The sequence below is a fragment of the Virgibacillus sp. LDC1 genome (assembly GCF_025792345.1).
Lineage (GTDB): Bacteria > Bacillota > Bacilli > Paenibacillales > Paenibacillaceae > Paenibacillus_AQ > Paenibacillus_AQ lautus.
Genome location: NZ_JAOXLZ010000010.1, coordinates 1 through 57,671, shown reverse-complemented (window position 1 = coordinate 57,671; position 57,671 = coordinate 1). Strand labels below are relative to the sequence as shown.

The window sequence follows — 57,671 nt, the reverse complement described above, 5'->3', positions numbered from 1 at the left end:
CTTCACACGTTAGCGGAGCGATCGCCCTACTGCTTGCACAAAAGCCCGACCTAAAAAAAACGGCTACCATTAAGGCCCTGCTGCGACGCACCTCCTCTCCCCTTAAGCTCAAAAAAGGATACAGCGTCTCCGATGGAGAGGTAAATGCCTTGAAATTTTTGCGCGAGGGCATGAAATTATAAACTGATTCTTCATCAATAATAAAAGAAAGTCCGTTTATCAATTAAAAACAGCCGCCTTTCCACGGAAAGACGGCTGTTGTCACATAGTAAAAGGCAAAATCCCTTACATCCGTTCCGGAGCCGATACGCCCATCAGGCGAAGCACGTTAGCGATGACCGTGCGAACTGCTCGAAGCAAAGCAAGGCGAGCCTGCGTTTGATCCGCATCCTCGGTGATCACGCGTTCGGCTCGATAGTAGCTGTGGAACAAGGAAGCCAGCTCATATACATACCGGATGAGTCGGTGCGGAGCATAGTTCTCTGCGGCAAGCGACACTTCCTGCGGAAGCTCTCCTATTTTGCGCAAAATGTCGTATTCATGCTCGGTTGTAAGAACGCTCAGGTTCACTTCGGAAAGCGGCAGGAGGTTAACACCCTGCTCCTCAGCTTGGCGGAATACGCTGCATATACGTGCGTGAGCATACTGCACATAGAAGACAGGATTCTCATTGGACGTAGACACCGCCAGATCCATATCGAAATCCAGATGCGAATCCATACTGCGCATGGTGAAGAAATAGCGAATCGCGTCCACGCCGACTTCATCCATCAGATCTTCCATCGTGACCGCTTTACCGGTACGCTTGGACATCTTCACTTTCTCGCCATCCTGGAATAAGCTGACCATCTGGGCGATCAATACAATCAGTTTGTCCGGATCATTGCCGAGCGCCTCCATGGCAGCCCTCATCCGCGGAATATAGCCATGGTGATCGGCTCCCCAAATATTAAGGATCTTGTCATAGCCGCGCTCGTATTTATTACGGTGGTACGCAATATCCGGCGTCAGGTAAGTATAGGTTCCGTCATTCTTCACGAGGACGCGGTCTTTGTCATCCCCATAGTCGGTTGTGCGAAGCCAGGTTGCCCCATCCTTCTCATAAGCTTCGCCCTTCGATTTCAGCTCTTCCAGGGATTTCTCCACGAGTCCGTTCTCATACAGGGATGTCTCACTAAACCATTCGTCAAAATGAACGCGGAATCGATTCAAATCGCGTTTGATTTTATCCAGTTCCTTCTCAAGTCCGAACTGACGAAGGAATGCCGATCTCTCGCCTGGATCCATGGATAGCAAAGAGTCGCCCTTCTCGGCTACAAGCTCTTTGGCAAACCCTTTGATATCTTCGCCATGGTATCCATCTTCCGGCATTTCGGCATCCTGTCCGAGCTCCTGCAAGTAACGGGCCTCGAGGGATTTAATCAGGTTGACCACTTGGTTGCCCGCATCATTGATGTAGTATTCGCGCGTAACTTCGTAGCCTGCAAAATCAAGCACATTGCAGAGGGCATCGCCTACCGCCGCTCCGCGGGCATGTCCCAGATGCAGACTTCCGGTGGGGTTAGCGCTGACAAACTCCATCTGAACCTTTTGCCCCTTACCCGCAGCAATCCGTCCGTAGTTGTCGCCCTGTTCTTCTACCAATGCAACGATCGGATAGAGATACCCCTTGTCCAAGGTAAAGTTAATGAATCCAGGCCCGGCTATTTCCGCCTTTTCAATGGAAGCTTTCGCCATGTCCAAATGCTCCAAGATAGCCTCCGCAATTTGCCGCGGGTTCTTCTTGGCGATTCGTGTCAACTGCATCGCTACGTTCGTAGCCAAGTCGCCATGCGACTTATCCTTGGGAACTTCCAGCGTAATGCCCGGCAGTTCCTCACGGGAAACCAGCCCTGCAGCTACGGCAGCGTCCGCCACCGCTTCAGCAACCAGCCCGTTAATGTGATCTAATGGATTCATTGTCATGATTCATGTGCCTCCTGAATAGTCAAACTGATCGAAAAGTGTCCCGAAAACTCGTCAAACACATATAAATCATACGCCCAAGCCGCTCGTCCGGACACGCCTTCAAGCGCTAGCTCCAGACGCTGGGTGTGCGTAGACAGATTAAATGAAGTGAACGGGGAGCGGTAATACCCCGGCAATCGCTGACCCAGCTTAAATGCCTGCTCGGACTCCACCTCGCCGTGACGGATCAGCTTTAGCTCGTCCTCCGTCAGCTTGAGCATCGCCCGGGTTTCCCCTTGATGCGGTCCAAGCGCTGGTTCTGTATAGCGAACATACAGGACATTCCCTTTGATAAACGCCTCTGCCGGAAGCTCCTGTATCGTATTCTCCCCTTCGTGAAGGCTTTGAAGACGGATGCTCACTTGTTTTCGGTCGTTCATATACGTTCCTCTTTTCCTTACCTATTGTATTACTATATCCAGTATAGCCTTGCAATTCAAATGAGGATTTTAGCAAATGTGAAGAAAAAGTTGATCCACGTGCTTACACGAAAGAACAACCGCATCCTCAATCTTCGTATTTCACGGCCCATTAATTTGCCACTCACTATAACCTACACCTGTGATTTCCTTGCCAAAATGGGCTGCTGGATCATGGCTCTGCACGCTCCATGTCTGAATATAAGGGGGTTACCATCATTCTACGAATAGAATACCAAATTAGCACATGCTATAGGCATAACCAGAAAAAAATATGCCTGATCCATAACGAATCAGGCATGATCCACACTATAGATTACAACGGCAGCAGAGATACCTTCTCCCGCGCTTCCAGCTTGGCGACCATGTCGTTCCAGGCCTGCGGCTTCTCAGGCAGTACCGAATAGTATCGTTTCAGGAAGCTCACGATCAGCTCTGCAGGCAATTCATTGACAGCATCATCGCCCGGCATGAAGCAGAAGTCGAGCCCGCTCACGGCTTCGCCATCATTATTCCAGGATGGATGCACGTAGGCGATATCCGTGCGTTTGTAGCCAAGATGCGACAGCACCTCGCGGCGAACGAACGGATCCATCGGCTTTACCCCGCCGAATGCATAGTCCTGTACCCGATATGGATCGTAGATCTCGGCGAACATGCCGAACAGCTCCTTGCCGTTCGCTGCCGCCAGTTGATTCAGATCCTTCAAGCGATGCTGTGCCAGAAATCGGCCGATGCCAAGCCCTTCGCGGCCAATAATGGTGAAATCGGTCATCGCGACGTTCCAATCCTCGTAATAGCGGTATTCCGTCGTACCCACCACTTCATCCTCATGCAGGGCAACAAACACCCGAATACCCGGATCCTCCAATGGTTCTTTCCATAGACTGAATTCCAGCACCTCTTCCGGAGGGAACACTTCCTTCATCAGATTGTGCATTTTGCGGAACAAGGGATCGTCGATGCTGGTAATACGGATATATTCCATTAAATAAAAGCCTCCTTATATATGTAATCAAAAAATCCACTTTATATATGAAGCCAATTCATTATCATTCACGCAAAACTACTTCACCCACTGAACGGATTCTTCCATTCCATTAGAGCCCCATAATTGCAGGAATCCTCATCCTCCAAATACTCCGCTGCCACCCCAACGGGCGTCCGGCCGCAACGCAGCAGGAAAGTAATCACCGGATCCTTGAGGTCACCCCGGATCACAGCGTCCAGATATTCCGCAGCCGACATTTCATGGGCATGCCGATGATAGCCGGGCATCCGTCCGCCGCCAAGCAGTCGGTCCAGTCCCCGATTCACCGTCACATGGTACAGCGACTGGATCAGCCATTTGCCGAGTCCGAGCTTACGAAAGCGCGGCCTGACGCAAATGTCGGCAATGTATAGCGTATTCCCGTCCGGCTTGTGCGTCCGGATATACCCGTTATCCGTGGTACCCGCCCAGGAGTGGGCAGGCTCTCGGGGATCGTAATCCACAATGAGCGAGGTGATCGACCCGGCGAGCATCCCGCTCACTTCAACGCACAGAGCACCCTCAGGGAACAAGGTGACATGCTGCTTCAGCTGCTCCTTGTTCCACAATTGCTCCGGCGGATACGGGGGAGGGAACGTCTCGGATTGAATGACGATCAGCTCGTCAAAATCCGCTTCCGTGTAGCTTCGTATGACAACCGGCACCGGCCGGGTGTCGTCAAATACATAAAACTGTTGATGAAACCGGGCCATTTCCTCTGCACCGCCTTTGTCCTATTTTCCTCAAGTGATGATAAACGGCTTATTTCCAATCCGGATACAAATCCGTGCGGCGATCGCGCCATGTCGTGACGGATCCTTTCTCCCGCACTTGGTACAATAAATCCAGATTGAGATCGGCTGTAATGATCATGTCGTTGTTGAGCTCTCCCTCGGCCAGCAGGCCCTGCGGAGGAAACGGGATATCGTTCGGGGTAATGATGGCCGCCTGTCCGAAGTTGGCACGCATCAGATCCACGGTTGGCAGCGAGCCAACGGTACCTGTCAGCACCACATAGATTTGATTCTCAATGGCGCGGGCATGGCTGGTGTAACGAACGCGGTGGAATCCGTGACGATCATCCGTACAGGATGGACAGAAAATGACGTCGGCCCCTTTAGCCTTGGCCATGCGCACGATCTCAGGGAATTCAATGTCATAACAGGTCAGCATCGCAATGGTGCCTTTTTCCGTCTCGAACACTTCGAGCCCTTCGCCTGCTCCCATATTCCATCCGCTAATCTCCGAAGGCGTGATATGAATCTTGGCCTGCTCCGCAATGCGGCCGTCCGGATAGAACAGATGCGCGACATTGTACAGCTTCCCTTCCCGGCGAATGACGTGCGTACCGCCAATGATATGCATGTTATATTGCTTCGCAAAGCCTTGAAACAGCTCGCGGTAACGGTCTGTGAAATCCGGAAGATCATTGATCGTCAACGCCTTGCCCTGATCATCCCCGATGGACATCAGCTGGGTCGTGAAAAATTCCGGAAACAGCACAAAATCGGCTTCAAATTCCTCCGCCGCCCGGATATAATGCTCCGACTGACGGGCAAAATCGTCAAAGGATTGAATGGTGTGCAGATGATATTGCACGGCAGAAACGCGAAATTTCATGCTTCTCCTCCTTAGGCATAGTTAGATGCTTTCATTATATCGGATTCCGGGCTCCGAGAACATGGGAACATGAAGTCATCATCCCTTGGAAACCATAATCTTGTGAGGCGTGCTTCCAACACGCTCAAACGGTTAGCCCTCAACTCATGTGTGAGAAAGAAAGATCAAATTATGAAAAAATACATGTCATTCATACCCACGCTTAACAATTCTCCTGTATACTGTCGTATGTAAGCCTCTTGTCTACACTTTGAATCTCGGCCCTTACAAGCATATATCCTCAGCCTGATTGAACTTTGGGCTGACAGCTTACAAAATTATAATGTGAGGTGTTCTGTTCACAATGATTACTCGTTCGATGGATTGGCTTCAGCAACATGACCACCTTATCTTCCGCTGGTTAAACCGCAAGATCAGCAACAAAACGGTGGATTCGATGCTCGCGCTGGTCACCCATATGGGGGGTGCTATCTTTACCATTGTGCTGACACTTTCGATAGCGTTTTTTGCACCTGAGCCGTGGGATGCGATGGGGTGGCAGAGCTTTTTGGCGCTTTCCCTCAGCTTCCTGATTACGGCCCTCATCAAAAGGAAGATGCGGCGCATCAGGCCCTATCTGGCACTGGAAAAGGTACGGTTCGAACAAAAACCGATGAAGGACCATTCGTTTCCTTCCGGTCACTCGACGGCCATCTTTTCCATTATCACGCCGTTTCTGTTCATAACGCCTTGGCTGTCGTTGCTCTTGATCCTGCTGGCCCTTACGGTCAGCCTGTCACGCATCTATCTGGGCTTTCACTATCCTTCGGATTGTTTGGCCGGCTGTTTCGTCGGAACCACCTCGGCGCTGCTTATCGTACTTAGTTAAAAAAACAGGCATTCCCCTAATGGCTTCACGGCTATGAATGGGATGCCTGTTTTTTTCACTTTTCGCTTTCCCTCACTTGTTATTTCCCTGCCCCTCGATCCCCGCTGCGACAAGGAATTATCGCTATCTTCCCATACGTATCCATCATCATTTCACAGAAATATGAAAAAAGATTGAACCATTCCAGCTGGTAAATCGTACTAATAGTACATTCATAATAAGGAGGTATTTATTCATTGAAGAAAAGACTATCACGTATGCTCGTAACCCTTCTCGCAGTCACACTGGTTCTTCCAGCTGGGGTAATGGCAGCAGATAACAGCCAAGCTGCCGCTGGAGGAAGCCTTGAGAAAACCGCTGCAGAGAAAGCCAAGCTGCTCACCGGGACGTATGGAACGACAAGCGTCCAATATGCCCTGATCGACAACGGCAAGATTACCGTGTCCGGGCAAGCGGGCGTCAATGATGCCGAAGGAAAGATCCCGCTGACCGAAGATACGATGTATGGCATCGGCTCCACGAGTAAAGTGTTCACCGCCGCTGCGGTAATGAAAATGGTGGATGAGGGGAAAATCAATCTGGATACGCCTCTGGTTCAGTACATACCCGAATTCACGATGAAAGACGAACGTTACAAAAAAATCACGCCGCGCATGCTGCTCAACCATTCCTCCGGACTGCAAGGCTCAAGCCTGAACAATGCATTTTTGTTCGAGGATAATGACCCTCATGCACATGACACGCTGCTGAAGCAGCTGTCCACCCAGAATCTGAAGGCAGACCCGGGTGCATTCTCCGTTTATTGTAATGATGGGTTCACGCTAGCTGAAATACTGGTAGAGAAAGTGAGCGGCAAGGATTTTACCGCATTCATTCATCAATATTTTACCGAGCCGTTAGATTTGGACCACACGAAGACATCCCAAGATACGTTGGAATTAAGCCAAATGGCAGGTCTGTACTATCCTACTCACCAAGGACAGCTTCCTAACGAGACGATCAATGTAATCGGAACCGGCGGCATCTATTCTACGGCTGAAGACCTGGTGCAGTTCGCGCAGATCTTCACCGGGGAAGCCGAAGGCATTCTTTCCGACAAATCCGTTAAAGCCATGGAGCAGGAAGAATATAAAAAAGGTCTGTGGCCCGAAGACGCCGATAACTCGTTCGATTACGGACTCGGCTGGGACAGCGTGAGACTGTTCCCGTTCAACCAATATGACATGAAGGCCGTAACTAAAGGCGGAGACACGATCCTGTATCACGCTTCGCTCGTAGTTCTTCCTGAGCAGAATATGGCTGCCGCTGTATTATCTTCCGGAGGTTCCAGCTCAACCAACCAATTGTTGGCCAACGACATTCTGCTGCAAGCGCTCAAGGAGAAAGGCACCATCAAGGAATTCAAGCCGGAAAAATCATTCGGCAAACCGGTGAAGGCTGATATGCCAAGCGACATCACGAAATTTGCCGGTTACTATGGCGTGACGAATCAACAGATGAAAGTCGACATCAAGGACGGCGAACTGTCCATTACCGTACCCATGATTCCGGAGTATCCTGCGGAGAAATATGTATACACCGCGGATGGAACATTTGTCAGCGCGGATGGCAGTACGAAGGTCAGCTTTGTCAAAGAAAAGAATGACCGTATCTACTTATGGGTAAGACAATATGTTTCGATTCCTGGACTGGGACAGATGGCTTTATCGCAATATTCGGCCGAAAAAATGGAAGCGAACCCGCTGTCCAAGGAGACCGCTGCCGCATGGGCCAAGCGGGAAGGCGAAACGTTCTATCCATTGAACGAGAAATTCACATCGCTGATGTACTTCATCACGAAACCGACGGTCGAGATTAACAGCAAGAGCGGTCTGGAAGGATATCTGATCGACAAGAAGATCATCGACCCGGATACCGCAGTAAGCCAGCATCAGGTTCCCGCGATCGGCAGCCGGGATACGTCCGAATTCCGTTTCTATAAGGAAAAGGGCGTAGAGTATCTGGAAGGGGCAGGATCCCTGTTTGTGAGCGGTAAGGACGTTAAGCCGCTTTATAAAGGAAAAAAATCAACCGTCACCCTGCAAGCCGATGGCTATGCCAAATGGTACACCGTCCCTAAACAAGCTGCAGGCAAAACGATGACCGTCTCCCTGCCGGCACAAGGCGCATTCGCCGTGTATGACGAAAAAGGTGCCGTTGTGAACTACAGCATCGTCAGCGGCAGTAATGAAGTGAAGCTCCCTGCCAATGGGGCTGTCGTATTTGCCGGTGCCCCAGGCTCGGCATTCGGTATCACCCTGCAGCCGTAATGAAGGTGGGCAGCGGGGGTACATGATCCCTTGTCAAGCCCAGATATAAAACAGAAGCACCTCAACCAACGGCTCATGCCCATGGTTGAGGTGTTTTTTTGCAATGAAATGGTCTTCGGCCAATTTCAGTTTCGAGGTCCGCTTACGTCTGCTTCGACTTGCGGGCTGCAATCGATCAGCAGCTGTGACCCCGGGCGCAGACGGACCGCATGAAAAAGGGGCCCTAGCGTTGATGGCTGGACGGAGGCTCCCTGGCCGGACATGGAACATTCCCCTGCCCAAGGCGGCAGGGAAACGAGGATGTCCGTCTCCCGTTCAGCCTCAAGCTTGGCGTGGAACATACCGGCATCCCGGTCCCATTCCACGGTGATCCGACCGGTATGGTATCTCCAGCCTGAGAGTCGGCCACTACGCCAGCGCTCCGGCAACCCTGGCAGGAGTTTCACCATATCCGGCGACACCTGCAGCAGCATCTCCTGTACGGCATTCACCCATCCCATGTTTGCATCGAGCTGTATCGGCGCTGCCGGCATATCCATGCATATCCCCATCCCCCTCCAATCATTATGGAGGGTAAACAGATTCGGCAGCAGACATGATTGCGCCAATGTATCAAGACACTCCAGCGCACGATCGCCTGCCCCCAGCCGCGCGTATATGGAAGCCATATGGGCAAGTGACCAACCGCTTTGGGCTCCGAGTCGGCGCAGACGCACCGCCTTCTCAAAAGCGACGTACAACTCTGGTGCTGATTCCCGAGTCACTTCATCACCCGGGAACAAGGGATAGATATGGGAGAGATGACGGTGATCGTATCGGTCCTCAAACGCGGGATCCAGCCATTCCGCAACGGCTCCGTCCCTATTCGTCCGGTAAGGCGGAATGCGTTCCAGCATTCGCTTCCACCGTTCTTCCTCCGAACCTGGGCCTCCGACTAGCCGATTCGCTTGGATCAGATGGGCAAGCAGTTCTTTCATAATTGCAATATCCATCGTGGCATTGACGGTTGTCGGCATCGGGTGAGCCAGCTGCCTTCCGTCCTCCGGCATGAAATTGAGCGGCGTGTTCTCCGGCGAAACCGAAGGATACAGACGGTAGGTGCCGTCCTCACCAACGACTGCGAAGTCCTCGTAGAATTGAAGAGCTTCACGCATGAACGGCAGCGCCTCCTCCCGTAAAAACCGGATATCGCCCGTATACAAAAAATGCTCATAATAATGCCGGGCCAGCCACCCGGCCGCTCCCGTCCAGTTTAGAATGACGGGTACGATTTGATTCGGCGTTCCGATCCCTGGCGTAGTGCCAGCCGGGATGTAGATTCCGCGACAACCATACAAGTTGCGGGCATTGCCGCGGAAATCGTCCATTAGGCTCCCGTAGTAGCGGAACAAAGGGGGTACTAGTTCTCCCAAGCCTCCAACATGCGCGTGCCAATACATCATTTGAATATTCTCATTCGCCATATGGTGGCACCAGACAAGCCGGTAGTCTCCGCCCCACAGGCCATATAGTCCGAACGGCCCCGATTCGGCCGCCGTCCCGCTAATAAACAAATACCTTCCATAAGCCCACATTTTACGAACAAGCGAATCGGGCGCCTCGCCCTCGTAGGCCTCCAGCAGCAGTTCCTCGTTCGAACGCACGTCCCCGCTGGTCACGTTCAGCTCCAGGGATGCGGAATGGAACAATGGACCATGAAGCTCGGCGTGGCGCTTGAGAAGCAGGTCATATTCGCAATTTTCAGGGAAATCACTGAGCTCACGCTCAAGCTGCTCCCATTCCTGTTCACGCTTGCCACGGATAAATACTTTCACCAGTGCCAGCGCCCGTCGGGCCTTAACAAAACTTAACATCGTTCCTTCCTTGGTTGACTGTAAACTTCCGCCTTCACAAATAAGCCGCAGCACGGCCCCGAAATCTGTACCGTCATCATTGCGGCCGGCGTACCGGATAAATGTCCCTTTCGCCGAAGTGACCACGGATTCGGCCAGTTCCTTGAATTCCGGCGTATCCCCCAATCGGTCGCTCGGGTAGAGCGCCAGTCCAATCTCTCCCGAAATACAGTGACTCGTCCCGGCTTGAACCTCGATATGCTTACCGATCCCTTTCCTGCCTTCTGGTTTTATTTCTTGGTTAGCACATCCCTCGGAGCCAATCTCGTAAACGATGGCCCTATCTGCACGGGAGACGAACAACCGCCTTACGTATCGGATCGAACCGTCCGTCCAGCCAACCGAAACCTCACCGGTCTCCATATTGAGGGTTCTTCGGTAATGGCGGAACGCCCGTGTACAGGGCATGAACAGCTTAATCGCCGCGAGCGGGAAGCGGGAGGCCAGCCTCGTCCCGTATCCCCGCTCCCGTAAAGCGTTCGCCAAGTTCCAGCTGCCCTCCGCATAGTGTCCTTCATCCATCAGCCTGCGCGTTTCGGCAAGCGTCATGCTCACGTCCGGCAGCGGATCCTTCCGACCCCAATGCCACAACCCCTCATGATTCAGCAGCACCGTCTCTTCCTGCACGCCCCCGAATACCGAGGCCCCGACCATTCCATTGCCTGAGGGTAACCCCTCACGCCACATATTACGCCACCAAGATGCGGGATACCTCATGGTCAACAGGTTCTCTTGACTCATCCTCGATGCCCGCCCCCGTCTCCCGCCTGCAGCCTCTCCATTTCGATGCTGGCCAGCAGGAGCGGTGCGACGCCCATGAGCGAGTCACTGACTACCTTTTCACTCAAATAATACTCGTACGATCCGTCACGGTATTTCCGCCCGCCCAATCCGGCGCCGTGGCATATGCCGTGAAGGTGCAGTCCTTCGGCATCGACGGTGAGAAAACGTTTCTTGATGCCGTCATAGGCACGTTCGACCACCCCGATGTCGATCTCGGCCAAATAATGAAGCCGAATGCCTTTGGCCAAGGCATAGGTCAACATGCAGGAGCCCGAAGCCTCCAAATAATTGCCCTGCCGTCCGTTGCAGTCCATCACCTGATACCACAGCCCGCTGTCTTGATCCTGGACGCGTACGAGCGCATTGGCCGTTCGTTCGAAAATGCCCATCAGCTGGCCTCGCTGCGGATGCCTTACGGGGAAATGCTCCAGTGAGTCCACTAGGGCCATCGCATACCAGCCCATAGCCCGCCCCCATACATGGCGCGAGCGGCCCGTTTCCTTGTCACACCAGCGCTGATCCCGGCTCTCATCATAAGCATGATGCAGCAGGCCCGTCTGCGGATTCCGCGTGCGCCGCTCGATGAGCAGCAGCTGACGGGCCGCTTCGTCGAACCATTCCGGCGCATCAAACGTTTCTGCGTACTCCGCCATAAACGGTGACGACATATAGAGGCCGTCCAGCCACATCTGAAACGGATAGATTTTCTTATGCCAAAATCCGCCTTCGTCTGTCCGCGGCTGTCCAACCAGCTGAGATGCCAGCAGCTCGGCAGCCCTGCGGTATTTCTCTTCTCCCGTCGTGCGCCACAAGGGCAGCAGATTCTTGCCTTTATTGATGTGATCGAGGTTATAGTCCTCCAGTGTATAGCCTGCTATCGTCCCGTCTTCTTGTATGAAGACGTCCATATGGCGCTTGACTGCTTCATTGAAGCGCTTCTCGCCCGTCCATTCGGCCAGGCGGCCCAGTGCACTCAAAGCCATGCCGGCCACGTAGCCCCATTTGTTGGCTATATTCGGATGGTATCCGTCCACGCAAGCGGACAAGATCGTTTCTGCCACCCGGACCGGTATTCGTTCCAGGACCGTTGCTTCAGCCACGGTTGACCCCTCCCCTCTCCTTCGCTTTAGACCGATTGCAGCGGCAGCGAATCGAAATCTTCCGGCATGTCGACCAGATACAGATTGCCATAACCATTTTTATCGCTTGTAAACAAGAGTCGTTTACCGTCCGGATCAAAACGCGGATGCGCATGCACCTTCTGGGAATGAAAACTGCATCGGAGCTCGCACAGCATCCTCGGCCCTTGATAGACTCCTTTGGCGTCTTTACGCCATACGGAGAGCGTTTTGACCGACCCTTTGCCGTCGACAACGGCCTGACCGAGGCCATCCGCATACGCATGCCACGTATCAAACCCGAAATCCGTCTCTTCCATGGCCGTATTGTCATACCGGATATTTCCGAAGAAATTGGTTCCATCCGTACGGAAGCCATGGTAACCGATGGTAACGCCGTCAGGATAAAAAAATTCATGGCCGACCTTTTCTCCGGGTTCAAGGCGCTGGCGAATTCTCCAGGCCTCTCCGTTCCGAAGATCCAGTCCCCATATCCGGTGATCGACCAAATGCCACGGCCCTTCGTGGCAAAAGGTGATCAACCATGGTTCGACGGGTGATGCATTTATATGGGTTATAAAGCGATGGGCTTCATACAGGGTTTCCGGCTGCGTCTGCCCTTCCGAATCGATCCGCACGATCCGGCTGTGAGGAGCAGCCTCCATCAACTCCCTATGGCCGACATAGCCATTGCCGAGGTCTAGCTGCATGCGATGGGACAGATCCTCCTGTATGCAGGTGACGACCGAACGACCATCGGCAGGACAGCTCAGGTTGCCGATGTTGTACCCCTCCGGGGCTTCGTAGACAAGCTCTTCCTCCAATGTTGCCAGATCGAGGCGGCGTACGCTCCGACCCGTTTTGACGAAGGCGGCCCGGCCATCCGGTAACAGACAGGCATCCACATCATCATTGTCCGGGTAATCCGTCAGCTGGAGCATTTCACCGCTGTTGACATCCATGCTGTACAAGTTCGAACTGTTTTGCCTATCCGATACGAACAACAGCCGCTTGCCGCCGTCATACCATCCGGTCTCCGTAAAATATAGATGATGACTATGAGCCTTATAGTCGGTCAGCTGCACCACTTCGACTCCGGTCAATCGGTCGCGATACTGCTTACGTTCCGGCTTCCACACCGTTCCCTTGGCCATATTCAGCCCTCCTGTCCGCTAGTTGTACAAGCCGAATCCGAATCTAAAGCCACGGCTTCAGCCCCTCCCACTGCACCATCCAGCCGCTTGCCGGAAATCCCGGACAGCACACATCCTCTTCTCCTTCCCAGCCGCAGGCCATCATGGCCACCGCCGTCAGCAGTCCGCCGTTACCCGGCAAATAAGCGGTCAGACCTGGTCGCTGATAGTTATGCCCGTTCGGCAAATACGTGTTTTTCATTTCATCCATTAACAGAAAATCGACAGCCAGATCTTGCTCGCCGAGCCGAGCAGCGGTCATGGCGCATACGGGAAAATCCCATCCCCAGGCCGATTCCCATTTCCAATCGTCCTTGACCTTCCACAATGTACGCCGCATGGTTTCCCGGTCGACAAGCTTGCCGGGAAGCACGCCTAATGCGCAGAGCATGGACGGATGGTCATGGTTCTTCTCCGTAAACGTATCCGGCGCCAACTCATGCGCCAGGTAAACGCCGTCCAGCCGGGGCGGCGTTGCCAGATGACTCGCCACCTCAACCCAGCGCGGATTCGGCTGGACACCCAATCGATCAGCCCACTTTATAGCGATATCCAGGCCATATTTCCAATACTCCAGCTCGTAAGGCGGGTTCGCGCTAGCGTTCATCGGATGGCATTCTTGCGCCGGAATGAGCGGCGGTCCGAGATCGAAGGCATCTTTAGACTCATTCCAGTGGGCATAGGAAACCATAAAGTCAGCCGATTCAAAGACGATGTCACGGAACCGGCGCAGCGTTTCTTGTGCCGGGTCGGCCTTGTAGCACAGCTCCGCCATGGCGATCGGGTGCGGCTGCTGCCAGATCAAGCCCGGAGCGACCGGCGAGGGGCACGGAATGCCGTCGAAACCGACCATTTTCGGCCAGCGCGCTCCCTCGTATCCCTGCGATAGCGCCAGTTCGCGGGCGACCGGCAGTATACCGTTATACCAGTCCATGCTTCTCCGCAATATGGGGGCCCGGCCCCACAGCGCGAAATGGGCGGCATGCCACCAATGCATCTCCAAATGCGATTTGCCAAACCAGCTGTTGTACATAAGACCGGTCTCCTGGGGGGGCATCGAGCCCCCGCTGTGAATGGCGCATAACCATTGCGACAAGACGACGCGGCGCTCCAGCTCAAAAGCTCGCGGATCGGAGCTGCCTGCGAAGCTGACTGCACCGCCGCTCTGCCAAAACGATTCCCAATGCCGGGCGCTGGCCGAAACGATAGCTTCAAAGTCAGCCACACCGGGCGACCCGGCCGCAAAGCCGACGGAAAACGTCAGCTCCTCCCGTGATTCATTCGGGGGTTCATCCGAAGACTCGCCGGGATACAGCGTAAATTCGTGTGTTTCCGTTTGTTCCAACCGGCCAATATTCCAATGCCAGCGAACCGCATAACGCTCCTCATCCAGCGTCCGCTCCATCAAGGCCGTTCCTTTCTCCTGCCGAACGAGAACGGTATCATGTCGATGATCGCTTTCCCAATCGGGAAACACCGATTTTGCCCAAGCCGAATGAGTCATATCCGGTGCGGGGAAGCGGATGAATACCTGAAGCCTCCCTTCCCGGATAAGGGGCGAGATCACCCGCACGCCCAAAATATCGGCTTCGGGGTGGCATGCCGTCATCACTTCAATCGGCACGCCCCGAATTTCGAACTTGCTCGATAGAATGCCCGTCCACAGATCGAGCTTTTGACGGAATTGGCCTGCATCGCTGTAACCGAGCTCTTCTCCCGCTTCGTCCAGAAATCGGAACGACAGCCGGCCTAGCTGAAGACGGTGGGGATTTTGCCGCAGCCATTGGTAAGCTTCCGGCTTATCCCCCGGCTTCATCGGATAGCCGACCTGCCGGCCGTGGGTCTCGAACATCTGCAACGCTGCATCCTTTGCGGAGAACCTTCCGCGCCCCCCTGTAAAATGCCAGCCCCAGTTCGACTGGGTGCCAAGCGGCACCTCGTATTGTTCAGGAAATGTCTGCAGCCCGGTAATATCGGCGGTAAACGCGAATTCCCCGTTGCCTACCGACAGTGGCGAAAGTGGATCCAGCCTGTCGAATTCAGGATTATGCCGCCAAACAATCTGCTTTCTCTCCATCTCCATAGCTCCTCCCTTCCCGGCCCCTTCATTCAAACAAGGCGTCTATCCGGGTTCTCATCATATCCCGGTATTTGCCCGGGGTGATATCCTTGAATTTGCGGAAGCTGCGAATGAAGCTGTTTTCATGCTGGTAGCCCACCATTTGAGCGATATCGGATATTTTGCGGTCGGTTTTGACCAGCAGCTCGCTAGCCCGCTCCATCCGCAGCCGGGTTAAGTAGTTATAGATCGTTTCGTTTGTCTCCTGCTTGAACAGCTGGCTGGCCAAGCTGCTGCTGATGCCGGTCGATTCTGCAATTTCCGGAATGCCGATCGGATCGCCGAGGTGCTGCTCCATGAATTCGATCATCCGCTGGCACATCAAGAAATCCTTGCTGCCGATTAAACGGCGGTAGCGGTCGGCCAAGACCGAAATCAGGCCGGAAAGCTCCGCCTCGATATCTTCAATGTACAGCGTCCCCAGCCGACCGGCCGGGTCCCCCTCGGGACCTTCGCCCTCTGGGCATATCCCTTTAAGACGTTCCAGCAGCGCCTGAAGCAAGGCAAGCCCCTCCGAAGGATACCAGTAACGGCTGCGGATATCGCCAATAATACGCCCAAGCAGCTCTATAGCCCGCTCCCCTTCACCGGTCTCCACAGCAGTCATCAACTCTCGTACGCCATCTTCCTGCGGCTGCATATCCGTCACTTCGTGACTGGATACATCCTGAAACGGCACGAGCTGACCGTACCCTTTATATAAACGGTAGGTTAACGCGTTCTCCGCTTCCAGCATGGACTGCTTTAACCGGCAAACCTCACTCTGCGGCATGCTCACGCCGGCGGACACACTGAATTTCAGCAAACGGGACACCGTTTCGATCGCCTCGGCCAGCGGAGGCCGAGTTTCGCCGCTCCGCGGTTGAAACAGGATAGCCATCCGGTCCGCTCCGAAATCGGCACAGGCCACCCTCCATTCGGGCTCATGCAGCTCTGCCATGATATTGGCCAGGGCAAACTTCAGCAGCGAGTGGTCACTGGCCGGAAACCTGCGCGACCACGAATCATAGCGGTCGATCGACAGCACCGCTACCGTGACGGGCGCATCCGTCCATTCCGCAAAATACCGTCTCCACTTCTCGCGGATTTCACGTCTGCCGCTCATATGACCCGAGTGAATGTCATACAGAAACTTGGAAGCCGCATCGGATATCGTCTCGCGGATCAGCTGAGATAGATGCGCATGATTGCTGAGCAGTTCGCCGGCCAGCTTTTCCAGATCGATGCGATCCGGGCTGGTCGCCTTTCCGTCGTAGGCGCTGAACAGCTGCTTAAGCCTGCGCACCGGCCGGAAGGCCGCGGAGTTTACATACAGAATGGTCAGCACGCCGAGCGCAAGGGCCGCCACCGATACATACAGCACCGTGTCTCGCACCTTTTTGGACTGTGCAAGCAAACTGTCTTGGGAGACGATGGATACGTATTTCCATCCGGTCAGCGGCGATTCGATCTGATTGACCAGCAGCTTCCGTCCCTCATGGAAAAAATCGCCGAAGTGGTCTTCCTTCAGCTCGTGCAGCGCCTGCCTCACCGCTTCCGGTTGGAATTCCGAATTCGAAACCGAATAAAGAATGTTATTATGCTGGTCCACGATGTACCGCATGCTGTCCAACTGGGACAGCGCCGGCGGATTCAATTTTGCGAACAGTTCAGCATCCAGCAAATTGACCGCCACGACGCCTCTTAATCGGCCCTGGATCATGATTTTGCGGAACAGCGTCAGCTCCGATCCTTTATTGCCCGCCCCCTCGGGGACATGCCTTTTGCGGATCATCATCATGTCGTCTCCGAATTCATCAGCGATACCGGTCCACTCGGAATCCACAAATGTGAGCTTGCTCGAGCTGTATCCCTGCGGAAGCGAAATAAAGCTTCCCCGCTCGACATCGTATACGTATATGCTGTTAATGTATTTTGAATTGCCGATCCAGGTTGAGAGCAGTCGGTACAATGTCGATATATTGGACACCGAGTTCTGATTCTCGCTCGTCAGAAAATCGTAGATATAGTCATTCACCGCGACTTGGACCGCAATCTTGTCGCTCTCCCGGATCAAATCGTCGATATATTTCATACTGATCTGCAGCATTTGGTGCTGCGGCTCGCTGAGCTCTTCCTGAAGCACCGATTTGGAGGTGTAATATGATGTCAGGCTGACGGCCAAAATGATCATAAAAACGGAAACGGTCAAAATGAGCACCAGCCGCGCTTGCGTATGGGCCAGCGTGTATTTCAGCCACTTGCCGATCGATAGGAACATATCAACCCCCGCTTTACTACCAGAATGGTTCCATTATAGCTCACGTTCCGCTCCTGCCGTCACGCAAGTTTAAGCGTTTACAATCGGGCTGGCCCGCATCAGTCCGAGCAGCTCGACTCCGGCCAACAGCACGATGCCGATTCCGTGCGTATCATTCAAGTTCCACGATAAATCGTGCTTGTAGTAAGCATGCGAGGTCGACCAGCTGCTGCCCTTGCACACGCCATACACATTTCCCCGGCGGTCGATGGCCCTGCTGGTTAAACCTTCCCACCCCGCAGCGGCGGATTGCAAGTACGGATCCGGGTCCTCCAGCCAGCCGTGGCGAATCCCCCGCGCCATACCGAAAATAAACATTGCGGTACACGAGGCTTCTTCATAGGACTCAGGGTCTGTCAGCACTTGGTGCCATAACCCGTTTACTCCCTGCACACGAAGGTCCCCTTCCGCCAGCGCGCGATAAAAAAGCAGCAGTTCCTCATAGTCGGGATGGCCAAACGGAAGCACGGCAAGCAGCTCTGACAGCGAGAAAAACACCCATCCGTTGCCTCGTCCCCAAACCGTCCGGGAAGGCTGACCATGACGTACATCGTATACATGCGACATCAGCTGCAGGTCGGGCAGGTATAGGTAGGACTTATACAGCAGAAGCTGGCGTGCTGCCTCGTCCAGATAGCGGGAATCGCCGGACAGCTCGGCGTATCGGCACAGGAACGGTACGCTCATGTACATATCGTCGCACCACATCGTAAGGTGCATGCTCGGGGAAACGCCGACTTCGCGATAAAGCGCCCCATCCTCAAGACGTGATTGCTTATCCATGATGTACCGGGCGATGTCGTCCGCTGCCTTGCGCACCCCTTTCAAGGATCGAATTCGGTCTGCAAGAATGGCTAGCGCCCCGAAGGATCCGCAATCGTCGAGACTGTCGATGTCGGACAGCTGATTGTTCAGCCCTGCTGCACCGAATTCCTCCCGGTCCCATAAGGAATATTCGTAATGCCCCGCTGCATACTCGACATGGCGGAGCACATATTCCTGGATGTCCGGGCGATTCAGCAGCCTACCCGACTCCAGCAAGCCGTACAGCGTGACACCAAGCGGATAATTCCAGCGGCCGAAAAGCTCATTCTCCAAAAACGGCCTCACACAGGCTCCCGGTTCGCTTCCTGTCCAGAACAGCGTCTGTCCGCCGTCAACAGCAACCGTATCCAGTCCGAAATAGTCGGACAGCTCAAGTTCTGCTTCCGCACGGATCGGACCCAGATAAAGCCACTCGCCGGTCAGGCCGTGCACCCTGCGCGGTGCGGTCAGCATCCCTTCAGGCGAGGCTTCGCTGACCTCGAATCCCCAGCCCTCTTGAATGCATTCGCTGCGTGCGGTAAGCTCCCCGCGGCCCGGAGGCACATCGATGGCAATACGGAATGTGCCTGCCTCCCGACTTGTGTAAACCTCCCTGCCGTTCCATTCAAACCGAACCGGACCATAAGAGGTTCCCGACAAGGTCACCTTCTTGGCCGTTAAGGTCCGGTTGACCACGGCAGTCCAGGCGTAAGCGGCATACCCCGGCTTCCGCCCGTACATTCTCAACATCGGGCCACCCTCTGCTTCCCCACCGTGCTTTGCTGGCACGGGCAGCCACTGTGCACCCGTCCATGATTCACTTTCTATTGAATCGGGGATGCGGGCAAGCGCCCCGTCCAGCGGCACCGTCACAATCCATCCTTCCTCGCCCTCCCGCTCCATGGATGGAGCCAGAAAGTGAAACGGCTTGTTCTTGCGGTTGCTTGTGCCAAATACCGCTCCGCAGCCGTTTGGGCTCCGGCGGAATTCCAGGACGAAGTGATTCCATCCCTTGGTAAGCTGAATCCCAAGCTTCAGAGGCAATTCGCCTGCTGTCGCTTCTTCCCCTGGCGCCGAACCGAACCGCTTCCGGCCGTTATGGTAAAGCCGAACGTGCCCCGTCCACTCCATCAGAAAGGGGAAGCTCTGCGGGTCGGCAGCCCACAGCTTCGTCCAGGCGTAAACCACCTGGCTCCCCGTCATTTCGGGGAACATATCCGCGATGGGGAGTTGATAGCAGTGGTCGGCCCGCTTGCGGATCGGACTCTTGCGCGTCACCCGGTAAACCGGGGCATGAGGCGGATTTTCACCGATATAACGCTGGGCAATGACCGTTAGCGCATGCTCGATGTTACTGCCCTCTGTTTGGGAAGCCAGGCTTTCCGCCGGGTCAAAGTATCCTTTATCGTTCAATAGGCTCACTCTCCTTCCACCCGCCCAGAACATCCGCTATCGCCACCGGACGGTGTTCCTTCACGGAACGCCACACGGCTTCCCCCGTTGCCACGGAATAGGCGCCATCCACAGCCCCGGACAAAATCGGGAACGGCCTTTCCCGGTTCTCACCGAGAAACAGGTCGTTCAGCAGAAGCGGGTCGCCTCCTCCATGGCCGCCTTCCCGATGGACGACATGGATGGTTTCCTTGGAGCCGAACAACGGGAAGTAGTCGATCGTCTGGATCGGTGTTGGAAAAGGGGTTCGGGATGGTGCATGATATTCGATCGTCTCCAGCCGGCCTTTCGTACCGTTGATCGCCAAGCGATACCCTTCATATGGCAGCGAAAAGTTGACGGAATAACTGAGCAGTGCGCCTCCGCTGTATTTGACGGTGGCCGCATACGTATCCTCAATATCGATCTCATCATCAAAAATACACCGGTCCGGGCGGTAGCCTGTATAAGGAAATTGCTGTCCCCCGCTATCCAGCTGGCCAAGATGATCGTCCTGCACATGACGTGCGTTCCAGCGAGAATGATAGGCGCAGCGGCTGGCTGAGAGGCAGGTTCCGCAATGGCGACCGTCTTCTTTGCCCGGATTCAGCTCCCCTTGGGCACCGTAATAATGGAGCGCCCCGTAGGCGAAGGCTTCGACCGGCTTTTGCCCGATCCACCAGTTCACGAGGTCGAAATGATGCGTGCTCTTATGGATGGAGAGACCTCCTGACATCTCGCGCCGGCGGTTCCACCGTTTGAAGTAGCTGGAGCCGTGATACGTGTCCAAATACCAGTTGAGATCGACGGATGTAATCCGGCCGAGCTTGCCCTCCCACACCATTTCCTTGATTTTGGCGTGAATCGGGGCATAGCGGTAATTAAACGTGACCGTCACCGAGCCTTTGCTCACCCGCTCCGCATCCAACACGCGCCGAGCGTCCTTACCCGTCGTGACCATCGGCTTTTCCGTGATGACATCCAGATCCCGTTCAAGCGCGGCAACAATATAACGCGCATGCGTATCGTCGCGCCCCGCCACGATGACCACATCCGGCCGAGTCTCGTCAATCATCTTCCCGAATTCCTCTTCACCGTACGTTCCGACGGCCGTATGCTCCGGGAAGCGGGAGCGGTACAGCTCGAAGCGGGCCGGATCGCAGTCCAGTATGGCAACCAGGTCGCAGCGCCGTGCATGCGTCGTCAGAATCGGTTTGGCGAACATGCCGAGCGCACGACCGCTCACACCGCATATGGCATATTTCTTTTTCACTGTATGATCACATCCTTGAGTACCATTCCTCCACCCTCTTCGTTACTTCGTCTCCCCCTGCCTTATGCCAGCGGTCAACGAATTCATCGAACTTCTCCAGCGGCCATTCGCCGATAACAATCTTGGTTACATATTCCTGAAACAGCTTATGCGACTGAATATCCGGGAAGCCTTCATACACGGTACTCGGAAGTCCATCCCCGGCGATCCGCTTCGCGTCCGCGGTACTCACCTCAAATATATCCTTCACCATCTGCTGCATGTCTTCCGGGATCGTCTCCTGAATCCGGATGTCCATATCCTCCTTTGTCGTCAGGTTGCGCATGCCGAGCGCCAACGGACGGCTGTCCTCGGCCGGAAGCAGCACTTTTTTGCCATCAACAACTTCATGCTGCAATCCTTCGATGCCAAAGCGGGTAAATTCATCATTCGACCGATCATAGAAGAAATCGAGCAGCTTCAAGGCGGCCGGGGCTTTATCCTGGGCCTTTGCCGGAATGATCCACTCCGGTTCGCCCATGCTCTTCTGCGTGACAAAGCCCTCAAACCCATCGGCCTTTGGAAGCGGCATGCCAACGATATAAGCATCCGGTGCTTTTTGCTGCATGGCCGTGAACCGATCGCGCAGGTTGGCGGGAAGGTGGTACCAGCTGCCGACCAGATTGTTATTGATTTTAGCTGTCCATACATCGCCTTTGTTCAGAAACGTCTCGTTGTCCAGCAGCTTCTCGTCATATAACTCACGGGCAAACGCAATGGCAGCCTTCATATTGTCCGTTACGCCGGCATACTGGATTTTTCCGTCATAGACGTCCCATTCCGGATTCCCCTCCCACATCGCGACGCCGAACATGGCGAACAAATGGTCCATCCATTTGCCGAATTCGCGGCCCGTTGTAGGCAGTTCGTCCTTCAGACCGTTCCCGTTCGGGTCTTCGTTGAGGAAGGCGCGCAGCACCTCCTTGTATTCCTCCGTTGTCTTCGGCATGGACATCCCCACCTTGTCAAGCCAATCCTGGCGGATCAGCGGCGCTCTTTCCGGCACCAGGAACACTTTAGGCACATAATAGATTTTGCCGTCCGGCGAAGCGGATCGAACGACATCCCATGCCTCCTGCGGGATATTGTTCCAGACGTTCGGGGCATACTGGGGCAGCAAATCATCCAGTGCCAGCGCTCCTCCCTGGCGAATAAGGGTCTGCTCGATCCCGCCGATGGGCCGAAGAATATCGGGCAAGTCGTCGGATGCAATCATCAGATTGAGATATTCGGTCGGCTCCGATCCCGGCGGGGTCGTCACCAGCTGATATTCCACACCGGTCCGCTCCGCCACATACTGGACATGCGGATTATCCACGCCCGGAATCGTGCCGACGCCCATGTGGCTTTTGAACACCTTTACTTGTGTAAGTTCTTCATTTCCCTCCCCGCCCTGGCCCGCTTGCGATTCGTTGTCGCCCTTGCCGCCGCAGCCAAACAGCATGACTGCCGCAAGTGTCGCCGTGAGCGCCGGTTTCCATGCCCCTTTTTGGAAAAACCATTTCGACATAAGTAAATCCTCCCCTTTTTTCGGATGGGTTGTTATATCAAACCGGCTGCAAGGCCGATTTCATATCGCCTGCCTCTCTTTGCCTTATTCCTTTAACGAACCCAGCATGGATCCTTTGACAAAATATTTTTGCAGATACGGGTACACCAGTATGATCGGGATGGTGGCAAACAGGATGGTTGCCGCTTTCAAGGTTGTCGTGTTGAAATCGTAATCCCCAAGAAACAGATTGACCGCAGCCAGCTCCTCAGGAGACTGCAGGTACGCTCTCAGCTTCATTTGAAGCGGCCATTTCTCCGGATCCCTTATAAACAGCACGGCACGGGAGAAGGTGTTCCAGTATCCGACCGCGTAAAACAGACTGACCGTCGCCATCACCGGTTTGGATAAAGGCAAATACATGCGGAACAATATGCCGAACTCGCTGCATCCGTCGATTCGCGCCGAATCGTCCAGTTCACTGGGAATGCCCATGAAAAAGGTCCGGATAATGATCATGTTGAATGTGCCAACCAGACCGGGAATGATGAGCGCCCACAAGGAGTTCATCATGCCAAGCTCGCGAACAGTCAAAAAAAACGGGATCATCGGCGCGTTGAAAATCATCGTGAGCACAATGCCGAACATGACTTGTTTGCGAATCAGAAATTCCCGTCGTGAAAGCGGGTATGCCGTCATGACCGAAAACAGCATGCTGAGCAGCGTCCCGGCGATCGTAATATATACGGTAATCCCGAATGATGTCCACAGGCCTTTATTTTTTAATACGTGCTCCCAAGAAGCGGTCGTAAACTCCACGGGCAGCAGGAATACTTCCTTCGAATCGGCAGCTACCGGGGAGCTGAGCGATACGGCAAGCAGCTGAAGAAGCGGGAACAGCATCGTCACCGCAGCAGCGAACAGAAACACATAATTCAGCGTCTGAAACATTTTTTCTCCGAATGTCGCTTTCATCACCACAACCCCTGATCCGTTTTTCTGGCCAACCGGTTAAAAATCCACAGCAGTATAAACCCAATGACGGACTGGAACAGCCCGATGGCTGTTGTCATGCTGTATTGTCCCTGAAGCACACCCGCACGATAGACGTACGTCTCGATGATATCCCCTACCGAATACGTCATCGGCGTCAGCAAATTGTAAATCTGATCAAAGCCGAGCTCCAGGAAATTACCGATCTGCAGCAGGAACAGCACCAGAATCGTCGGAAACATCGTGGGCAGCGTAATATAAATCGTTTGTTTCCACCGGCTCGCTCCATCCATGACGGCTGCTTCATATAAATTCGGATTGATGCCGGCGATGGCAGCCAAATAAATAATCGTTCCCCAGCCGACTTCCTTCCAGATCGAGGACAGCACGACAATCCCTCGGAAATACCGCTCCTCCTGCATGAACAGAATCGGTTCGTAGCCGAACCAGTCTCGAACCGCATTCACAACCCCTTGGTTGGACAACAGCTCGAAGACGATCCCGCCGACAACAACCCACGATAAAAAGTGCGGAAGATAGAACATGCTTTGCACGACCCGTTTTGCCAGCATGATGCGAATCTCATTGAATAGGAGAGCCAGCACGATCGGGGCCGGAAAACCAAAAACAAGCTGATAGAAAGCGATGACCGCCGTATTGCGCAGCACGTTGTAGAAATCCTGGTAGGAAAAAATAAATCCGAAATTGTCCAGGCCCACCCATGGGCTGCCAAGGATGCCTTTGAAAATCTGATAGTCCTGAAAGGCGATGACACTGCCCGCCAGCGGCACATATTTGAACACAATATAGTAGAGAATTCCGGGAATAATCATGACATACAGCATCCAATGCTTGCGGATATTGGTTATGTACCGGTTGCGAGATGTCCCTGGTTGCCTGGCGGTTATCAAATCCTCGCGTTTTATATTGGGTGACTGGGCTGCCATCGTATGTGTACCTCCTTCCGTCGATATGGTCGATGTAACGCCAATATTAACGGCTTCCGGTTATCGGCACAATCAATCAATCCGACACGCAATGAGCAGATCGCCGATTCTCCCCAAACTAGGCGTACCTTGAACCAATGCGTGGACTTGAAATAGAACTTAAGATTAGAAGAGTGGACAAGCAAATTGAGGAGAGGCATAAAGGATTTGTTGATGGGCTGGAGGATGGGTTGGGTTTCATAATTGTTAAGTTGGCTGATTATCCGGTAAACATATCCCTGTTCCCCCCCTTTTCCGTAGCATCTATGCCCACCATTTATGTCAGTAAAAAAAGGAAGCTTTCCCCGATAGCCGCAGGCTTAGGCAAGGGAAGCTTCCTTTTTTCTTGGCAGCTGAGACGCGAAAAAGCAAGCCGACACCGTTAGCCGAAGGCTTAGATGGGGGAGGCTTACTTTTTCTTCTACAGCCGAGAAGTGAAACCTCGGCTGATACGCACTTGAGCCGGCCCGCGAGCAACCCGTCAGGGGAGCTGACCGAGGGGGCCGCGCTCACGCGAAAAAGCAAGCCGACACCGTTAGCCAAAGGCTTAGGTGGGGGAGGCTTGCTTTTTCTTCATAAGGCCGAGAGGCGAAACCTCGGCTTACACGCACTTAAGCGCCGGCCCACAAGGAAACCCGCCAGGGGAGCTGACCGAGGGGGCCGCGCTCACGTGAAAAAGCAAGCCGACACCGTTAGCCGAAGGCTTAGATGGGGGAGGCTTGCTTTTTCTTCATAAGGCCGAGAGGTGAAACCTCGGCTTACACGCACTTAAGCGCCGGCCCACAAGCAAACCCGCCAGGGGAGCTGACCGAGGGGGCCGCGCTCACGCGAAAAAGCAAGCCGACACCCGTTAGCCAAGGGCTTAGGTAGGGACGGCTTGCTTTTTCTTCATAAGGCCGAGAGGCGAATAGCCTCGGCTATATATGGGCGCACAAAAGGCCACGAGGACGTCCCCGCAGGGGAGACCGAGCGGTGGCCGGGCACAAGCACCAGCCCCGCTCATATCCTCATACCAACTCCGAACACCAAAGTTCCGGGTGTCCAGAGGGCAGCGCCCTTGGGGCCCTCCCTGGCAGGGAGGGTTTGGGTGGGTGGACTATTTTACGAATCCCAACAACATCTCACGAATCAGCTTCGCAGCTACGATCTGGGTCTGCTCGGTCGGATCATAGATCGGCGCCACTTCCACGAGATCGCAGCCGACCACATTCACGTCGGAGCCCGCAATGAGGTGCACGGCTTCCAGCAGCTCCTTCGATGTGATGCCGCCCGCTTCTGCAGTACCGGTGCCCGGTGCGGCAGACGGGTCAAGCACATCGATGTCGATGGTCACGTAGACCGGACGGTTGCCCATGGAAGGCAGGGCTTCCTTAAGAGGCGCCGCCACTTCGAACGGATAGAAATTAATGTTCTCGCGTCCATATTGGAACTCCTCGCGGGAGCCGGAACGGATACCGAACTGATAAATGTTCTTGCCGCCCATAATGCCCGCTGCTTTGCGGACCGGCGTGGAGTGGGACAGCGGCTCTCCCTCATAATGCTCGCGCAGGTCAGCATGGGCATCGATATGGATCAGAATGAGGTCCGGGTACTTTTCGTACACCTTCTGAATGATCGGCCAGGATACGAGGTGCTCGCCGCCAAGTCCGATCGGGAATTTCCCGTCATCCAGCAGTTTGCCAACATAATCGCCAATCACTTCAAGACTGCGGCCCGCATTGCCGAAAGGCAGCATCAGGTCGCCTGCATCGAAATACGTCATGTCTTCAATGCTTTTATCCAAGTACGGGCTGTACTCCTCCAAGCCAACGGACGCCTGGCGAATACGAGCCGGACCGAAACGGGAGCCGGGACGGTAGCTAACCGTGAAATCCATCGGCATACCGTAAATGACAGCCTTGGACCCTTCATAATCCTCGGAGCTCAAAATAAACACGTTGCCGGAATAACCTTGATCCAGTTTCATCAGTTTATACGCTCCTCCTTATTTCACCAGGTCTTCAACAAATTTGGGCAGCACGAATGCGGCTTTGTGCAGGCGAGGCGAATAGTATTTCGTATCCATCTCATCAATCGTGGACTCGTCCACTTCAAGCGGATCATACGTTTTGCTGCCCATCGTGAAGGTCCACAGACCGCTTGGGTAGGTTGGAATGTTCGCTCCATACACACGGACAATCGGGAAGATTTCCTTCACGTCTTTGTTGACCTGCTGAATCAGGTCTGCTTTAAACCACGGGTTGTCCGTTTGCGCCACGAAAATACCGTCTTCCTTCAGCGCTTCGTAGATCCCTTGGTAGAATCCGCGCTCAAACAACGGAGCAGCCGGGCCCACAGGCTCTGTGGAGTCTACCATAATGACGTCGTATTCGTTCTTATGCTCAATGATGTGCATATATCCATCGTTAACCAGCACTTCGACCTTCGGATCATCCAGCTTGCCGGCGATCTCAGGCAAATACTGCTTCGAATATTCAATGACTTTCCCATCAATTTCAACGAGTACGGCTTTCTCTACGCCCGGATGCTTGATCACTTCGCGAATGACGCCACCGTCTCCTCCGCCGACAACAAGTACCTTCTTCGGATTTGGATGCGTGTTCAGTGCGGGGTGAGCGACCATCTCATGATAGACGAATTCATCCTTAATTGTAGTCATAACCATACCGTCCAGAACGAGCATGCGCCCGAATTCCTCAGTATCGATCATATCCAGTTGTTGAAACTCCGTCTTCTCATGTACAAAAGTCTCCCGGATTTTAGCCGTAATGCCAAAAGTCGGGGTTTGCTTCTCTGTGTACCATAATTCCATCGTCACTACCTTCTTTCCGCTAGAATAATGTTCAGCCGTCCAGATCCAAGCCGTAAAACTTTATTCGGGGCAGATGCCTTTAGCTTACAGTTTCACACTTTTCCTATTGTACCAAACAAATTAGATTATATTAAATCAAGCCCAAATTGCAACCAAAACTTCCGGAACAGACGAATGGAAGCAAAAACATCATCGTTTCCGATGAATATCCTGCCTTCTGCAGCCCCATACTATATAGAAAAAGAAGGCAGCCAAGGGGAATTTGAGCATATCTCCGTTTTGGCAGCGTGAAAGACTCGATTCTACAAAGAGGACTGGAAGGAGAACCACTGATGCCGGGACAAAAAAAATCACCTAAGCGCAAACGTCGTTTCGTCCGGCTTGCTACATTTCTGTTCGTACTCTTATGCATTTCCATCATCGCCGGCGGCATTCTGCTCGCCTATTTATTTATAACGCCACTGCCCGTCGCGGAAACATCCCGCTACTCCCGTCTGCTCGACAGCCAAGGCGATTTAATCGCCACCTTCTCCACCACGGGACATACATCTGAGCAAGTGAGCTTGACCGACATATCTCCCCTCCTGATCCAGGCCACCTTGGCGGTGGAGGACCGGAAATTCTATGATCATCCGGGGTTTGATATGAAGGGCATGGCCCGAGCCGTATTGGTCAACCTGCAGCATATGGATCGGAAACAAGGCGCAAGCACATTAACCCAGCAGCTTGCTCGAAACTTATACCTATCTCATGAAAAAACGTGGACACGCAAACTCAAGGAGGCCAAATTCACCGCCCAGCTTGAGATGAAATATACGAAAGATCAAATACTTGAAATGTACCTGAACGAAATTTATTACGGCCATGGAGCTTACGGTATCGAATCGGCGTCCCTGCTCTACTTCGGCAAGTCATCAAAAAACCTGACTTTGGCCGAAAGCGCGATGCTGGCCGGCATTCCAAAGGGCCCGACGTATTACTCGCCCTACAATCATATGGACAATGCGCTTAAAAGACAGCAGATTGTCCTGAATGCCATGGCGGAGACCGGGTTCATTACCGAGGCCGAGGCCGATAAAGCCGCCTCGGCCAAGCTCGCCCTGCTTCCTCAGGACCGGCAGGAGAATAAGGTGATTGCCTCCTATTTCCGGGACTATGTCCGGAGCCTCGTTACTAAACAGCTGAACATTACGGATCAGCAGCTCGAACAAGGTGGCTTAAACATCTATACGACACTGGACCCTCGGGCCCAGAAAGCAGCCGAAGAGGCTGTATCCGAGGGCATGGACAGCAAGAGCGAGCTGGAGACGGCGCTTGTATCCATCGACCCGCGTAACGGGCACATCAAAGCCATGGTTGGCGGAAAGAACTACCGTGAGAATCAATACAACCACGCGTTGGCCAAAACAAGGCAGCCCGGGTCCTCGTTTAAGCCGATTATGTACCTTACGGCTATAGCATCCAAGGAAATGACGAGCACCAGCGTGTTCAACAGCCAGCCCACCCTGTTTCATTACGATAACAACCGCAAAACGTATCAGCCCAGCAACTTCGGCGATAAATATTTAGGGGAAATTCCCATGCGGGAAGCCATCGCCGCTTCGGATAATATTTATGCCGTGAATACCATCATGAAGATCGGCGCGGATAAAGTAGCCGACATGGCGAAAAAGATGGGCATCACAAGCCCGCTGGAGCCTGTCCCTTCGCTGGCGCTGGGGACCTCGCCCGTCAGTCCGCTGGAGATGGCCTCCGCTTACGCCGTTATGGCGAATAACGGTAAACGGGTCTTGCCTGTCGCCGTACTGAGTATCACCGATGCCGCCGGTCGCAGCTTGTATACAGCGCCGGAAGACGCAGGGGAACAAGTAGTCGAGCCTGCTGCCGCTTACGTGATGACACGTATGATGGAGGGGGTATTCGAGACAGGCGGCACGGGCAACCGGGTCTCTACCCTGATGAAACGACCGGTTGCCGGGAAGACAGGTACCACCGACTCCGACGCTTGGCTCGTGGGCTATACACCGGAGCTGTCGACGGCGGTCTGGGTTGGATATGATAAAGGGCGGGAAATCAGCAAAGTCGACGGGCGGCGGGCAGCGCCGATTTTCGCGCAGTACACGGAGAAAGCGCTGGAGAATGTACCGCCCAAGATTTTTCCGATCCCGGATGAAGTCGTCAGTGCTTATGTGGATCCCAAAACCGGAAAGCTTGCGGGAGCCGACTGTCCTGGCAAAGTTCTGGAGGTCTTCGTCAAGGGTACGGAGCCTACGGAATATTGTGACGAACACGGAAACGGCGAGCCCGTGAAGAAGGCTGACCCTGCAGATGCGGCCGAGAAACAGGAAGAGCGTTCCTGGTGGAAGGATTTCAAACGATGGTGGGTCGAGTAACTCGGATCGAACCCGTCACATCAAAAAAAACAGCAAGCTCCTTTAACGGGATTTTCCCGCAAGAGGGCCTGCTGTTTTTCTTTTTTCACGATATGTTATGTAGATGGCTTCATTATAAAACGGTTATATATTCAATCATGGAACTACCAAGAGTCACGATCACGAGCATCAGTGCAACGTAAACCAGCAGGATCGCATACAGCGGATCCAGGCCGCCAACCATTCTTCTCTTGTAGCTGGTCATGACGAATAACGGCACGGTCATCACGGTGCTGATGAACGACAAAAGGATGATAACCTTCGATATATCCCCATTCAGGAACAGGAACACAAAACTGACGATATACAACACGAGGAATAAAGGCAGCAAAGCGCCGAATCTTGCCATCACTTCTTTTAGCTTCGCAGCCGGGTTGAAGGACAGCTTGACCGCAGCGAAAGTAAAGACGTTCAGCAAGAATAAGAAAATCGCAGTCCAAACGATTGGCTTTAGGACAAGATCTGCAAACGCCCCCTCGGGCAGCCCTTGCAGTTCATGATGAAGTGCTGCGTACAGCGCGAGTGGAAAAAGAACAACATAGAGCACCATGGACACGATCGCGTTGAAGAACTGGCTGCTCTCAGTTCCGGCAGCTGCGCCAAAGGGATGTCTTAGTCCCTTCAGAAAATAATCCCCGTAGAGCTGTCCGTACAATTTTAAGCTGGTCCAATAAGGATTGGGTTCCTCATCTTCATCGGAATGCTGCCGGCCTGCCGTTGAGAAGGGAATATCCGGCGGCGTATACACCGGCAAAGCAGGTTCAATCTGGCGTGCATGAGGTATCTCCCCTCTACTGCTGGCACTTCGCCTAGTGACACTGTATACCTCCGACGTTGCTGCTTGCTCTTTCATGGCGGCAAATACGGGTGAGTCCTCGATAATCAGCCTTGCCCCGCATTTCTTGCAATACTTCCCATCTCCCGTTTCATATCGACATATTGGACAAGTCATACTCTCGCCTCCCCTGTTCATACACATCCGTAAATCGAAGGATAGGTATTAGATAATGTACACATTCGAGTCGAAACGTTTGGCCCGTGCAAGGGTGTTATGTAGTGCATGAGGCGCCTTGGGCCCAGTATTCTTCCTATGCGAATTTTATATCTTTTTGCTAATAGTATAAGTTGGCGTGATATGAAATGGAAGGATTTTCTGAGGGGCGACACTGCGCCTAACCATTGGAATTGGTTAATACTATATGACTTATCGATTCATTCTTGGACTGTGACATGCTTGTGAACAATCAAACATCCGTTTGAATATCGTGTGTAAATCGGGTATATTATGACTAACAATCAAATCAACGTTTGAATATATAGAATAAAGAGCGCTTATTGCTCCTAATCCAAGGAGGTTGTTCTTATGAATGCCCGGACGATGAACGAAGAAGTCTCCCTTGAGCTGTGCGAAACGGAATGTCCTTCAACCGAAGGGATTGCTTTGTTAAAAGAAACGATCTCCGATGATGATATGATCGGCATGGCGGAAATCTTCAAGGCATTGGCCGACCCGACGCGGGTCAAGGTAGCTTATATGCTGGACCGTGGCGGCGAGCTGTGTGTTTGCGATGTAGCTGAAGTACTCGGAAGCTCAACGGCAACGGCCTCCCATCATCTGCGTACGCTGAAGAACAAAGATATCGCCAAATCGCGCAAGGCCGGAAAGAATGTATACTACTCCCTCAAAGATGACCATATCCGAACATTGCTTCACATGACGCTGGAGCACCAGAAGGAGAAGATGTAGATGAGTACGGATAACCATCAACGTTCCAAATCATCTCCGGAGGCAGGCGGCGAACTTATTGAATACCGGGTACAGGGGCTCTCCTGCCCGAACTGTACACGTGAAATGCAGGAAGAGATCCAGAAGCTGGAGCATGGGAACAATGCCCGACTGAGTTACAACAGCGGGAAGCTTACCCTCTCTCCTCATGTGAATCTAAGCCGGGTAGAAACCATTCTGAAAAGTGACGGTGCGCGCATCGTTCATGCTCCGCAGACAGCGTTATCGGCCGCCGGTGCTGCTCTACATGCCCCTTCATCGCATTCTCATGGATCGGCACAAGGACGGGACGAAGAACATGACCATGATCACGGTCAGGCTCATGAGCACCGTAACGGCAGCGAAGGAAAAATGAAGTGGCTGTTGTCCATCTCGGCTGTTTTCTATGTGCTAACCTTTCTATTAGAAGGAAAAGTCGCCGGACCGGTTGTGATCGCATTATATGCAGGTGCTATGATTCTGAGCGGGTACACCACATTCTTGCGCGGACTGCGTAACCTGACCCGCTTCAAATTCAATATGGATACCCTGATGACCGTTGCGCTCGTGGGCGCCGTCATTATCGGGGAATGGCGGGAAGCCACGCTGGTTGCCATTCTGTTTGGTCTTAACGAGCTGCTGGAAGGCTACGGCATGAATCGAGCCCGGCAATCGATGGAAGCGCTGCTGGCCGCAGCACCGAAGGAAGCGGAGCTATGGAAAGACGGTCAAACCCAGCGCGTGCCGATCGAGAGCCTCTCTCCCGGAGACGTTGTCCGGGTAAGACCGGGCGAGAAGATTCCTTCGGACGGAGCGATAACCCAAGGAACTGGCTCGGTGAACGAAGCTGCCATAACCGGGGAATCGGTGCCTGTTACGAAACGGGAGGGCGACACCGTATTTGGCGGCAGCGTAAGCACCGACGGCGTGCTTTATATCGCCATCTCGAAGGTTTATGAGGATTCCTCCCTGGCCAAGATCATGCATCTTGTACAGGAGGCACAGGACAGCAAGACGCCGACAGAGCTCTTTATCGATAAATTCGCGAAATACTATACTCCCGCTATTATGATCATCGCGCTGGCAGTTACGCTGATTCCTCCGCTGCTGCTCCATCAGCCCTGGATGACCTGGATCTATCAGGGGCTGTCCATACTCATTGTCGGGTGCCCTTGCTCGCTCGTGCTTTCTTCTCCGATTGCACTGGTCAGCGGGATGACCCGCGCGGCACGCAACGGCATTCTGATCAAAGGCGGGGTCCACCTGGAGCAGCTTGGCCGACTGGAAGCCATCGCTTTTGACAAGACGGGAACCTTGACCAAAGGTGAGCCTGCCGTCTATGCGGAGACGGTATATGATGAAACAACATTTTATGCCGTTGTAGGCGCACTGGAGCAATCCTCTCTCCATCCGTTGGCTAAAGCGGTCATGAAGCATCTGGAGATCAAGAATCCGCAGTGCATGTTTAATGAACCTCAACAGATAACGGTACTGCCCGGCGAAGGCATTCGGGCTGAGATCGGAGGGAAGCTGTTCTGGGTCGGAAGCGAGGAAGTGCTGCAGCATGTGAACGGCCCGCAAGACCATATCAGCTCCGTGGAGGAAGACATCCGGAGAATGAAGGCCCAGGGTTATACGATCGTTGCTGCCGTAAGCGAGGATCGCGTATTAGGCCAATTCGGTCTTGCCGATGAGATCAGACCGGAGACGGCAACCGTCGTCAGCAAGCTTCATGAGGCCGGTATCACGGATACGGTCATGCTGACAGGCGACCACGAGCAGTCCGCACAGGCGATAGCGAAGCAATCCGGTGTATCTCGGGTATTCGCAAGTCTCCTGCCTGAACAGAAGGTTGCCAAGATCAAGGAGCTTTCTTCCCGCAAAAAAACCGGCATGGTTGGTGATGGCATTAACGATGCCCCTGCATTGGCCGCTGCCGATCTGGGCATCGCGATGGGGAAAGGGACGGATAGTGCCATTGAAACGGCCGACGTTGTATTGATGCAGGATCACCTTGGCAAGCTGCCAGGGGCCATCCAAACGGCAAGACGGGTCAATCAGATTATCAAGTGGAATATCGGGCTCTCCTTGTCGCTGAAAGCCATTGCTTTACTGCTTACGATCCCGGGATGGCTGACCCTGTGGATTGCAATCATATCGGACATGGGCGCAACCATTATCGTGACCTTGCTTGGTCTCACCATTCTGCTTGGCAAGGATCAGGAGCTAAAATCAGGATATTGATATAACCGGAGCTTCGCCCTTTCAGGGCAGCTCCGGTTTTTTTAGTTCGTCCTTTGGCGCGCCAGCTCCAATCTCGCCATCGCATATCTCATTTTTTACATGATTTCGTGATTTAGGTGAAACATTTCCCATTATTTAGTCGTTTATATAGGCGGGAGTGAAAACCAGAAGGAGGAAATGATATGAAGTCCGTACAAATTATCAAATTAGCAGGTACCGCATCCATAGCCATGTCTTTATTGCTTACGTCCTCATCGCTCACAACGATTCCTGCCCATGCGGCAGCAGCCTCCACATCACAGAGCAAGGCAACATGGAGCACTCTGGATGTGAAACATAAACCTTATACGAATAAAGGCGTTGTATTCATTCCATTGAAGGAAGTTTCCGAACAGCTGCAGCTGCAGTTGACGATCCCCGGAAAAAAAGAGCTGTACATTAACAGCCCGACACAGTCTGTCCGCATTATCATCGGACAGTCGCGTGCAGTCAATGCCAAGGGGACCGCTCTAAAGCTCGAGGCGGCTCCGGTCGTGAAGAAAGGCGTGACTTATGTTCCCGCCAGTCTGATTACCAAAGCCTTCGGCATCCCTCTGAAGTATGACAGCAAATCCGGACTTAGAACGACCTTTGATTCTTGGTCAAAATACGCCTATGCTTCCACGGCCAATATGCTCTTCTGGGTAAATCGCGAGAATGGTATGCTGTCCATGGGTAAAGCCGGATCCACCCCAGCCCAAGTCGGCATGATCCCGGTGGAGGAAATCGATCAAGTCGGCTTAAGCGCACATCGCATCAACAGCAATACCTATGTCGTCGACTTGTCCAATTATTACGGCGAACCTCATATTCATGAGGGAAGATACCGGCTGCTCATTCAGGACAAGAAAATCCTGAAGCTATCCAAAACCAAACATTCCAATTTTGCCGGAATTAACTACAAACCGGACCAACTCAGCTACAAAGGCAATATTGCCATGATGAACGGCAGCACGCTGGAGCTGGTTCATCCGACGGGCAAAACGGTCAAAACTTATGACCTGGCCGCGCTCACGGGAGTAAAGGATCATTTTGTTGTAGAAGCGATCGAACAGGACTTCCTGCTCGTCCGACCATACACGAAGGCGACCCTGTATATCGTTCATCCGACAGGCAAGACAGCCGAGCTTATCTATCCTGAACTTCTGGACGAGGAAACCATCAAGGTCATTGAGGAAATGCCGCCGAACGAGGTGGGCTTCATTGGTGACGGTCTTACGTATATCGGATATGCCGGCGGCAAGCTGACGCTCCAATACAAAAATCCGTTTCTCGATCAAAAAGAAAAACTGACCTACGCTCTTCCATTCTAACCATACGCAATTACAAAAAGACCGGCAGGATTCGATCACGAATCCAACCGGTCTTTTCACTTGCGCATCTAGAACAATGCTTTCATTTATTGTATTATTCCTCGGTTCGAAGGGCTTCCTTAATTTCCTCTGGGGATGCATTCCACCATTCCTCGTTACGCGAAATCAGCAGCTCACGCAGCGCTCTCTTCTCCACGTCGCCAAGCCCATCCAGAATAATCTTGCGCTTCATCGCCGCATCCATTTTATTCACATGATCGGCGAGGATCTTCCAGCCGCGGCGGGCCTCGTGGTCAATCCACATTTCACAGGCGGTCATGCCTGCATAATGCTGTCCCTCCGCGGTACGATCTACAGCTACCCACACGATCCACACCTGGCGTCCGTTGGGTACTTCATCCCGGTTCATGCTGAAACGGATGCCCTTCTCCACCTTACTCTTGGCGTGCATGGCTCCAATGTCCACTCGGGCTTCGCCATTGTCGATAATGACGGGCGACAAACTGTTCAGATCGATGGAGCCTGATCCAAACCCCTTATGTTTACTCTTGCTATTAATAATATTCAAAGCAATCGGTTTCTTCGCACCCTGCTTCTGCTCTTCATTCTCCACTGCTGCCGACCTCCTATATCAGAGCCGATTCATACGTATCAGCTGCTAAATTGATAACCCATGTCCCAATAATTTTATTTTAACTAATAATCCCCCAAAAGCAAACATATACATGCACTAGATGCTTGTCAACGGGAGGTTGTTCGATATGGTCCCACCACGTGCCAAAGTCTTTCTATCATCCCTGCTTGCCATAGGTTTGCTTGCAGGATCGATGCCGATATTTCTGAATCCAGGGTCCTCAGCGTCTGCTCTTGCCCCAAATGCGGGCAAGCCCTCCGCCTCTGCCGTGGAGAAGGCCCCGCTCTCACCGCCTAAGGTGCAGCCTAATATTCCCGCTCCGGCCTTAAGCGACCGGCTGGTGGAATATCATATGGATGTTCGGTACGAGCCTGAGGAGAACAAGCTTAAGGGCAAACAGACACTCACTTGGACTCATCCAGGCAAAAAAAGCGTAAACGAGCTGTACTTTCATCTGTATCCCAATGCATTTGCTTCCAATGACACGACCTTTATGAAGGAATCGGGCGGCAGGCTTCGTTCCGATCCCATGCCAGACGACGGATACGGCTCCATGGCCATTACCAGCGTGAAAACAACCGAAGGACTGGCCCTGACCCATCGCCTTCAATTTGTTCAACCGGATGACGGCAACATCAAGGATCACAGCCTTGCCAAGCTCCGGCTGCCTAAACCCATCAAGAGCGGGGAGAGTGTTACCATTCACTTGGAGTTCGAGGTCGAACTTCCCAAAATATTTGCTCGCATGGGAACCACCGAGAATTTTATTATGGCCGGCCAATGGTTTCCTAAACTTTCGGTCTATGAACCCGCTGGTCTTCGCGGAAGAACAGAGGAAGGCTGGAATCTTCATCAATACCATGGCAACTCCGAATTCTATTCGAACTTCGGCATCTACAGCGTTCGCATCCGAGTGCCCGAAAATTACATTGTCGCGGCGACCGGATTCCCTACCAAGCCTGCCCAAAAATCAAACGGGGAAAAAATTTATCAATTCTATGCGGATGATGTGCATGATTTTGCCTGGTCGGCATCGCCAAACTTTGTCACGGCAGAAGAAGCATTCTCCGCACCAGGCGTACCGGGGGTCCGCATCAAGCTGTATCTCGATCCGGCCCATAAAGACTTAAAGGAGCGTTACTTTGATGCCGCCAAGTCGGCACTCGCTTCGTTTGGAAAATGGTACGGAACCTATCCGTATTCCACGTTGTCCATCGTCGTTCCGCCGGAATCGGGCAACGGGGCAGGCGGCATGGAATACCCGACGCTGGTCACGGCCTTCGGTGCCAAAAACGATTCGCCGGGATATGAGCTGGAGCGGACCGTCATTCATGAGATCGCCCATCAATATTTTTACGGAATGATCGCAAGTAATGAATTTGAGGAAGCGTGGCTGGACGAGGCCTTTGCAACCTATGCTGAAGAACGAGTGATGGAAAAAGAATACGGTATTACCTCCAATACGGCAGCTCAGGGAGCATCCATTACTTCCCCTGCACCGCTGAAGATGGAATCCTGGAAATACAGCTCCCACGAAAACTACGCACTGAATGTTTACACGAGGGGCAAGCTGGTGCTGCAAGGCATCGAACGGCAGGTCGGTCCGCAGATGATGGAGAAGATTCTTCATACGTATGCCCAGAAATACCGGTTCAAGCATCCGACCACGTCCGACTTCCAGAAAGTTGTAGAGCAAGTAAGCAAAACGTCCTGGCAGCCGTATTTTGACCAATATGTATATGGAAGCCAGATGGCGGATGTCGCCATCGACGTGATCAAAACCAAAAATAAAGGCACGGCGGAACATCCTCGTTATGAGTCTACGGTCAAGATTACGAGCAAGGACGGGGATATAACCAATGTGCCGATCGTGTTCGCCTTTGAGGATGGCAAAACGGTGGAGCGGACCTGGAGCGGCAAGGACGGCAAAGTTACTTACACCCTGGAGTACAGCACTCCGCTCGCCTGGGCCATGGTTGATCCCAAATACTCCATCGTCCTGGAGAACAAACACATCAATAACTATATGAAGGCAGGAATGGATCCGAAGGTGGTTACACGCTGGAATCTCAGTATTACCAAGCTTGTGGAGACGCTGTTCGGCAGCCTGTCATGGTGAGGGGGGAGCACATGAAAAGTTACGCAGGCCAAGGGTGGACCAGTGTTAAAGACCAGCTATACGTCTCGATTCTGCTCTTCTTATACCGTTTGCTGTGGGGATACTGCCTGTACCGACTCGTAAAATCGGCAGTCGTTCCCCTTCTGATGCGATATCCGGATTCTGCCCCTAACGAGCTCAGCCGTCTGTTATTCTTCTATGAGGGCGAGATGAGCCTAACCCTGAGCAGCACGGTCCACACCTACGGATGGCTTCTGGCCGGTTTGCTCCTGATCCGGATGGTTCTCACCCCGCTCATTCGGGCCGGCATCTTCTACAACCTTCACCAGGAAGCCAAGGGCGAGCGTGGTTTATTCTTCTTCACTGGCATGCGCAAACTGTGGAAACCTGTAACGCTATTCTATCTGATTGAGCTTATTCTCACCTTTGTGCCCGGTTACTGGCTTCTGCCCAAAATTCTTCCGATTCTGCTAAATGGGATTCAGGAGCCTGTTCTGCTCCTTCATGCACTGCCGTATGCCGTTGGCTGGTTCTTGTACGCCTATCTAATCCGCCTGTTATTGCTCTATATGCAGTTCGGGCGCACGGGAGACTTTGGTATGATCAGCTCTCTCCATGCGCTCTTCCGCCGCTTGGGCACGGCAGTGCTGTTATCCATCACCATCGGCGGATCCGCCTGTGTCATTCTGTTGCTCCTGAGCTCGGCTTCGCTCTTCTGGGCCGGGTTGATCGGCTTAATTATTCAGCAGGCCTCTTATTTTCTGAATGGACTTTTCCAAATTTGGGTAATTTCCGCTCAATATCATTTGTGGAGAGATTCCTCCTCATCGCATCCTTAATCGTTACAATTCGTTACCCTGAAATGATGAAACATGCTCGCGAATAAGCTGTAATCCGAAGTGACACGTTTCTATCCGGGTCTTGATTTTACAAAGAATAAGAGTTCATTTATCCTCTATATTACAAATTTCTGAGCGCCAAATTACAAAAAAACCTGTTTCCCCAAGATGGGGACAGGTTTTTTTGTTTAAAAATGATCTTTCCTCGTTTGCCAAATTGTTAATACTCTGCTAAAATAACGAATATGTTAGTAACAACTTTGTCATCTTTACTGTAACTTTTTGTTGGAACGATGTAAATTCGTTATCTATGTTGGAACGTCAGACGTCAATGAATGGGTTCATCAACATTTTAAGGAGCCGAATTCCCATAACGATATGGGAAGCGGGGGATCCGTTTTGGGTGAATTGATCTCGCAAGAGAGGGATCATAGGGGACCTTCAACCGAACCCTTAAGCTAACCTCGCAGGCAATGGAAGGAGCTTTTGTTTTGAAAAAGAAGTTAACGGCTGTTTCTCTAGGCCTCGCACTCGCACTCACATTAGGGACCGGAAGCGCTTTCGCCGATTCCAAATTAAATACTGCAATCAAACCAGCCATTGGTGTCTCTTATAAAACAGGCGGAACCACAACGAATGGTTTTGACTGCTCCGGATTCACCAGCTATGTTTACAAGAAGCTTGGCCTTAGCCTGCCGCGTACATCTGCAGCTCAATACAAAGTAGGTACGGCAGTATCCAAGAGCAACCTGAAAGCTGGCGATCTCGTGTTCTTCAACACATCCGGTAGAGGTGTATCTCATGTGGGTATATATGTTGGGAGCGGCAAATTCGCTCATTCCTCATCTTCGCGTGGTGTCATTATCAGTCCGCTAAGCCAGAGCTATTATGCCAACCGATATGTAGGCGCTAAGAGAATTATGAGTCAAAATACGTACAAATCTGTAGCTGTGAACTACAATTAATGTTGGAACTTTATTGATTTACTCTTACAAGAAAGCCCTGGGCTTATGAGATTGTGCCGATCTCATCCAGCGGCTTTTTTCTTTTGTTTATTCTGTCTATACCTTTATAACGTTCAGGACAACGGAAAAGTTCCCGCTTTTCGAAAAAAAATGAAATTTATTCTACAAGTTCACTTCACTTCGCCATGTCTTCACATCTTCTACCCTTTATATACCCTTCTCTCCCTTCATTAAACACCCATTTTGGAAAAATATTGATTTTATCCGATGCTTCGACGGCTAATGCTATTGAAAAATAGCGAAATTCACCAAGAAATAATTGCCAATCTCGCTTGCTGTCTGATAGAATGGACGCAGTAACAACTTTGTCATTAATGTAAGTGCTTTAATCATAGATTGCTATGCCGAATTCCCGGCCGAACGGGAAGCGGGGGAACCAACCCACGGGTGAATTGATCTTGCCGTCAAGAGATCATAGGGAACCTTCAACCGAACCCTCAAGCTAACCTCGCAGGCAACGAAAAGGAGCTTTCCATGCTGAAGAAAACATTATCGACAGCAGCCCTGAGTATCACGCTGTTGTTCACTTTGGGCGTTGGCAGCGTGTTTGCGGATCGTGCGCTGGATCACGAAATCGATAAGGTGCTAGGTACAAAATACAGCTACGGCGGCACGACCACGATCGGATTTGACTGTTCCGGCTTCACCATGTATGTATATGCTAAACTCGGTCTGAAGCTACCGCATCAATCCGGCTCTCAATTCGACATGGGGACAAGTGTATCCCGTAAGGAGCTGCGCGCTGGCGATTTAGTGTTTTTCAACACATCGGGCCAGGGCATCTCCCACGTCGGCATTTATGTCGGCGATGACAAATTTGCCCATGCCTCCTCCAACCGCGGCGTGGTAATTAACCGCCTTTCAGAGGAGTACTATGATCAGCGATACGTGGGTGCGAAGCGTATTATGAGCAATGATAAGTATGAAGAGTCAACCGGTGAAACATCCTAAGTTATAGAGGCTAATCATCCTATACATACTGCTTGCCCGTTAAAGGAGCCCTTACCTCTCTTTGACGGGCTTTTTGATGTGACTTGAATATTCGTAAAATGGTTATTATTCATGCATACGATAGGAGGATTTCGCAAATGGATGCAACACCGATTTCATTTCACACTGTAATCATGCGTGAAGAGCACGCGGAAGAAATATGCGCCTGGACCTATCCTCCTCCCTATAATATCTATGGCTTTCTTCCCTGGGAGCAGATGAAAGGGCTTGAGGTGGAGTTTGGCGATCCGGACATTCGCCAGAGGCAGTACATCTCGATTCTGGATGAATGGGAGGCCCTTTGGGGGTTTGCCCAACTGTTTCCGATGCATGAGGTTACACGAATCGGACTTGGCATGCGGCCTGATTGGTGCGGGCGTGGAATGGGTAAACGGTTTATGCAGACGATTGTCCGGGAAGCCAGGCGGAGGCGCCCTGCCGACGAAATTGACCTGGAGGTGTTGACCTGGAATGAGCGTGCGATTCGCGCTTATCAAAGGGCGGGCTTTCACATCACCGATACGTACGAGCGGCTTACGCCAACGGGTAACGCCCTTTTCCATTGTATGGTGTATGAGCCCCCGGCAAATGAGGAATAGTAATCTTTGTCTATATGAAAAAGCACAATTTTGTGTACTTTTTATGAAGCCACGCCGTATAGTTGCTTTTTTTGTCACAACTGGCTATGCTGTCTATGGATGTTGGTTTATAATGGAGACAAGTGCAAAAGTGCAGTATACATAGAAGGGACGATATGACGATGCAAAAATGGATCATGAGCGGATTGTTCTTCGTCGCATGTGCGTTGGCTATTGCGCTGATGTTTACGCTCCCAGGTAAGGAACAGGTAGCTCAGGAAGAGAAGCCGACCATGCCGGAAGTGACTCTCGATGCTGCCGCAGCGGAAGCTACACTGAAAGCAAGCTGCATTAGCTGTCACGGCGACCAACTTCAAGGCGGCGCTGGACCGGCTTTGAATCAAGTGGGCGGACACATGGATGCGGACGCGATCTTCAACGTTGTAACCAAAGGTCGTAAGGGAATGCCTTCCTTTAAAGATCAACTTAAGCCTGATGAAATCGCAAACATCGCGCTGTACCTTGCTGAGAAAAAATAAATCAGCTTATACGCAAAACACGCCTGCACCTGGAGTTCTTCCTGGGGCAAGCGTGTTTTTACATATTCGGGACCTCCGAGGGGACTTACCGTCTTCCCCTTCTATTGTGCCGCCTTGCCATCCTTCGAACGACTCTTCTCATAGGCTTCGTTAAACTGCTGCGCTTCCTTAATATCCACAGCCGTGATGCCACCGTCGTCCCAAGAAGTGAGACGAAGTGTAACGACTTTATAATCTATGGTGATGTAGGGGTGATGTCCGAAAGCTTCCGAAATAGCTGCCACTTCATCAACAAAAGCGATTCCCTTCATGAAGGAGGAGAAGGTATACTTCCGTACGATCCATCTCCCTTGTTCAAATTCCCAACCCTCAAGCTTTTCCAGATGAGCCTCTACTTCTTGCTGCGTATAAAGCATCTTTTATCTTCCTCCCCGAAAAAAACCTATCTTAAAGCCGACTGACACGTAATATGGGCTATCTGTCATCTATTCTATTCTGCCCTGTATCTGTTGATAACTGGAGTGATTACACAAGGGCCACAAAAGCCAACTCTTCTTCACCGATCAAAATATGTATTCGATGGTTCGTCTGATCATGCATGACCACGCCGCTGCCAACGTTAATCACCGGCTCTGTGCCCAGCGCATAAAACAAATCCTCTGCCAGCGCCTCATGAACCTCATTTTGCTCGGCTTCACCCAGATTGCCCCAATCCTCAGCTTCCATTTCAAAGAAGACATAGCTGTCGGAAATTCGCCCGACCGCCTCGGTTAGTTCTGCCAGAATTTCGCCATAATCCCTTCCGTGCTTAACGCCCATCTTAATCACTCCTTTCCTTGCCGTACTTAGCTTCGTTTCCCTTCCTTCCATTATACCGGAAATTACAACTAAAAAAAAAAGCCCGACCTGACGATAAATAGGATAACGCCCCACATAAGGGGCCCGGTTCTCCATGAGAGCCGTTCTGACGAATGGATTCGTTATTTTATTTCTCACGGATGAGGTGTGGTATGGAAATTTCAACAATTATAGGCTTAATAATCGGTATCGTCGCGGTACTGGTGGGCATGATCCTGAAAGGTGCCTCCCTTCTCGCTTTGTATAATCCGGCAGCCTATCTAATCATTCTTGGCGGTACGGCAGCAACTTTATTCATCGGATTTCCGCTAGTCGAGCTGAAAAAGATTCCGAAGCTGGTCAAAATGACCTTCGTGAAACAGAATCTGATGGACAAAACGGATATGATCAAGCTGTTTATGGAATGGGCTTCGATCACACGCCGTGAAGGACTGCTGGCTCTGGAAACCAAAGTCGATGAGATTGATGACAGCTTCCTGCGTAATGGGATGCGCATGATCATTGACGGCAACGATCAGGAATTCGTACGTGATGTATTAATGGAAGATATTAATGCCACCGAAGAGCGCCATCGTTCCGGCTCATTGATCTTCTCCCAGGCCGGTATGTATGCACCTTCCCTCGGGGTACTTGGAGCCGTTATCGGTTTGATCGCTGCACTATCCCACATGGAAGATATGGGCGAACTCGCCCATGCCATCGGGGCTGCGTTTATCGCTACCCTGCTCGGTATCTTCACCGGTTATGTCATCTGTCACCCGATTGCGAATAAACTCAAGCGTCTATCCAAACGCGAGGTTGAAATCCGCCTGATGATGGTAGAAGGCCTGCTGTCCATTCAATCCGGTGTATCCACCATTGCAATCAATCAAAAGCTCTCCGTGTTCCTGACACCGTCCGAACGGGCTGAGCTCAGCGAGAGGGAGGCTGGTGCTAGTGAGCAAAAAGACTAGACACGAGCCGCATGAGGAGCATGCCGACGAATCCTGGCTTCTTCCTTACGCAGACCTACTGACCTTGCTTCTGGCCCTGTTCCTGGTGCTGTACGCCATGAGCGCGACGGATGCACGCAAATTTCAAGAAATGAGCGAAGCCTTCAGCGTTGCTCTTACCGGCGGAACCGGGGTGCTGGACTACAGCAAAACGGAATCCAGCGATGATCCGCCTAATATTAAGGATCATAAAGCGACATCACCTTCCGTTCCCGCAACAACACCTGACCAACGACGTGCAGAACTGATGCGTCAGGAGCAACAGGATCTGGAGAAGCTGAAGAAGCAGCTCGATAATTATATTAAGAATAACGGTTTAACCTCGGAGCTCAGCACCAAGTTGAACCACTCCCAGCTTGTCATTACGATACGGGATAACGCCCTGTTCCCTTCCGGTGAGGCCGTTGTGAAGCCGGAGGCCCGTAAACTGGCGAAGGCCATCTCGCAAATGCTTCACAAGTTCCCGGACTATGAAATCATTGTATCCGGTCATACGGATAATGTGCCAATCTCGAACAGCCGATATCCATCGAACTGGGATTTAAGCTCGGATCGGGCCTTGCAGTTCATGAAGATTTTGCTAACCAACTCGGAGCTGGACCCTAAACGGTTCATGCCGATCGGTTATGGTGAATACCATCCGATTGCCGATAACAATACCGCTGCTGGACGAGCGAAGAACCGCAGAGTCGAGGTATCCATTATACGTAAATACCAGGATAGCGCGACCTTTACAAGCGTGAATGAATAACTCAAAAGGGAACGGTCCCTACAGACTATAACACACAATAAACAACCGATGCATCTGGTCTCCAGATCCCATCGGTTGTTTTTGTTTAAGGTAATAGGAGTATTCCAGTCAGCTACTCGAGCCTGTAGTTCAGCAGCCGGCCAAGCTCTTCCTTCTCCTTCTCGTTAAGGTCGCGCCATGAGCCGATACGTTGACTGCCAAGACGGATATTCATAATCCGGATTCGCTGTAACTTTCGGACCTCATAACCAAAAGCGCTGCACATTCTGCGGATTTGACGATTCTTACCCTCTGTCAGAATGATTCGGAATACACGCTCGGACATTCGAGTGACCTCACAGGGCAGAGTCATCTCACCTAAAACTTTTACGCCGCTGGACATCCCGCTAAGGAAGGATTCCGTTACCGGGCGATCCACCGTCACAATGTATTCTTTCTCATGTTTCCCCTCGGAGCGAAGGATCTTATTGACGATATCCCCATCATTCGTCAGCAAAATCAGTCCCTCGGAGTCCTTATCCAATCGTCCTATAGGAAAAATACGCTCGTTATGACCTACGAAGTCTACAATATTGCCCTTAATATGCGGTTCGGTGGTGCTTGTAATCCCGACCGGCTTATTAAGAGCAATATACACATGTTGCTTCTTCTTATCCTGAAGCGGCTTTCCCTGGATACGCACATCGTCGCCTTCCTCTGCCTGGCTTCCCAGGACTGCCACCACGCCATTAATGGTAACTTTCCCGCTCTCCACCAGCTTGTCCGCTTCACGACGTGAGCAATATCCCGTTTCACTGATAAATTTATTGATTCTCAAGATGCCATCCCCTTATCTGTAACTACTTCTTGCTTATCCCTCAATTGCATTCCGCTGAACCGCAGGCAGAACCATGCTCACCTTGGTTCCTACTCCCACTTCACTCTCGATTTCCATCATACCCCGGTGGCCCTGAATAATACGCTGGCTTACCATCAATCCTAGCCCTGTGCCCGTCTCTTTATTTGTAATAAAAGGCTCGCCAAGATGCGGCATCAGATCTTCCGGAATGCCTTGACCTTCATCCCGAATATCGATTTGTACCCATTCGCCCTTCGGCCTTGAAAGGTCAATCCAGATACTGCCGCCATCCGGCATCGCTTCAATCGCATTTTTGAGCAAATTGATAAACACCTGCTTGAGCTGGTTCTCCTCACAGTGTACGTACGTGGGTTCATCAGTAAATTTCAATTTGAATTCGATACCGTACAAATGGGCTTGGCTGTCAAGGAATGAAATGACATCTCCCATGATGACTCGGACATCCCTTTCTTGGAAATGAATCGCCTGCGGCTTCGCTAATATCAGAAATTCACTGACAATGAGGTTAATTCGATCCAGCTCGGACAGCATTAGATCAATATGGTCCGGATTAACTTTGTGGGTCTGCTGCTGAAGCTGCAGAAATCCACGGAGCGTCGTAAGCGGATTTCGGATCTCATGAGCAACGCCGGCAGCCAACTGGCCAACGGTATTGAGCTTCTCCGAACGACGCAGCAGCTCCTCGATCCGATTGCGTTCCGTCACATCCCGAGACACGCTAATCATGGAGGTAACCTCACCGTTCTCGTCGCGCACCAGCGAGGTGCTGATACTGACCTCGATCGTGCTTCCATCTTTGCGAAGACGGACCGTCTCCACCGGAGGAAGCCGTTCACCGGCCCGCAGGCGGCGGATGCGTTCCTTTTCTTCTTCCTCTTTGGCCGGAGGCACAAGTGCAAGCTTCCGTCCAACCACTTCGTGCGCCTTCCAACCATACAATTGCTCAAACGCTTTATTCACACTAATAACCCGTTCATAGGTATCGGTTGTATGAATGGCATCGGCTGTCTGATTAATGACCGACTCCAGATATTCCTTAACGGATTGATTCTCATCGACCATTTGCTTCAACTGGCTCGTATAGTTACCCAGATTACGTGTCATCGCATTGATTCGACCCGCAAGCTGCCCCAGCTCGTCCCGGCTGCTTACCTCCAGCCTTCGATCAAAGTGACCATCCGAGACATCGTTTACCGTCCCCAGGATGGCCTGAATCGGCTTGGTAAAATACCCCGCAACAATATAACTGCCGAATATCACGATTTCCAATAAAACCAATGAGATGGCCACAAGACTGATCATCTGCTCCCTCATTACGGAGGAGATGGCTTCATAATCCATGACAACACTGATGACACTGGTCGGTTTATTTTCAGATACGATGGGGATGAAGCTTTTTAGCACCTTCTTATTATTGATGGTACTGACAAACACCACATTATCGCTGGTAGAAACAGCCCTCTTCACAGCTTCCGCATCTTGGTCCAGGCTTCCATAGTCGTAGGTGCCGAATGTAATGGGACGATTGCGAAGCTTGTGATGAACGTCATCCGTTCCATCTTCTCTCATATATTCATTGCCAAACGTTTCAGGGTTGATGCCTGTTACTTCCAATATTCGCGGATTCGACTTCAACGTTTCCTTCACAACCGTATCCGGGCTTGTTATCTTCACAAAGTCCTTGATATTCGAATTCCTTATGTAGGGATCAATGATATAATTGCGCTTGCTATCGTAATAGTATCCCCATTTATCAATGAATTCCGGATTGGATGTGGAGAACTCAAACGGTCCTGACCAAAAATGATCGGCGCGCTGACCCTCGGAAACGGATACGACTTTACCATACTGGAACAATTCTTGAAAAGCCGTATGCCAGTACCCCCAGTTCTTTGTGGAAAGACCGATTTCATCTTGAGAGGAGGATCGGGCAACAACGATATCATCATTCGTCCGGACCAATAGCGAAATGTGGGTGACGCCGATCTCCTTACTCAATTCCACCAATTGCGAATTGGTTATATTGTTAATATCCGGATCCAAAGCTTTTGCCGCATTGACCGCGGCCACCTTCAGCATATCACCGAATATGTTATCCACATATGCAGAACTAAAGCCGGTTTGCTGGACCGTGATGGCAATCTGCGTAGCGGCCATCACCATTTTGGTTTCACTATCCTGCTGCAAATTTTCCTGGGTCGTGTAATAGTTCAGCGTAATGTTGAGCAGAAGAATAAATAATACCGATATGGACATGATCATCGATAATTTCGTCTTAATCGACAAGTGGCATCTTCACCTTTCTGCTGTCACATAGACGACTTGCGAATCTAATACCCTCATGATACCTTGATCAGGAACGTTTGAAAAGACAAGCGACTTGATGACTATATGCTTTTTTCCACAATCGCATTGCTATTGAAATAGGGAATCCTTACAATATAAGAGGCCATTCCAAGTAAAACAAACAACGTATCCACAGATTGCGCACAAATACACAACTTATCTGGGGATAATGTGTATAACCTTGTGTATAATATTTTAGTTATCCACAATTTTGTCCACAACATGTTAACAAACGAATAAATGTTCGTTGAACATTGGGTATAAATACAGGGTTTTAACGGGCTGTGAAAGGAGACTTTAGTTTGATATCAAATTCAATAGACCCACTGGCTGTGGATAACGATAATCATGAACGCTGGATGAGAGAAGCCATCGCGGAAGCACAGAAAGCCGAAGAGCTCGGTGAAGTTCCAATCGGCGCTGTCATCGTGCGGGGTGATGAGATTATTGGCCGTGGTTACAATTTGCGTGAAACGACTCATGATGGTACGGCCCATGCCGAGATGGTAGCGATCCGTGAAGCAAGCAAACATCTTGGAGCTTGGCGGTTGCTCGACTGCCGGTTGTACGTGACGCTGGAGCCCTGTCCCATGTGTGCAGGAGCGATCGTCCAATCCAGGGTCCCACAGCTGATCTATGGCACTGGCGATCCCAAAGCCGGTTGTGCCGGCACACTGATGAATTTGCTTCAAGAGCCGCGTTTTAATCACCGGACTCACGTGGTTGAGGGCGTGCTGCAGGAAGAATGCGCATCCCTACTCACCCAGTTCTTCCGACGTTTGCGCGGGAAAATATGATCCTTATGTAGAGAAATATGTATAGAAACGTAAAAAACCCGGCCATGACGGCCGGGTTTTGGTGTCTGTGATGAGATAATATTAATAAGTGCCCATTTGGCTCATGGATTCCTCAAATTGCTCCATCGTGATGACATCAGCTTCTTTTGGAATACCGATTTTGAACTCTTGTTTTGCGTTGATGTTGTTGTATTGGGTGCTACCCTTCACAGCCAACTTCACGTTCTCATTGGTTTCTGGATCATTGAAATCAACGTTCAATACAACATCCTGATAAGCAGGGAAATCCTTTTTATCAATAGCCGTGTTGATGTTGAATGTGTTGATCTTCAGATATTTCTGCATCTCTTCCAGGCCCGCTTTGAATTCGTCTTGATTAACGTTGGATACTTCAGCTTTGGCAGCGTCGATATCTTCCTGGGTCAGACCCAGCAATTCGCGGTACTCGTCTTTAGCTGCAATGTCAACAACCTTAGGTGCAACCTTGTTTACCATAATATCCAATGCTTCATTCAGGTTATCATTGGTTACAAAGAATTGAACCACTTGTTTTGCATCCACGCCTTCTGGAAGGCCAGCATCTTTAACATTGATCTCTTTGAAGTATTTCGCTTGATCATATTCGCTCAGCAAAGCTTCAAGGATCTCGTTCACGAATTTCTGCGATTTCTCGGTATCCAGGCTTTCTGGGCTAAACGTTTCACCGGATTGCTCAGCAAGCTCTTTCATGTCCATCATGAGGAACTTGCCAACAACGTCCTCTGGGAATGGCAGCATTGGAATGCTTGGAACTTTAATGTAGATTTTCTCTTTCGTCATGACCATATCAATGTTGAAGGACATCGCCATGTCACCCTTCAGATTGATACCCATGTTCATTTCGGTTTGCATTGGCTCAGCTTGGTAGATACCATCCAGCGTAACCTCAGCATTCTTCAGCATGGTCATCGCTTGAGTTACACTTGGATCGCCTTCAACTGCAGGTATGTTAACTTGAAGGTCTTCAATGACAAATTTACTCTTCATTTCGTAGGATGTCATCTTCATCGCGTTCGTAGCAGCGTTGGTCATTGCTGCCTTAGGCTCTTCTTTTTTGGCGCAGCCGGATAATACAACTGTCACTGTGAGCAACAGTGTCAGCATAATAGCTGCAAACTTCTTGTTCATTAAAATTTCTCTCCCCTCTAACAGTCAAAAAAATAACAGACCTTCTAATCATAAACCATTTAACCAAAATGAGAAACACTTTCTGGAATATTTGCTGAAAATTTATTTCCTTTCTTTTTCCATCCATCTTAATTTCAAACTTCTTAACATGCGAATAAGGTGGGGCCCCAAAATATTACACTTGAACACTAATACGCAGGTTGGACGCAAAAGGTTTCATAACGAAAAAAAGAACTTCCTGTCGTATTACAGGAAGTTCCCTCGATTCTTGCTTTCTAGCCTCTCCGTATTTGCTCCTACAGGCTTCTAGCCCTCCGGATTGAAATGTCCATCCTGCTTACGGATCTTCGCTCTGTGCGAGCCTGACAGCGGCTCCTGGCCACCACGGTCATGGTCCTTGCGCTGCTTCGGCTGCTCTTGTGCTTCCGGTACCGGAATCGCTTTTGGTTTGCTCATCTGATAGCCCTCCATTTCATGGATCAAACGATGTCTACGCTATCCTGCTTTGATGTCCATATCATGAAGAGACAGTATGGAAACTGTCTCACCCATTCATGGAACTAGTGGTGCGTGATTTGCTGCAGCGTTTGGGCACACTCATGGATATGGCGCGTATAATCGCCCACCATGCCCTGAATGTTCTCATTACGCTCATCGGTCGTCGCGCCCCCACGCTCTACATCGACCAGATCGACCTTCACTTCCCGCGAATCCACATACGTGCATTGAAAATCAAATGAATACTCCTGGCGACCTGCTGCATCAATATGAATGCGGATGGCATTCGGATCCCCTTCGTCTGCAGCCACTTCTGCGCGATCTCCCGGCTTTAATATGATGGGCAGTCTTTCCTGCCAGGCATTGACCAGCGTCGACTGATCCACATTCAGTTCTGAGTTCATGTTCACACCTCCCCTTCTCTATAAATTGCGATAACAGGGGATGTTTTATACAGCAGCCTCCATAAAGCAGAGAACCTATTGAAGGGAAGAACATGCTATGATTCCTCTTATATAAAAGAGCAATAAAAAAACCGTTTCCCTAAGGGAACGGTTTGGGTTTGATTATGTATGGCGGAGAGGATGGGATTCGAACCCATGTGGGCTTGCACCCTAACGGTTTTCAAGACCGCCCCGTTATGACCGCTTCGGTACCTCTCCACGTGGTAATGATCCATGCAAAATGAATCACGTGCAAAAATCATTATACCACAAGACAAACTGTTTTATCAACTTATTTTTTCTGTTCGATGATACTAACGTTCCCCATGTACGGGCGAAGTACTTCAGGAATAACGACGGATCCGTCAGCCTGTTGATAGTTTTCCAGAATGGCAGCGACGGTACGCCCTACCGCGAGCCCGGAACCATTCAGGGTGTGGACAAATTCGGGCTTGCTCTTCGGTTCCGGACGGAAGCGAATGTTGGCACGGCGAGCCTGGAAGTCCCCGATATTCGAACATGAGGAGATTTCACGATATACGCCGCTCTCTGGAAGCCAAACCTCCAGATCATAAGTCTTCATGGATCCAAAGCCCATATCCCCGGTACAAAGAGCCATGACGCGATAAGGAAGATTCAGCAGCTGGAGCACTCGCTCCGCATCCGCCGTCATCTTCTCAAGCTCATCAAACGATGTTTCCGGATGTACAATCTTCACCATCTCAACCTTGTTGAACTGATGCTGACGAATAAGTCCCCGTGTGTCGCGGCCTGCCGCGCCGGCTTCCGAACGGAAACAGGAGCTGTATGCCACGTAATATTTAGGCAGATCCTCACTATTTAAGATTTCCTCGCGATGGTAGTTCGTTACAGGAACCTCAGCGGTTGGGATCAGATAGTAGTCGGTATCGCTAATTTTAAATAAATCCTCTTCGAATTTAGGCAGCTGTCCTGTTCCGTACAAACTGTCCCGGTTGACGATATATGGAGGCAGCATTTCCTCATAGCCGTGTTTGTCGCTGTGCAGATCCATCATGAAACTGATCAAGGCACGCTCAAGGCGAGCACCCAAACCTTTGTAGAACGTAAACCGTGAACCCGTTACCTTCGCACCTGCTTCAAAATCCAAAATACTCAGGTTCTGAGCAAGCTCCCAGTGTGCCTTAGGCTCGAAATCGAAAGCTTTCGGCTCCGCCCAGCGGCGGATTTCCACGTTCTCCTCCTCCGAGGCGCCTACCGGCACACTCTCATGAGGGATATTCGGAATCGCCAAAGTAAGCTCGGATATGCTGGCTTCCAGCTCACGAACTTCCTCATCCATCGCTTTAATCTGGTCTGACACTTGGCGCATTTCCAGAATCAGATCATCTGCATTCTCACGATTCTTCTTCAGTTTGGCTACTTCAGCCGACACGGTGTTGCGGCGATTCTTCAGACTTTCGCTTTCCTGCAGCAATTCCCGGCGCCGGGCGTCAAGCTTAGGAAACTCCGCAATCAGATCGAGCGATTTGCCTCGATTCTTCAGCGCTTCTTCTACACGACTGTACTCGCTGCGCAATATTTTTACGTCTAACACGGGAAACCCTCCTAAAGTAAAACATCCATCAAGTATATCGAAGCAGCTGCCCTATATGTTGATAAAAAGCCTTGGGACAAGGCTGCATTATACGTTATTACATACGATACATCTTATTGCATTTCAGCGAAAAAGACAACTTGACTCCCACATACTGCCAAAGAGTCAAGATGTCTTCTACTGTAACTATTACATCTGTGGTGCCGTAGACTGGGATCGAACCATCTCCACAAAATATTGATGAAGTCGATAATCGTCCGTCAGCTCCGGATGATAAGAAGCTGCGAGCAGATGCCCCTGTCTGGCTGTAACAATCTCATCCTTATAAGTGGAAAGGACCTCAACGCCCGCACCCACTTCCAGAATGAGCGGCGCACGAATGAAGACAGCCCGTACCGTTTCTTCGATTCCTTTTACAGGCAAATCGGTCTCGAAGCTTTCACGCTGACGTCCAAATGCGTTCCGCGCCACCGTGATGTCCATCAGCTTCAGATGAGCCTCTTCGTCGCCTTGAATTCGCTCTGCCAGTACGATCAGTCCGGCGCATGTTCCGAATATCGGTTTGCCCTGGGCTGAGAACTGATGAATTGCATCCATAAAATCATACTTCCGCATCAGCTTGCCGATGGTGGTGCTCTCGCCGCCAGGGATAATCAAGCCGTCAATGCTGTCCAACTGCTCAACCTTCTTAATCGGCACCCCTTCGGCACCAGCAAGCGTAATGCTCCGAATATGCTCTGCAACGGCACCCTGAAGTGCCAGTACGCCGACCTTCATGTTACCCCTTCTCTCTTACCAGCCGCGATCCTGCATGCGCTCAGCGGGACTAAGCTTGGATATCTCGATGCCTTTCATCGGAGCACCCAGGTTCTTGGATACTTCAGCAATCAATTTATAATCATCATAATGCGTCGTTGCTTCAACAATCGCACGAGCGAACTTCTCAGGGTTGTCCGATTTGAAAATGCCGGATCCAACAAAGACGCCGTCAGCGCCCAGATGCATCATCAATGCTGCATCAGCAGGTGTTGCCACACCGCCAGCTGCAAAGTTAACGACAGGCAGCTTGCCCGTCTCATGAACGCCCTTCAGGAGGTCATAGGAAACACCGAGGTTTTTCGCTTCGGCATACAGCTCGTCCTTCGACATGTTGCGAACTTTACGGATTTGGCTGTTGATCAAACGCATGTGGCGAACAGCTTCCACGATGTTGCCCGTTCCCGGCTCACCCTTCGTGCGGATCATGGATGCACCTTCGCCGATACGACGCAGCGCTTCGCCAATGTCTTTGGCGCCACATACGAACGGTACGGTGAAATCCCACTTGTCGATATGGAACACTTCATCCGCCGGCGTCAGCACTTCACTCTCATCGAGGTAATCCACGCCGAGTGATTCAAGCACTTTCGCCTCGACATAATGACCGATACGAGCCTTGGCCATAACTGGAATGGATACAACTTTCATGACTTCCTCAACGATGGTTGGATCAGCCATACGTGCTACTCCCCCAGCAGCGCGAATATCGGAAGGAACGCGCTCCAGCGCCATAACTGCCGTAGCACCGGCAGCTTCAGCGATTTTCGCTTGTTCCGCATTCATGACGTCCATAATGACGCCGCCTTTTTGCATTTCCGCCATACCTCTTTTTACAGTTGATGTTCCTGTTTCCATGTCCCCTAGCCTCCCGATTATATGTTGTATCTCATCGCCATAACAGCATTCCCTGGCGATATGGTCTGTACCCGTATAGGTGCATGCTTGCAATGAATCTAACTTGATATTTTACCGCATCAAAATCAAATACACAACCCAATTACTCGGAATTTATCGGCTGTTAGAAAAGATTTTTGATGGAATCAAATAAATCGGCGAAAAAGTCTCCAATCGCCCGCAGGAACAAACTGAACCAGCCTGCCTTCTCAACTTCCTCCGCAGTGATTAGATTCACCGTTTCGGTTTGGGCTTCCTTCATGCCTTCTATTTTATATGTGTAGGTTACCGTGCCCACCTTCGTATCCTTAGCGACAGGAGCTGTCATGCTGGAGGAGTCCAGTTTGGCTTCAAAGGTAATATTCTTGCCGCTTGAACCTTTCGGTACAACAAAAGTAAGAGCTTTATCCGTTACGAGCGCAGCTTCTTTGCCTTTGCCCTTCTTCACTTCGACGGTTTCAAAGCCTTGCACGGTTGCACCGGCAGCTTGGACTTCCTTCACTTCAAAGTTGTCAAAGCCGTAATCAAGAACTTTTTTGGTCTCTTTAAAACGGGCGCCTTCAGATTTCGTACCCATTACAACGCTAATCAAACGCATGCCGTCACGTTCAGCAGTACCGGCAAAGCAATAACCCGCCGCATTGGTATGACCGGTTTTTAAACCGTCCAAACCTTCATAAGCGTAGGACTTAAAGTTCGTAATACTCTTGTTGGCCTCAAGCATCCAGTTGTAGTTGATAATCGGATTCGTGTCTCTCTGCCGGAACTTGTGGGATTGAATAGCCGTGAATCTTGCAAAATCAGGATGATCCTCGACAATATATTTCGCAAGTAAAGCGGTATCCATTGCCGACATTACCGTTTCTTTATCCTCTGCAGGGCGATATTTCTCTGGCATATCAGCACGGCTGAGGCCAGTTGAATTAATGAAGAAAGCCGTCTTCAGCCCCATCTTCTTCGCCGTATCGTTCATCATGGTAACAAACTCTGCCTCGGAACCAGCCACATGCTCAGCCAATGCTACCGTCGCATCATTCGCCGAACCGACAGCCATCGCTATGTAGAGCTCTTCCACTGTATGTTGGTCGCCTTCCGCCAAAAATATCCGCGATCCGACAGTTTTTGCTGCATTTTCCCCCACGGTAACCACGTCATCCCAAGCTAAGTCGCCTTGTTTCACTTTTTCTGCAACGATGTATTCCGTCATCATCTTCGTCATACTCGCCGGTGGCAATGCTTCATCCGCATTAATAGATAATAGGACCTGTCCTGTTGATGGCTCGATCAGAACAGCGGAGCTTACATCCAATCCAAGCTGATCAATCGATGGCACTTTATCCGGTTTCTCAGCATTGGTTGTGGCTTTCTCGGTTGTCGCTTTATCCTCTGTGGCTTTCGTTGTATCCGCTGTTGCCAGCATAGTAGGTGCCGCGAATGAAACCGCAGGCGCAGCAGAGAAACACAGTATATTAAACAGCATCAAGGATGCCAGCGTTCTTTGAATTCGTTGCCGCTTATTCTTCTTTACAGACTTGTCTATCAATGGAATTACTCCCCTCTAATTCTCAATAAGTCATTAACTTGTTCTATTCTATCATAGGGGGGGTATCAAAAAAAGACAAGCTGGATGATAATTCATCCAGCTTGTCCAGGAAATAAATGACATATATTGTTCGTCCTTGTTCTTTCAGTGAATTACAAGGAATAGTTAGGTGCTTCTTTGGTAATTTGAATATCATGCGGATGGCTCTCGCGGAGTCCTGCACCAGAGATACGGATAAACTGAGTGTCATTCCGCAGTTCCTCCAGGTTTTGCGTACCGCAATAGCCCATGCCGGAGCGCAATCCACCGATCAGCTGATGGATGGTATCTGCCAAAGGCCCTTTGTAAGCAACACGACCCTCGATGCCTTCCGGAACCAATTTCTTGTCGTCATCTTGGAAATAACGGTCTTTACTGCCTTGTTTCATGGCTGCAAGGGAACCCATACCGCGATAAGCCTTGAAACGGCGTCCTTGATAGATCTCAGCTTCGCCTGGGCTCTCCTCCGTACCGGCAAACATGCTGCCCAGCATAACGGCACTTGCGCCTGCCGCGATGGCTTTCGTAATTTCCCCGGAGTATTTGATACCGCCATCTGCGATAATTGGCACGCCGTATTCTTTAGCAACCGTTGCACAGTCATATATCGCTGTGATTTGCGGTACGCCAATCCCAGCAATGACGCGGGTGGTGCAGATCGATCCTGGGCCGATTCCGACTTTAACGACGGATGCACCAGCTTCGATAAGCTCTCGTGTGCCTTCGCCTGTGGCCACGTTACCAGCGATAATCGTCAGATCCGGATACACTTCGCGCAGTTTGCGAACGGAATCAATGATATTGATGTGATGACCGTGGGCAGAGTCAACGGTAATAACGTCAACGCCAGCTTTCACAAGCGCCTCTGCTCTTTCGAAGGTATCCTTGGAGATTCCGATGGCTGCACCTACAAGCAGGCGGCCCTGAGCGTCCTTCGCTGCTCTAGGGAACTGAATCGCTTTCTCAATGTCTTTAATGGTGATAAGTCCTTTAAGGACATTATCCTCGTCTACCAAAGGCAGTTTCTCAATCTTATGCTTCTGCAAGATCATTTCGGCATCCTGAAGGGTCGTTCCGACCGGAGCTGTCACCAAATTCTCGCTGGTCATCACTTCACTGATGACCGTATTGTAATCATGAACAAAACGAAGATCACGATTCGTCAAAATCCCGATCAGCTTATTGTTCTCATCTACGATCGGTACGCCGGAAATCCGGAACTTACCCATGAGTTTCTCTGCATCGGATACAAGATGATCAGCATGGAGCGAGAACGGATTCGTAATAACACCACTTTCCGAACGTTTAACCCGATCTACCTCTTCTGCCTGTTGTTCAACCGTCATATTTTTATGAATAATGCCGATTCCGCCTTCTCTAGCAATGGCAATTGCCAAAGGAGCTTCCGTTACGGTGTCCATTCCTGCACTGATGAGCGGGATGTTCAATTTCACATGCTCGCTCAATTTGGTGCTAACATCCACTTCTTTTGGAAGTACCTCGGATTTTCTAGGAACCAACAATACATCGTCAAAAGTGAAGCCTTCCTTGCTAAACTTATCTTCCCACACCTGGGTTATTCCTCCTTTTTGTCGTCTTCCTGCGGACTACAACTACTGTCAGAGCTGGACCGGACGGCATTTTCAAGTATTTTCAGAAATATATTATTGCCATCTTAGCAAAGGGCCCATAGGCTGTCAAGGATTGAAATTCGTCCTTTGCCGGAAGTTCGCAAGTATCCATCCAGCGCGTTATCCTGTCTCTTTGGAATGGACAAACGAACCGGGTTTCTTCTATTAAATGGAGACTCACCCACGTTTAAGCCTGGTCTGCCAAAATGCTAAGTCCTTAAGGCATTATCCTGGGGTTCAATGAATCGCTGTCGTTTAGTATCACCCAACCCGGTATGGGATAGTCTCGAATTCGTAAATACTTGTTTTTGAATATAGGAAAAGACCGCTATCGATCACTCGATAACGGCCTTTATGGTTGTTCGCTTGGCGACGTCCTACTCTCCCGGGACCCTTCGGTCCAAGTACCATCGGCGCTGGAAGGCTTAACGGTCGTGTTCGGTATGGGTACGCGTGG

General features: G+C 51.3%; 47 protein-coding genes, 1 tRNA gene, 1 rRNA gene and 2 riboswitches (1 of these 51 running past the window's edge). Of the genes, 16 read left to right on the top strand and 33 right to left on the bottom strand.

The genetic code is table 11. From position 1 onward, the window contains the following. Window positions 1–182, top strand: partial view of a S8 family peptidase gene (locus OHJ21_RS32450; protein ID WP_100541586.1) — the end only. It extends 967 nt beyond the left edge of the window; only the last 182 of its 1,149 coding nucleotides appear in the window; its start codon lies off the left edge, out of view; it ends in the stop codon at window positions 180–182. A gap of 103 nt (window positions 183–285) precedes the next feature. Here OHJ21_RS32450 and argS read toward each other — a convergent pair whose 3' ends face one another. The 5 genes from argS to OHJ21_RS32425 form a co-directional block, all read right to left on the bottom strand. Further along, the gene (gene argS, locus OHJ21_RS32445) at window positions 286–1,965 is read right to left on the bottom strand and encodes an arginine--tRNA ligase (RefSeq protein WP_486022363.1); all 1,680 of its coding nucleotides are present in this window, start codon (window positions 1,963–1,965) and stop codon (window positions 286–288) included. Next, window positions 1,962–2,387, bottom strand: coding sequence for a YwiB family protein (locus OHJ21_RS32440; protein ID WP_071221146.1), 426 nt, complete (start codon window positions 2,385–2,387; stop codon window positions 1,962–1,964). The genes argS and OHJ21_RS32440 overlap by 4 nt, the downstream gene beginning before the upstream one ends. A gap of 355 nt (window positions 2,388–2,742) precedes the next feature. Beyond that, window positions 2,743–3,414 carry a GNAT family N-acetyltransferase gene (locus OHJ21_RS32435; protein ID WP_326115668.1) on the bottom strand — a complete coding sequence of 224 codons (672 nt, stop codon included), beginning with the start codon at window positions 3,412–3,414 and terminating at the stop codon, window positions 2,743–2,745. Window positions 3,415–3,497: 83 nt separating this feature from the next. Then, window positions 3,498–4,169: a GNAT family N-acetyltransferase gene (locus OHJ21_RS32430; protein ID WP_394059667.1), complete on the bottom strand. Its 672-nt coding sequence runs from the start codon at window positions 4,167–4,169 to the stop codon at window positions 3,498–3,500. 49 nt (window positions 4,170–4,218) lie between these two features. Continuing rightward, window positions 4,219–5,076, bottom strand: a complete 858-nt coding sequence (locus OHJ21_RS32425) for a carbon-nitrogen hydrolase family protein (RefSeq protein ID WP_326118197.1) — start codon at window positions 5,074–5,076, stop codon at window positions 4,219–4,221. 343 nt (window positions 5,077–5,419) lie between these two features. Between OHJ21_RS32425 and OHJ21_RS32420 the strand changes: the two genes are divergently transcribed. Next, window positions 5,420–5,944, top strand: a complete 525-nt coding sequence (locus tag OHJ21_RS32420; RefSeq protein WP_326115665.1) for a phosphatase PAP2 family protein — start codon at window positions 5,420–5,422, stop codon at window positions 5,942–5,944. A gap of 236 nt (window positions 5,945–6,180) precedes the next feature. After that, window positions 6,181–8,253 carry a serine hydrolase domain-containing protein gene (locus tag OHJ21_RS32415; protein ID WP_394059668.1) on the top strand — a complete coding sequence of 691 codons (2,073 nt, stop codon included), beginning with the start codon at window positions 6,181–6,183 and terminating at the stop codon, window positions 8,251–8,253. Window positions 8,254–8,378: 125 nt separating this feature from the next. Here OHJ21_RS32415 and OHJ21_RS32410 read toward each other — a convergent pair whose 3' ends face one another. The 12 genes from OHJ21_RS32410 to speE all read right to left on the bottom strand — a co-directional run bounded on the left by OHJ21_RS32410 (window position 8,379) and on the right by speE (window position 27,484). Further along, window positions 8,379–10,886: a glycosyl hydrolase family 95 catalytic domain-containing protein gene (locus OHJ21_RS32410; protein ID WP_394059669.1), complete on the bottom strand. Its 2,508-nt coding sequence runs from the start codon at window positions 10,884–10,886 to the stop codon at window positions 8,379–8,381. Continuing rightward, on the bottom strand, window positions 10,883–12,028 hold the full coding sequence (locus OHJ21_RS32405; RefSeq protein WP_394059670.1) for a glycoside hydrolase family 88/105 protein: 1,146 nt from the start codon (window positions 12,026–12,028) through the stop codon (window positions 10,883–10,885). Before OHJ21_RS32405 ends, OHJ21_RS32410 begins: the two co-directional genes overlap by 4 nt. Before the next feature lie 26 nt (window positions 12,029–12,054). Next, window positions 12,055–13,200 (bottom strand): oligogalacturonate lyase family protein, encoded by a 1,146-nt coding sequence (locus tag OHJ21_RS32400; RefSeq protein WP_326115659.1) that lies wholly within the window; start codon window positions 13,198–13,200, stop codon window positions 12,055–12,057. A gap of 43 nt (window positions 13,201–13,243) precedes the next feature. Further along, window positions 13,244–15,322: a glycoside hydrolase family 65 gene (locus OHJ21_RS32395; protein WP_394059671.1), complete on the bottom strand. Its 2,079-nt coding sequence runs from the start codon at window positions 15,320–15,322 to the stop codon at window positions 13,244–13,246. Between the two features lie 22 nt (window positions 15,323–15,344). Further along, complete coding sequence (locus OHJ21_RS32390; RefSeq protein WP_394059672.1) at window positions 15,345–17,618, bottom strand: helix-turn-helix domain-containing protein; 2,274 nt, start codon at window positions 17,616–17,618, stop codon at window positions 15,345–15,347. A 69-nt stretch (window positions 17,619–17,687) separates the two neighbouring features. Further along, entirely contained in the window at window positions 17,688–19,883 is a 2,196-nt protein-coding gene (locus tag OHJ21_RS32385; protein ID WP_394059673.1) for a glycoside hydrolase family 88/105 protein, read from the bottom strand. Next, entirely contained in the window at window positions 19,864–21,165 is a 1,302-nt protein-coding gene (locus OHJ21_RS32380) for a Gfo/Idh/MocA family protein (RefSeq protein ID WP_394059674.1), read from the bottom strand. The genes OHJ21_RS32385 and OHJ21_RS32380 overlap by 20 nt, the downstream gene beginning before the upstream one ends. Window positions 21,166–21,172: 7 nt before the next feature. Next, complete coding sequence (locus tag OHJ21_RS32375; protein ID WP_394059675.1) at window positions 21,173–22,714, bottom strand: extracellular solute-binding protein; 1,542 nt, start codon at window positions 22,712–22,714, stop codon at window positions 21,173–21,175. Between the two features lie 84 nt (window positions 22,715–22,798). Beyond that, a complete protein-coding gene (locus OHJ21_RS32370) occupies window positions 22,799–23,668 on the bottom strand; it encodes a carbohydrate ABC transporter permease (protein WP_009595532.1) in 870 nt (289 codons plus the stop codon). Further along, entirely contained in the window at window positions 23,668–24,633 is a 966-nt protein-coding gene (locus OHJ21_RS32365; protein WP_100541602.1) for an ABC transporter permease, read from the bottom strand. Before OHJ21_RS32365 ends, OHJ21_RS32370 begins: the two co-directional genes overlap by 1 nt. Before the next feature lie 1,135 nt (window positions 24,634–25,768). Continuing rightward, window positions 25,769–26,638: an agmatinase gene (gene speB, locus OHJ21_RS32360; protein ID WP_100541604.1), complete on the bottom strand. Its 870-nt coding sequence runs from the start codon at window positions 26,636–26,638 to the stop codon at window positions 25,769–25,771. A gap of 18 nt (window positions 26,639–26,656) precedes the next feature. Beyond that, entirely contained in the window at window positions 26,657–27,484 is an 828-nt protein-coding gene (gene speE, locus OHJ21_RS32355; RefSeq protein WP_012818360.1) for a polyamine aminopropyltransferase, read from the bottom strand. Window positions 27,485–27,816: 332 nt separating this feature from the next. Between speE and OHJ21_RS32350 the strand changes: the two genes are divergently transcribed. Beyond that, on the top strand, window positions 27,817–29,877 hold the full coding sequence (locus OHJ21_RS32350) for a transglycosylase domain-containing protein (RefSeq protein WP_326115653.1): 2,061 nt from the start codon (window positions 27,817–27,819) through the stop codon (window positions 29,875–29,877). A gap of 112 nt (window positions 29,878–29,989) precedes the next feature. Here the strand turns inward: OHJ21_RS32350 and OHJ21_RS32345 are convergent, their stop codons facing one another. Then, entirely contained in the window at window positions 29,990–30,868 is an 879-nt protein-coding gene (locus tag OHJ21_RS32345; protein ID WP_100541606.1) for a hypothetical protein, read from the bottom strand. A gap of 411 nt (window positions 30,869–31,279) precedes the next feature. Between OHJ21_RS32345 and OHJ21_RS32340 the strand changes: the two genes are divergently transcribed. The 3 genes from OHJ21_RS32340 (at window position 31,280) to OHJ21_RS32330 (ending at window position 35,277) form a co-directional block, all read left to right on the top strand. Continuing rightward, window positions 31,280–31,663, top strand: a complete 384-nt coding sequence (locus OHJ21_RS32340; protein ID WP_100541607.1) for an ArsR/SmtB family transcription factor — start codon at window positions 31,280–31,282, stop codon at window positions 31,661–31,663. Continuing rightward, window positions 31,664–33,925 carry a heavy metal translocating P-type ATPase gene (locus tag OHJ21_RS32335; RefSeq protein WP_394059678.1) on the top strand — a complete coding sequence of 754 codons (2,262 nt, stop codon included), beginning with the start codon at window positions 31,664–31,666 and terminating at the stop codon, window positions 33,923–33,925. Between the two features lie 182 nt (window positions 33,926–34,107). Further along, on the top strand, window positions 34,108–35,277 hold the full coding sequence (locus tag OHJ21_RS32330) for a copper amine oxidase N-terminal domain-containing protein (RefSeq protein WP_394059679.1): 1,170 nt from the start codon (window positions 34,108–34,110) through the stop codon (window positions 35,275–35,277). A 94-nt stretch (window positions 35,278–35,371) separates the two neighbouring features. Here the strand turns inward: OHJ21_RS32330 and OHJ21_RS32325 are convergent, their stop codons facing one another. Further along, the gene (locus tag OHJ21_RS32325; RefSeq protein WP_100541610.1) at window positions 35,372–35,890 is read right to left on the bottom strand and encodes a YwhD family protein; all 519 of its coding nucleotides are present in this window, start codon (window positions 35,888–35,890) and stop codon (window positions 35,372–35,374) included. A gap of 148 nt (window positions 35,891–36,038) precedes the next feature. Here OHJ21_RS32325 and OHJ21_RS32320 point away from each other — a divergent pair, with 148 nt between their 5' ends. From OHJ21_RS32320 to OHJ21_RS32295, 6 genes are all read left to right on the top strand, one after another. Continuing rightward, complete coding sequence (locus tag OHJ21_RS32320; protein WP_100541611.1) at window positions 36,039–38,030, top strand: M1 family metallopeptidase; 1,992 nt, start codon at window positions 36,039–36,041, stop codon at window positions 38,028–38,030. 11 nt (window positions 38,031–38,041) lie between these two features. After that, window positions 38,042–38,869, top strand: coding sequence for a hypothetical protein (locus OHJ21_RS32315; protein ID WP_100541612.1), 828 nt, complete (start codon window positions 38,042–38,044; stop codon window positions 38,867–38,869). 348 nt (window positions 38,870–39,217) lie between these two features. Beyond that, window positions 39,218–39,357: riboswitch (cyclic di-AMP (ydaO/yuaA leader) on the top strand. Window positions 39,358–39,360: 3 nt separating this feature from the next. Further along, window positions 39,361–39,834 carry a C40 family peptidase gene (locus OHJ21_RS32310; protein ID WP_100541613.1) on the top strand — a complete coding sequence of 158 codons (474 nt, stop codon included), beginning with the start codon at window positions 39,361–39,363 and terminating at the stop codon, window positions 39,832–39,834. A 392-nt stretch (window positions 39,835–40,226) separates the two neighbouring features. Continuing rightward, a riboswitch (cyclic di-AMP (ydaO/yuaA leader) is annotated at window positions 40,227–40,366 on the top strand. 5 nt (window positions 40,367–40,371) lie between these two features. After that, the gene (locus OHJ21_RS32305; RefSeq protein ID WP_486022370.1) at window positions 40,372–40,845 is read left to right on the top strand and encodes a C40 family peptidase; all 474 of its coding nucleotides are present in this window, start codon (window positions 40,372–40,374) and stop codon (window positions 40,843–40,845) included. A gap of 137 nt (window positions 40,846–40,982) precedes the next feature. Then, the gene (locus OHJ21_RS32300; protein ID WP_100541614.1) at window positions 40,983–41,483 is read left to right on the top strand and encodes a GNAT family N-acetyltransferase; all 501 of its coding nucleotides are present in this window, start codon (window positions 40,983–40,985) and stop codon (window positions 41,481–41,483) included. 161 nt (window positions 41,484–41,644) lie between these two features. Continuing rightward, window positions 41,645–42,001, top strand: a complete 357-nt coding sequence (locus OHJ21_RS32295; protein WP_096777305.1) for a c-type cytochrome — start codon at window positions 41,645–41,647, stop codon at window positions 41,999–42,001. Window positions 42,002–42,102: 101 nt separating this feature from the next. Here OHJ21_RS32295 and OHJ21_RS32290 read toward each other — a convergent pair whose 3' ends face one another. Both OHJ21_RS32290 and OHJ21_RS32285 read right to left on the bottom strand, forming a co-directional pair. After that, entirely contained in the window at window positions 42,103–42,417 is a 315-nt protein-coding gene (locus OHJ21_RS32290) for a 4a-hydroxytetrahydrobiopterin dehydratase (protein WP_098741259.1), read from the bottom strand. Window positions 42,418–42,526: 109 nt separating this feature from the next. Further along, entirely contained in the window at window positions 42,527–42,820 is a 294-nt protein-coding gene (locus OHJ21_RS32285) for a hypothetical protein (protein WP_071221117.1), read from the bottom strand. A 191-nt stretch (window positions 42,821–43,011) separates the two neighbouring features. On the opposite strand from OHJ21_RS32285, the gene motA reads away from it, so the two are divergent. Beyond that, window positions 43,012–43,812, top strand: coding sequence for a flagellar motor stator protein MotA (motA, locus tag OHJ21_RS32280; RefSeq protein WP_100541615.1), 801 nt, complete (start codon window positions 43,012–43,014; stop codon window positions 43,810–43,812). Then, entirely contained in the window at window positions 43,796–44,602 is an 807-nt protein-coding gene (gene motB, locus OHJ21_RS32275) for a flagellar motor protein MotB (RefSeq protein ID WP_071221115.1), read from the top strand. Before motA ends, motB begins: the two co-directional genes overlap by 17 nt. Window positions 44,603–44,714: 112 nt before the next feature. On the opposite strand, the gene rluF is transcribed toward motB, so the two are convergent. Next, complete coding sequence (rluF, locus tag OHJ21_RS32270; protein WP_100541616.1) at window positions 44,715–45,419, bottom strand: 23S rRNA pseudouridine(2604) synthase RluF; 705 nt, start codon at window positions 45,417–45,419, stop codon at window positions 44,715–44,717. Window positions 45,420–45,452: 33 nt separating this feature from the next. Beyond that, complete coding sequence (locus tag OHJ21_RS32265; RefSeq protein WP_486022353.1) at window positions 45,453–47,747, bottom strand: ATP-binding protein; 2,295 nt, start codon at window positions 47,745–47,747, stop codon at window positions 45,453–45,455. Between the two features lie 362 nt (window positions 47,748–48,109). On the opposite strand from OHJ21_RS32265, the gene tadA reads away from it, so the two are divergent. After that, window positions 48,110–48,604 carry a tRNA adenosine(34) deaminase TadA gene (tadA, locus tag OHJ21_RS32260; RefSeq protein WP_100541618.1) on the top strand — a complete coding sequence of 165 codons (495 nt, stop codon included), beginning with the start codon at window positions 48,110–48,112 and terminating at the stop codon, window positions 48,602–48,604. Between the two features lie 81 nt (window positions 48,605–48,685). Here tadA and OHJ21_RS32255 read toward each other — a convergent pair whose 3' ends face one another. The 10 genes from OHJ21_RS32255 to rrf form a co-directional block, all read right to left on the bottom strand. Continuing rightward, the gene (locus OHJ21_RS32255) at window positions 48,686–49,771 is read right to left on the bottom strand and encodes a hypothetical protein (RefSeq protein WP_100541619.1); all 1,086 of its coding nucleotides are present in this window, start codon (window positions 49,769–49,771) and stop codon (window positions 48,686–48,688) included. Window positions 49,772–50,077: 306 nt separating this feature from the next. Beyond that, the gene (locus tag OHJ21_RS32250; RefSeq protein ID WP_098741251.1) at window positions 50,078–50,227 is read right to left on the bottom strand and encodes a small acid-soluble spore protein P; all 150 of its coding nucleotides are present in this window, start codon (window positions 50,225–50,227) and stop codon (window positions 50,078–50,080) included. Between the two features lie 104 nt (window positions 50,228–50,331). Further along, complete coding sequence (locus OHJ21_RS32245; RefSeq protein WP_100541620.1) at window positions 50,332–50,673, bottom strand: hypothetical protein; 342 nt, start codon at window positions 50,671–50,673, stop codon at window positions 50,332–50,334. Between the two features lie 169 nt (window positions 50,674–50,842). Then, window positions 50,843–50,931: transfer RNA gene (locus tag OHJ21_RS32240), tRNA-Ser, on the bottom strand. Window positions 50,932–51,004: 73 nt separating this feature from the next. Next, window positions 51,005–52,288 (bottom strand): serine--tRNA ligase, encoded by a 1,284-nt coding sequence (gene serS / locus OHJ21_RS32235; protein ID WP_100541621.1) that lies wholly within the window; start codon window positions 52,286–52,288, stop codon window positions 51,005–51,007. A 189-nt stretch (window positions 52,289–52,477) separates the two neighbouring features. Beyond that, window positions 52,478–53,065 carry a pyridoxal 5'-phosphate synthase glutaminase subunit PdxT gene (gene pdxT, locus OHJ21_RS32230; RefSeq protein WP_486022350.1) on the bottom strand — a complete coding sequence of 196 codons (588 nt, stop codon included), beginning with the start codon at window positions 53,063–53,065 and terminating at the stop codon, window positions 52,478–52,480. 15 nt (window positions 53,066–53,080) lie between these two features. Continuing rightward, the gene (gene pdxS, locus OHJ21_RS32225) at window positions 53,081–53,962 is read right to left on the bottom strand and encodes a pyridoxal 5'-phosphate synthase lyase subunit PdxS (RefSeq protein ID WP_009595550.1); all 882 of its coding nucleotides are present in this window, start codon (window positions 53,960–53,962) and stop codon (window positions 53,081–53,083) included. Window positions 53,963–54,125: 163 nt separating this feature from the next. Next, window positions 54,126–55,544 carry a D-alanyl-D-alanine carboxypeptidase family protein gene (locus OHJ21_RS32220; protein ID WP_100541623.1) on the bottom strand — a complete coding sequence of 473 codons (1,419 nt, stop codon included), beginning with the start codon at window positions 55,542–55,544 and terminating at the stop codon, window positions 54,126–54,128. Window positions 55,545–55,696: 152 nt separating this feature from the next. Continuing rightward, entirely contained in the window at window positions 55,697–57,154 is a 1,458-nt protein-coding gene (gene guaB / locus OHJ21_RS32215; RefSeq protein WP_100541624.1) for an IMP dehydrogenase, read from the bottom strand. A 424-nt stretch (window positions 57,155–57,578) separates the two neighbouring features. Continuing rightward, window positions 57,579–57,671, bottom strand: a 5S ribosomal RNA gene (gene rrf, locus OHJ21_RS32210); the annotation flags it as partial.

Excerpts from the sequence above, each read along its gene's own strand:
- pdxT (WP_486022350.1), bottom strand. The coding sequence starts at position 53,065 with ATGAAGGTCGGCGTACTGGCACTTCAGGGTGCCGTTGCAGAGCATATT.
- OHJ21_RS32250 (WP_098741251.1), bottom strand. The coding sequence starts at position 50,227 with ATGAGCAAACCAAAAGCGATTCCGGTACCGGAAGCACAAGAGCAGCCG.
- OHJ21_RS32345 (WP_100541606.1), bottom strand. The coding sequence starts at position 30,868 with ATGACTTGTCCAATATGTCGATATGAAACGGGAGATGGGAAGTATTGC.
- OHJ21_RS32255 (WP_100541619.1), bottom strand. The coding sequence starts at position 49,771 with ATGAACAAGAAGTTTGCAGCTATTATGCTGACACTGTTGCTCACAGTG.
- argS (WP_486022363.1), bottom strand. The coding sequence starts at position 1,965 with ATGACAATGAATCCATTAGATCACATTAACGGGCTGGTTGCTGAAGCG.
- OHJ21_RS32320 (WP_100541611.1), top strand. The coding sequence starts at position 36,039 with ATGGTCCCACCACGTGCCAAAGTCTTTCTATCATCCCTGCTTGCCATA.
- OHJ21_RS32245 (WP_100541620.1), bottom strand. The coding sequence starts at position 50,673 with ATGAACTCAGAACTGAATGTGGATCAGTCGACGCTGGTCAATGCCTGG.
- OHJ21_RS32425 (WP_326118197.1), bottom strand. The coding sequence starts at position 5,076 with ATGAAATTTCGCGTTTCTGCCGTGCAATATCATCTGCACACCATTCAA.
- OHJ21_RS32330 (WP_394059679.1), top strand. The coding sequence starts at position 34,108 with ATGAAGTCCGTACAAATTATCAAATTAGCAGGTACCGCATCCATAGCC.
- OHJ21_RS32435 (WP_326115668.1), bottom strand. The coding sequence starts at position 3,414 with ATGGAATATATCCGTATTACCAGCATCGACGATCCCTTGTTCCGCAAA.
- OHJ21_RS32370 (WP_009595532.1), bottom strand. The coding sequence starts at position 23,668 with ATGAAAGCGACATTCGGAGAAAAAATGTTTCAGACGCTGAATTATGTG.
- pdxS (WP_009595550.1), bottom strand. The coding sequence starts at position 53,962 with ATGGAAACAGGAACATCAACTGTAAAAAGAGGTATGGCGGAAATGCAA.
- OHJ21_RS32400 (WP_326115659.1), bottom strand. The coding sequence starts at position 13,200 with ATGGCCAAGGGAACGGTGTGGAAGCCGGAACGTAAGCAGTATCGCGAC.
- OHJ21_RS32420 (WP_326115665.1), top strand. The coding sequence starts at position 5,420 with ATGATTACTCGTTCGATGGATTGGCTTCAGCAACATGACCACCTTATC.
- OHJ21_RS32365 (WP_100541602.1), bottom strand. The coding sequence starts at position 24,633 with ATGGCAGCCCAGTCACCCAATATAAAACGCGAGGATTTGATAACCGCC.
- OHJ21_RS32340 (WP_100541607.1), top strand. The coding sequence starts at position 31,280 with ATGAATGCCCGGACGATGAACGAAGAAGTCTCCCTTGAGCTGTGCGAA.
- OHJ21_RS32375 (WP_394059675.1), bottom strand. The coding sequence starts at position 22,714 with ATGTCGAAATGGTTTTTCCAAAAAGGGGCATGGAAACCGGCGCTCACG.
- OHJ21_RS32440 (WP_071221146.1), bottom strand. The coding sequence starts at position 2,387 with ATGAACGACCGAAAACAAGTGAGCATCCGTCTTCAAAGCCTTCACGAA.
- speE (WP_012818360.1), bottom strand. The coding sequence starts at position 27,484 with ATGGAATTATGGTACACAGAGAAGCAAACCCCGACTTTTGGCATTACG.
- OHJ21_RS32350 (WP_326115653.1), top strand. The coding sequence starts at position 27,817 with ATGCCGGGACAAAAAAAATCACCTAAGCGCAAACGTCGTTTCGTCCGG.
- speB (WP_100541604.1), bottom strand. The coding sequence starts at position 26,638 with ATGAAACTGGATCAAGGTTATTCCGGCAACGTGTTTATTTTGAGCTCC.
- OHJ21_RS32315 (WP_100541612.1), top strand. The coding sequence starts at position 38,042 with ATGAAAAGTTACGCAGGCCAAGGGTGGACCAGTGTTAAAGACCAGCTA.
- OHJ21_RS32300 (WP_100541614.1), top strand. The coding sequence starts at position 40,983 with ATGGATGCAACACCGATTTCATTTCACACTGTAATCATGCGTGAAGAG.
- OHJ21_RS32290 (WP_098741259.1), bottom strand. The coding sequence starts at position 42,417 with ATGCTTTATACGCAGCAAGAAGTAGAGGCTCATCTGGAAAAGCTTGAG.
- motA (WP_100541615.1), top strand. The coding sequence starts at position 43,012 with ATGGAAATTTCAACAATTATAGGCTTAATAATCGGTATCGTCGCGGTA.
- OHJ21_RS32430 (WP_394059667.1), bottom strand. The coding sequence starts at position 4,169 with ATGGCCCGGTTTCATCAACAGTTTTATGTATTTGACGACACCCGGCCG.
- OHJ21_RS32285 (WP_071221117.1), bottom strand. The coding sequence starts at position 42,820 with ATGGGCGTTAAGCACGGAAGGGATTATGGCGAAATTCTGGCAGAACTA.
- OHJ21_RS32390 (WP_394059672.1), bottom strand. The coding sequence starts at position 17,618 with ATGTTCCTATCGATCGGCAAGTGGCTGAAATACACGCTGGCCCATACG.
- OHJ21_RS32335 (WP_394059678.1), top strand. The coding sequence starts at position 31,664 with ATGAGTACGGATAACCATCAACGTTCCAAATCATCTCCGGAGGCAGGC.
- OHJ21_RS32410 (WP_394059669.1), bottom strand. The coding sequence starts at position 10,886 with ATGAGTCAAGAGAACCTGTTGACCATGAGGTATCCCGCATCTTGGTGG.
- OHJ21_RS32395 (WP_394059671.1), bottom strand. The coding sequence starts at position 15,322 with ATGGAGATGGAGAGAAAGCAGATTGTTTGGCGGCATAATCCTGAATTC.
- OHJ21_RS32295 (WP_096777305.1), top strand. The coding sequence starts at position 41,645 with ATGCAAAAATGGATCATGAGCGGATTGTTCTTCGTCGCATGTGCGTTG.